This window comes from Planctobacterium sp. AWM4_229 (assembly GCF_056160305.1).
In genome coordinates this window covers 173,015-230,685 of record NZ_JBSWWX010000005.1, presented here as the reverse complement: position 1 = coordinate 230,685, position 57,671 = coordinate 173,015, and the positions used below count along the sequence as shown (strand labels likewise).

The following is a 57,671-nucleotide window of genomic DNA, read 5'->3' as shown; positions in this document are numbered from 1 at the left end:
CTATTTTTGTGCTGGTGAACAGTAACAATGAATTCGCCTTGCTCCGCTTTAAACCTGACGGTACCCTGATAAGTGATTTTGGTGGGACCAATGGCTATTCAGCAATAAACAAGATGCGTGATATTGCCATAGATACCTTAGGCAATGTATTTGTGACCGGTAGTACCCAATTGGACCAGCAGTGGCAGTTTTTCACTGTACGATATACAAACGTGGTTGGCCCCTATTAAAAAAGAAGAATACTAATGAAGCTAACATTTTATGGGGTACGCGGCTCAATCCCCACACCAGGACCCGAATACGTTGTTTATGGCGGCAATACAGCCTGCTGCCATGTTGAACTCAACGACGGTACAGATATTATTTTGGATGCTGGCACTGGCATTAAAAAGCTGGGGGAAAAGCTGGCAAAAACCGATAATGACATCCACTTATTGCTTACCCACAATCACTGGGATCATATTCAAGGCTTCCCATTTTTTGTCCCCATTTATATTCCTGGCAGAAAAATCTTCGTCACCCCGGGACTGACTACGCCAGAAGAACCGGAAGCGTTTCTGAAACAGATGGGCGGCAGTTACTTCCCGGTTAAATACAGCTCTTTGCAATCCGACATACAACTGGTTTCATATCCAAAAGAACAAATCAGTTGGAAACTCAATAGTGCCACCATTACCCGTCATTCTATGAATCATCCAGGCAGTGGCAGCTCCTATTTAATAGAAGCTGACGGCGCCAAGATTGCCTACATAACAGATAATGAGCTTTACCCTCCCTATCAAAAAGAAACTGATTTTCTGGAGTGGGTATCCTTCTCTGAAAAAGCCGATTTAATTATTCACGACGCGCAATACATGCTTTCAGATATGCCCGCTAAATCTGGCTGGGGTCACTCGGTTGCTGAAGAAGCAGTAAAACTCGCCATGGCCAGCCGAGCCAAGAGACTGGCACTTTACAGCCACGATCACATCCGTACCGATAAGGACATCGAAAAAATTGAAACTCATTGTCAGGACGTCATTACTGTCGCGCAATCGGATCTGGAGGTATTTGCCGCCAGAGAAGGCATGTGTATCGACTTTGATAAGGTATGAGACCGTTAAGAGCACTAAAAGAACACCGCAGAGCCATTATCGCTGGTTTTGGCTTAGTGATATTGGTGTCCTTACTACAGTTTTATGTTTCCCGCTTCCCCACCACGCCACTTGCTTTGCAGTTTAACCGCATCGACGGTTTTATTTACGACTTGCGTTTAAAGTCAACCTTAGATAATCGCACATCAGGCTTTGCAGATATCGTCATTGTTGATCTCGATGGTGAAACCATGGAAGCCATCGGTTGGCCTTGGCCCAGAGCAAAGCTCGCCGAACTGGTATACAATCTCGCTGATCTGGGCGCAGTGGTGGTGGTATTTGACGTACTCTTTGCTGACCGGGAGAGAAACCCGGCAAGTGAAGTGAGTCAGGCCTTAGCAGCACAAAATCTCGATAATAAAAATGTGACTTCTTTGGTAGAAGTCATGGACGGCGACAAAGCCTTTATGGCCAGCTTTGATGCCACCGATGTGATGTTCAGTTATTTGCTCAACCAGACTGATTTGCGCCGCGGTGTACTGCCAATTCACGATATTGCAACAAATCAAGCCATTGATAGCCGTCTTAGCATTATCAACTACAGCGGATTTGAATCCAGTATCCCCGAATTTCACGATGCATCGGTAGGCGAAGGCTTTATGAATTCCTCTCCTGACTCTGACGGGTTCATACGACGCAGTCCTTTGGTCCTGCGCTATGGCGACAGACTCTTACCGTCGATATCTCTGGAGGCTGCCAGATTGTATGCCTTAGCTGACACCATTGAAGTGGAAACCCAAACCGCTGGAGAATTGGTAAATGTCGAGGGCATACGCATTGGTAATCAACTCATCCCCACCGACGCCGAAGGGCGAGTATTGATACCTTATCGTGGTCCGCAAAAAAGCTTTCCTTATGTTTCAGCCATCGATGTTTTGAATAACAATATCGAAAAACCCGAGTTGTTTGATAGTGCCATCGTATTTATAGGTACGTCTGCCGTAGGTCTCGCGGATTTACGCTCTACCCCTGTTGGCGTGCAGTTTCCCGGCGTAGAAGTACACGCCAATGTACTGGAAGGATTATTAGACCCTTCTATCTTGAAATATCGGCCGGATTGGTGGGAAGCCGCTGTTCTGCTTTATATACTGATTATTGGATTGAGCCTGGCCATCATTATGCCACTGCTAGGTCCTGGCTGGATGGCGATTACCGGAATTGCGGCAATGTCAGGCACGATCTACGGCAACGTATGGATGTGGAACGAAGCCAATATTGCATTGCCTATGGCCGCTTCCATTTTACTATTGCTGCTACTAATGATGTATAACATCGGTACAGGATTTTTCGAAGAAAACAAACGGCGACAGCAAATCAAAGGCATATTTGATCAATATGTCCCCCCCGCTCATATTGATAAAATGTTAGATGAGCCTGACAGTGTCAGTATGGAGGGGGAAAGAAAAGAGCTTTCCGTCCTTTTTTCTGATATCCGCAGTTTTACCACAATTTCAGAAAAGCTCTCAGCTAACGAACTGAAGATGCTGCTTAACCGCTATTTTGACCCGATAACCGAAACTATCTTCTATCATCAGGGTACCATTGATAAATACGTTGGCGATATGGTTATGGCCTTTTGGGGTGCGCCACTGGATGACGAAAAACACGCTCAAAACGCAGTAGAAACCGCCTTTGAAATGTTGCGCATCACGGAGCGATTACGAGAAGAATTTAAGGCAGATGGCTTACCCGAAGTCAAAGTTGGCATCGGTATCAATACCGGTGATATGAATGTCGGTGACATGGGTTCAACTTTCAGAAAGGCTTACACGGTATTGGGTGACGCGGTAAATTTAGGCTCTCGACTAGAAGGCCTGACCAAATTTTATGGCGTCGAGCTTCTCGTCAGTGAAGCCACCATCAAACAATGTGAAGGAATCGTCTTCAGACGCATCGACAGAGTAAAAGTGAAAGGTAAAAACGAAGCCGTAGCAATTGTTGAGCCTATCGCTCCTGAACGTGCAAGCGAGTCGTTTTTGCAGGAAATGCAGCGCTATCACCAAGCTTATGATGATTATCTGTCCCAGCGCTGGGATAAGGCCAGTACGCAATTTAAAACACTGGCTGAAATGAATCCGCAAGATATACTCTATACATTGTATATAGAACGCATCGAAACACTCAGAGATCAGTCACTCCCCGATGATTGGGATGGCAGTTACACACACACCTCTAAGTAGGAGCACCTGATGGAAGTCGATAAAACATTACTGGAACTGGTACATGTTGGTATCGAATTGTCTACGGAAACTGACACCACGAAGCTATTGGAAAAGATACTGCTGGCCGCAAAACGACTTTCTAATGCCGACGGCGGAACAATTTACGGTGTAACCGAAGATAAAAAACTCAAATTCGATACCCTGTTCAACGACAGTATGGAAATGTATATGGGGGGCTCATCCGGTAAGCCTATCCCCTTCCCCGCCATTCCCATCTTCACTGATGAGGGTGAAGTAAACACCTCGGCTCTGGTGGCGCATTCTGCCGCCATCCAGGAAGTGATCAATATCGAGGATGTCTACGCTGTTACGGAATACGACTTGTCCGGCCCGCGTAACATGGATAGTAAAACCGGTTACCACACTCAATCCGTGTTGTGTATTCCCATGACCAATCACGAAGGGGATCTAAATGGCGTTTTGCAGTTAATCAATGCCCAAGATGATAGCGACGAAGTTATGCCCTTTACGCCAGATGTAGAGAAATCGATACGCGCACTGGCGTCACTAGCTGCCGTGGCTTTAACTAACAGGCAGCTCATCGACAGCATGGAAAACCTGTTCCAGTCCTTTACTCGTCTTATCGCCCAAGCAATCGATGAAAAGTCCCCTTATACCGGCGGTCACTGTCGCCGGGTACCAGAATTAACCATGATGATTGCCGATGCGGTTTGCCGCTTTGAAGACGGTCCACTGAAAGATTTTGACATGACCGAGGAAGAAAAAAACGAACTCAGTATTGCCGGTTGGTTGCATGATTGCGGAAAGATCGCAACGCCCGAATACGTCATGGACAAATCCAAAAAGCTGGAATGCGTATTTGATCGCATTGAGATGGTAAAAACCCGATTTGAAGTGGCAAAACGCGATATTGAACTGGAACACTTGCGTAAAATCGCCGTAGCCAGCGAGCCAGAAAAAGCACAATTACAATCCTCAATGCAACAGGCTTTAGCCCAGATCAGCGACGATTATTTATTTGTGGAAAAAGCCAATACTGGTGGTGAATTTATGACACCCGACGACCAGAAGCGCATTGCGGATATCGGTCAATCCAGAACCGTTCTACTCAACGGTGAATCAGTGCCACTGCTCAGCGAAGAGGAGATCTACAACCTGCAGGTTGCCCGCGGTACACTGAACACTGAAGAACGGCAAGTGATAAATCGCCACATGGATATTACCATTTCCATGCTGGAATCTTTGCCGTTTCCCAAACATCTGCAAAAGGTGCCAGAATACGCTGGCGGTCACCATGAAAAAATGGACGGCACGGGTTATCCCAAAGGGCTGACTCGCGATGAAATGTCCATCCCCGCCCGAATGATGGCCATCGCCGATATTTTCGAAGCCTTAACCGCTTCCGACAGGCCCTATAAGCCTGCCAAAAAGATCAGTGAATGTCTTAAAATCATGGGCTTTATGTGCAAAGACCAACATATTGATCCCGACCTGTTTGAGATATTTGTCAAAGAAAAGGTTTATCAGCAGTACGCCGATGAGTTCCTGGCGGACGACCAGGTAGATGAAGTCAGCTGGGACAATATTCCGGGTTTTGTTTATTAATCAAAAGCAGGCAAGGGAACATGACTGATCGGGATGAATTTGCACTGATATTGTCAGGTGGTGGTGCTCGTGCAGCCTACCAAATAGGGGTTTTAAAATCCCTCACCCAGTATCTGCCACGTAATCACAAACTGCCCTTTCCGGTTTTGTGTGGCACTTCCGCCGGAGCCATCAACGCAACCGCACTGGCTTGTTATGCCTCTTGTTTTCACTTGGGGGTTAGAAAACTCGAATGGGTGTGGAAGAATTTCAAAACCGAACAAGTCTATGATGCCTCGCTATCTGAAGTCACTAGCTATATCACACGAAACTATTTGTCTTCCTGGCGCTCTGAAAATATCTCGAGAGGCCCGGGAAGCCTATTGAATAATCAACCTCTTAGATTACTGATAAAGCGCATGATGGACTTTGCGCGTATCGACAGAAACATTATGTCAGGCAATCTCAATGCCATTAACATATCCGCTTCTTGTTACTCTGAGCGCAATGCCGTTAGTTTCTTTCAGGGAAAAGAGCAATTACGAGGCTGGAAGCGCCACCACAGGCAAGGTATTCCCTGTACGCTGGAGATTGATCACCTTTTGGCATCATCTGCAATTCCCATCGTATTTCCTCCTGTGCGAATTGGTGATGACTATTACGGTGATGGTGCTATTCACGAGTCGGCTCCCTTGAGTGCCCCTATTCACTTAGGAGCTCGAAAGATATTTGTTATCGGTGTGGTAAAAGACAAACCAGATACACCTCATCCTCACATGCATACGCGCCTTAATAGTGCTCAAATCGCCGGTCATTTATTGGATACCATATTCTCGGACGCGCTGGAGTCCGATATCGAGCGCATGAACCGGGTCAATCAAACCTTGAATCTGCTGACACCGCAACAGCAAAAACTCACCGATCTTAAGCCTGTAGAATGCTTCATTATCAATCCGTCAAAAAGTATTCAAAATCTCGCATGGAAATACTATGACGAGCTACCCAACGGTATCAAAGCGCTACTGCGTTTGATTGGAGTGAACCGTTCCAGTGAATCCAGTTTATTGAGCTATTTAATGTTTGAAGGAAAGTTTTGTAGTGAACTTATTCAACTAGGCTACCAAGACGGCCTGGCACAACAAGACGCCATCAGAAAGTTTCTGGAGTTGTAAAGTGCAATTTAATGCAAGCTAATTCCGCTCCCGCAGAACCGCTTGCAGTTTTATTCCCAAAATCATTCCCGCTAACACCAGAGTCACGGCATTGGCCACAACAATAGGCCAGTTTTGTATCGCCAGGCCATATAGCAACCACAACAGCACCCCAATACAGAAAATCGAGTACATGCTTAAAGACAATGACTGTGTATCGCGTGTTTTTAAAGTTTTGATCGCCTGTGGTAAAAATGATGCTGTGGTTAACACTGCGGCAATATAGCCAATGAGTTCAATCATTTATTCACCGTATCCATGCTTTGTTGATATAACAACGACACAGCGACCAGATTCCACTAATGCCCTTCCAGTAAAATACGCTCTGCTCGCTCAACGCGCCGAGGCTTGCCGGAAATCACCAAGACATCATTTACCGCCAAAACCGTATCGGGATCCGGCTCTGCGATTTCTTCGTTTCCTCTTCGCAAGCCTTTAATGGAAACCCGCATGGTATCAATATTAACATCACCGAGCTTTTTGCCCACTGCGTGAGCGTCAGCGGTTAATACAACAGCGTGCATGAACTCCAGTTTATCCTGCTTACCGTAGGTCATTTCAGTGGTTTCGCCGGGGAAGAAGCCATGCATGTGACGATAATGTTCTTTTCGCTCTTTTCTTACCCGTTTTAAGATGCGCGACATGGGCACACCACATAAATGCAATACCTGAGAAACCAGCATCAGACTGCCTTCAAGTATCTCTGGCACCACTTGAGAAGCCCCTGACAGATAAAGCTCTTCCAGGTGATAATCTTTGCGCGTACGCACCACAATAGGCAAATCGGGATTGAGGGCCACTACAGATTCGATAACGGCCTTTGCTTTGGTGTGCTCATCAAAGGTCAAAATGACCAATTTTGCTTTATCGATACCTACCGTACGCAGAATATCTTTGTTTTGTACATCACCGAAAAATACCGTCTCGCCCGCAGCGCAGCTTTCTTGCACACGTACGGGATCAGCGTCCACTGCCACATAGTTGATGGCCTCAATACGCAATAAACGGCTCACAGACTGCCCTACTCGCCCAAAACCAAATATAATCACGTGATCTTGCAGTTTCTCTTGTGAGGCAACAGGTTGCTCCGGCAGGGCCATTTTTCGCCGCGTTATTTTGGTCACCAGGCGAGGACTATTGGTGACCAACCAAGGTGTGACTGCCATACTTAAAATACCGATACTCATAAAGATAGAGGCTTCGGTAGAGGTAAAAATATCGTGATTAGTAGCTAATGCGACTATAACAAAACTGAATTCGCCCATTTGAGAAAGCTTAATACCCGCTGCCCAGGCATCATCTCCAGGTGCTTTAAACAACCAGGCTGCTAACCGAATTAACAGTACTTTCAACACCATAAGGACCACCAATCCGGATAATATCCAATGGATACTCGATACAAAGGTATTAAGCTCTAACTGCATTCCGATGGTAATAAAAAACAAGCCCATGAAAATGTCGCGAAATGGCCTGATATCGGCTTCCAGTTGGTGCTTGTATTGGCTCTCTCCTAACATCATCCCCGCCAGAAAAGCGCCAAGAGCCATCGACAAACCAAATGAGTGAGTCAAACCAGCAGCCAAAAGCGCCACTAAAATCGTGGTAAGTACAAACAATTCATCAGTGCGGGTTTTTGCCACTTCATTAAAGAGTCTGGGCAAGCCCCATTTACCCACCGACAACAAAATAATAAATACCAGTGAACCTTTAAACACCGCTAACGAAATGGCCACCGCCAGACTTTGCTCGCCGTCAGCGGCAAATAACGGAATAACAATTAACAGGGGGACAACCGCCAGGTCCTGAAACAACAAGATACTGACTGACATCTGGGCACGGGTAGTATTCAGGATCCCCAGCTCACTGGATTGTTTGATTACAATGGCAGTTGAAGACAGCGCTGCCATGCCACCGATGACAAACGCCGGAATTGGACCAAAACCAAATAACAGTGCCAATCCCATAAAAACCAGGGTGGTGACAATCATTTGACCCAAACCCACACCAAACACCAAATGTCTCATGGCCACCATTTTGGGCAATGAAAACTCCAGGCCTAAGGAAAACAGCAGGAAAACGATGCCCAACTCAGCAAAGAAATGCATTTGCTCAGGGTCTTCGTATATCTGCATTAAGTCAGGTCCTGCAACAATGCCACAGGCAAGATAAGCAAGAATGGGCGGCAAGTTCACCCGTTTAAACAACCAAACGGCAAAAACTGCCACCATCATCAATAATAAAATGTCAGTAAAACTGCCTTCCATTAACCTTCCGCTCGTTTTTTATTCCTGGCACACCGTTTGCTTTATTCGATGTAGATACAGATAAAAGTTGGTTTCGCCAATTTTCTGGCAGGAGTAAGACTTGGAAAATTTAACCCCGTTCTACGATAACACAATAACTGATGGCTTTTTCAATATAAACACTCAGCAAGAATTTATGAGTGACAGAGAAAAAAATCAGCTAATGCATACACTTACAACTAGCCTTGACTTGAACGAGTTAGGGGAGATCGTATTTGCAGAGTTAAAAAGCCGTCTTAATGCCTTATCTTTCAAGGTCTCCAGTCCATTTGGAAAATTTCATTTTGGTACTAGCGACAAACGATTAGTAGTGAAAACTTACGATTTGACGGCCAACCGTGATGGCTCAGTTAAGATTGAATACGGCTTTGTCAGAAGTTTGTCGCTAAGAGAAACACAGCTGTTAAAAGATCTTAATCATTGTATCCGAAACCCTTTAAACAACGCACTACAGTTTCTGCAAATCCAAAAGCTGGCATTAAAGGACAGCTTAACTTCGCTAGGAAACCGTCGACAGTTTGACGAAACCATGGAGAAAGCCACCAGCAGAGCCCACAGAAACGGCGAATCGGTGAGTCTGATCGTGATGGATCTAGACAAATTCAAGCAAGTAAACGACAAATTTGGCCACGCTGAAGGCGACAAGGTATTAATGAGTGTTGCTGGAGCCATTAACCAATCTTTACGCAGTTCTGACCATGCGTTCCGTTTTGGTGGCGATGAGTTTTGCTGTATTACTACCGATACAGGCAAAGAAGCCAACGAACTGATTGTACAACGTATTCAAGAGGCTGTTGCTGCTAATAGCTTACTGCAAAAACACGGCATTAGTGTCAGTTTTGGATTAGCGATGTTGCAACCCGAAGACAGCCAGTCTGGCTTTTTTAACCGCGCGGATGAAGCTTTATACCAAGCTAAACAAGCAGGGCGAAATTGCGCAAAGTGGGCCTAGACGCCGGGTTCCCAGTGTAATTCAAAAGCGAATAAATGCTGGCTTTCTGATTGTTTTGCCACCCTGTCACCCACCGCCAGGATCTCATCCTGGAATTGCAGGATCGGTGTTTTTTGACGTTCCCATGGCGGAACTCGCCACTCTTTGAACCATTGATTTATGGGTTTAGAGACTTGGCTATCCCGAGGACGAAAACGCCGGGAAAAGCCACCGAAATCCAACAACAACTCAGCATCATCAGGCAAATAGAGAACATTAGCTTGCGCCGAAACTTTAGCCTTGCGTTTGAGCCTGACAACGCCAGTATTTGCAGGCAACTCAAGTCGCGACTCGCCTTGTGCGTCAGCTTTTAACAGCCACAGCCCTTCTGGTATAGCCTTCGATTGCCCCAGTAAATAGAGCGCATTGTCATAGCGACAACACTGCCAGTGTCCCCATCTCACTTCTGGCTGTGCATCTTCCCGGGCATTTAAACAGTCATCAATAATGCGCAGCAACACATTTTGTGACGGTTGCTGCGCCCCTTTGCGACTAATCCAGAGTTTTAGTACTTGTTTTTGCCAAGACAGAGATAAGTTTTTCAGCTCTTGAATATCAAGACAGTCAAGGGCAGTGCTCAACTGTTGTAGCTTGTTAACCACAGATTCCCGCAGTAAGCCATTTTGCTCTTCGATATGGGACATTGAGCGACTAATAGTTTTTCCCATTTCAGGCCAACGCTGTTTTATCACGGGCAGTACTTGATTGCGTAAAAAGTTGCGATCATAGTCGCTATTGGCATTAGACTCATCTTCCACCCAGGTAAAGCCTTGCTGCCTGGCATACCGCTCAACTTCGCCCCGAGTGACATGCAAAAGCGGACGAAGCAACCTCGTACCGTATTGATTTACCGAGTATTGCGCCATGCCGGATAACCCTTCAGGGCCCGCTCCCCTTAACAATTGAATCAGAAAGGTTTCCAGCTGATCATTCTGGTGTTGTCCTAACAGAACGATACTTTGGTCAGAAGCCACTTCAGCTATTGCTGCATAACGGGCTTCTCTGGCCGCTGCTTCCACGCCTTTGTCTTTGACATCTACTGTCACACATTTCACCGTCAGAGGCACCTTCAAGTGCTCACACGTCTGAATACAGTGCTGCTGCCATTGCCGGGCATTGGCACTGAGATTGTGGTTGATATGAATAACATTCAACGGGATGTCATTTTTCCGGGCAAATTCAGCGGCGAGATAGAGTAATACCGTTGAATCCACACCGCCGCTGTAGGCCACCAGAATCTCACTGACTTCCGTGTTATCAGAATTGAAATGAGCGCCTGTAATGGCATCAAAATGACGAGTCAGATTTTTGGAAGTATTGTTATCGCTTAAATTCATAGTTTCAGTAGAAAATAAATAGTCCAAAATCTAGAGAAGGTGGTTTCGTATTAACTCCCTGAAAAGGAACTTCAAAAAGCCTGCACTAAGTTCAGTTCGAAGTACTAATCGGGGTTCCCGTTACACGCAGTAAGCTAAGTATTCAGATAACACAACAATGAGAGGTATCAGGGATGATACCTCAATCAATGCCAGCACACGGACGTGCTGTCATTGATGGTCAATGTTGTGCTGGATACGACGATTACGCTTTGCGTGTCAAGGGCTGCGGAGGATTCTTAAGGAGTGCCGCAGGCAGCATTCCTTAAGGCGCCCCGGCGCCCCGGTAAAACAACATCCAACGTTGAAACTTTCATACTTTCCGGGTAAAGCCTTTTCTCTAATGTTAGCCTCCTTCTGGAGGAGATAGTTTAAGACAGAAAATAAAAAGCCGCATTACTGCGGCTTAGTGTACATTGAAAAGTAATTTAGCAATAACCGAAAGACATTAGTCGCTGATAGCGCTCTTCCAATAGTGCTTCTTTGGACAAACCAGTGAGCTGCGCTAACTGTTGTTTGAGTGTCGCTTTCAGGTTAGCGGCCATCGTATCGTAGTCACGATGGGCACCGCCTTGTGGCTCGTTGATAATGGTATTGATCAGGCCCAACTCTTTAATTTGGGGAGCAGATACGCCCATTGCTTCCGCGGCCAGAGGCGCATTCTCGGCACTTTTCCACAAAATAGAGGCACAGCCCTCTGGAGAAATTACCGAGTAAGTACTGAACTGCAACATGTTGACTCTGTCGCCTACGCCGATGGCCAATGCGCCACCAGAACCACCCTCACCGATAACGGTACAAATGATCGGTGTTTTAAGATCCGCCATTACTTTAAGATTTTTAGCGATAGCTTCACTTTGACCGCGCTCTTCAGCACCTACCCCAGGATAGGCTCCTGGAGTATCGATAAAGGTGATAATCGGCAACTTAAAGCGCTCTGCCATTTCCATTAAACGCAAAGCCTTGCGATAACCCTCTGGTTTCGGCATACCAAAGTTGCGTTTGATTTTTTCGTGGGTATCCCGGCCCTTTTGATGCCCAATTACCATCACAGGGATGCCATCAATCTTAGCCACACCACCGATAATAGCTTTGTCGTCAGCATAAGCGCGATCACCACAAAGCTCGTCAAAATCGGTAAAGATTCGAGGAATATAATCTAGTGTATAGGGTCGCATTGGATGACGAGCCAACTGAGAAACTTGCCAGGCTCCTAGCCCGGAAAAGATTTTTTGCGTTAACTCAGAGCTTTTCTCTCGTAACCGGTTAATCTCTTCTTCCAGGCTAACATCGAATTCTCCGCCTTGATTAACGGATTTTAGCTCTTCGATTTTAGCCTCAAGTTCAGCAATCGGTTGCTCAAAATCAAGGAAGTGTAAGCTCATTTAAATACCTAATAATAACTACATGTGTTTGTTGTTGGACGCCAAGTCTATTTATTTAAATGATTTAATGAAAAACCATTTCGACTTTTTCTGCACCCAGCAGATTCTTTACTTCGTATAGTAACTCATCTTGCGGCGATAAGTACCATTCTGCTCCTAAAGATATACAGGCCTGCGCATCTTCATGATGATACTTAAGTTGCACCGGGCAAATACCGCCTTTGAATGGCGTCAATACCTGTTGTAATTTGGCAATACCGGCTTCATCGCACCATGGAGCATCAACCTCAAATAGCAAATGCTTAAGCTGCTTTTCGCGCGCCTGAATAATATCTTGAGCATGACGGACCGTGATTGTATTGCCCCCAGAGAAATCATCAAAGCTGACCTGTCCGGAAAGTACCAAAACCTTGTCGGTTTGCAGCATTTCTTCATATTCTTCAAACATATCGGGGAAAAAACGTGCATCCATTCGTGCACTTTGATCGTCAAGGGTCACAATAGCCCAACGACGGCCCTTTTTGTTAACCATAACACGAACCGCAATCACCAACCCAACCACTTTTGCTACCGAATCGCGATCGCCAGGTTTAGCATCCACCAACCTGCCCTTACAATAGTGCTGTAGTTCTGCCCGATACTGATTGATAGGATGGCCAGTCAGGTACAGACCCAAGGTTTCTTTTTCACCATCCAGCCATTGTTTTTCAGGCCATTCAGGGACATTAACGAAGGCGTTGTTGACTTCTTCAGGTTCGCTGGTCAATAGACCAAACATATCTGCCTGCCCGTAAGACTCGGCTTTAGCATGCTGTTCAGCGGCGGCCATGGCTTCTGGTAAGGTGGCCATTAACGAGGCACGGTGCGGCCCCAATTCGTCCATGGCCCCCGAAAGGATAAGTTTCTCCATCACCCGCTTGTTGATCTTCTTCAGATCAACCTTGGCGCAAAAATCAAAAATATCAGTAAAGTAGCCTTGTTCTTCTCGCGCTTTAATAATGGCTTCAATGGGACCTTCACCTACCCCCTTAACCGCACCGATACCATAAATAATGGTGCCTTCCTGATTTACCGTAAACTTGTATTTTCCCGAGTTTACATCTGGCGGCGAGATTTTAATGCCCATGCGATTACACTCATCCACCAGAGTTACAATCTTGTCAGTGTTATCCATATCCGCCGACATTACAGCCGCCATAAACTCGGAAGGATAATGGGCCTTCAGCCACAGAGTTTGATAAGAAACCAGCGCATAAGCTGCCGAGTGAGATTTGTTAAAACCATAACCTGCGAACTTTTCCACCAGGTCGAAGATTTTCATGGCCAGCTCAGGATCAATACCGTTATTCTTGGCACCGTCTTCAAATGAGGCCCTTTGCTTGGCCATTTCTTCCGGCTTTTTCTTACCCATGGCTCGACGCAACAAGTCAGCGCCACCGAGACTATAACCAGACATCTCCTGAGCTATCTGCATTACCTGCTCCTGATACAGGATAATGCCATAAGTGGGCTCTAATATTTCTTGCAAACATTCGTGTTGATATTGCGCATCAGGGTAGGAGATCTCTTCCCGGCCGTGCTTGCGGTCAATGAAGTTATCTACCATGCCCGATTGTAATGGCCCCGGACGGAACAAGGCCACCAATGCGATGATATCTTCAAAAGTATCAGGCTGAAGACGATTGATCAGGTCCTTCATACCTCGAGATTCCAGCTGGAATACCGCCGTGGTCTCAGCGCGCATCAACATGGCAAAACTTTCTTTGTCTTCCAGCGGTATTGCGGAAATGTCCACCTCATCACCCGAGCGCTCTTTCACCATATCTAGCGCCCACTGAATAATGGTTAATGTCCGTAACCCCAGAAAGTCAAACTTAACCAGCCCCGCTGTCTCTACATCATTTTTATCGAACTGAGTAACGGGAAATTTGCCCTCTTCATCGCAATACAACGGAGCAAAGTCGGTGATCTTTGTAGGGGAAATTACCACCCCTCCGGCATGTTTACCGGCATTGCGCACCACCCCTTCCAGGATACGGCACATATCGATGAGATCTTTGACTTCCTCATCTTCATCGTAAGCTTCCTGTAGGCGCGGCTCCACATCAAAAGCTTTGGCCAGCGTCATGCCTGGATCACCGGGGATTAATTTAGAGATGCGATCCACAAACCCATAAGGATGACCTAGTACTCGTCCAACGTCTCGCACCACAGCTTTTGCTGCCATGGTTCCAAAGGTGATGATTTGCGATACCGCATCGCGACCATACATGTCGGCCACGTGATCGATTACTTCATCTCGGCGGTCCATGCAAAAATCAACATCGAAATCCGGCATGGAAACCCGCTCTGGATTCAGGAATCGCTCAAACAGCAAATCAAATTCTAACGGGTCCAGATCGGTAATTTTTAGCGCATAAGCCACCAATGACCCCGCACCCGATCCGCGTCCCGGTCCCACCGGAATATTGTGATCTTTACTCCACTGAATAAACTCCATTACGATAAGGAAGTAGCCTGGGAATCCCATTTGATTGATAACCTGTAGTTCTATCTCCAGACGCTCATCGTATTCCGGTCGCTTTTCAGCACGGACATCAGGGTTGGGAAAAAGAAACTCCAGGCGCTCTTCCAGGCCTTCGCGCGAGACCTTAACCAAATAGTCTGCATCTGATAGCCCCCCGGTTGGGAATTTAGGCAGGAAGTAGGTACCCAATTGCACCGTAACGTTACAGCGCTTTGCAATCTCTACAGTGTTTTCAATAGCTTCGGGAATATCACTGAACAACTCCTGCATTTCTTGGGCAGTGCGCAAGTACTGCTGTTCACTGAAGCGTTTCGGGCGACGCGGATCTTCAAGCGTATAACCATCGTGAATACTGACCCGAATATCATGGGCATCAAACTCAGTTTCTTTAAGGAATACCACTTCGTTAGTGGCGACAACAGGGAGCTCTCGCTCTGCAGCAAGTGCCACCGCCGCGTGCAGATAATCTTCTTCACCTGGTCTACCAGTGCGCTGCAATTCTATAAAAAAGTTATCTGGAAAATGCTGCAAGTAGAAATCTAATAACTGGTTTATTTGCTTGTGATTATCTTTTTGCAGAGCAAATCCCAGCTCGCCATCTTTGGCGCCGGATAACACAATAATCCCTTCAGCGTGTTCCGCCAGCCAGTGAGCATCAATGACCGCCTTACCTTGCACGGAGCCTCGCTGGTAAGCACGAGAAATAAGCAGTGTAATGTTTTTGTAGCCAGCATTATTGCTGGCTAACAGAGTGGTTCTGAAGATGTCTTCACCGATAAGTGGATTCTGCAACCAAAAGTCACAACCAATAATAGGTTTAATGCCGTTACCGTGAGCCTGATAATAGTATTTCACCAGACCACACATATTCATCTGATCAGTAATCGCCACTGCAGGCATATTGAGCTCTGCAACGCGCGAAATGATTTTGGGTACCTTGTTCAAACCATCGCACATAGAAAAGTCACTATGTACTCGCAGGTGAACAAAAGAGGCTGAGTTTTCCTGAGTCATTTGATTTCCAAGGTATTATTCGCTCAACAGGATACGAACCGGTTTAAAACTGCGGCGATGTTCAAAAAGTGGCCCGTATTGCTGTAATTTTTCCAGATGCAGTTTGGTAGGATAGCCTTTGTGCTGCGCAAAACCAAATTCCGGATGGCGGACATCTAGTTCAAGCATTTGTTGGTCTCGTGTCACCTTGGCCAAAATAGAAGCGGCGGATATTTCAGGTACGGTCAAATCCCCTTTAACGATTGCCTCAGCAGGCCAGGACCAATCAGGCACCTTATTGCCGTCCACTTTCACGAAATCAGGTTGGATGGAAAGCGCGGCAACAGCACGTGTCATGGCCAGCATGGTTGCCTGGTAAATATTCAGTGTATCGATTTCTGTGGGTGACGCCTCACCAATTGCCCAACACAGCGCTTTTTCCTGTATCTCAGGAAACAAACGATTGCGCTTGGTCTCAGATAATTTTTTTGAGTCAGTCAAACCTGCGATGGGATTTTCAGGATCCAGAATCACCGCGGCAGTCACGACGCTACCTACCAGTGGCCCTCGGCCAACTTCATCAACGCCTGCAATGCGCATTATGCCCCCTCGATTTTTAGCAATCTGGCAACCGAACTGGCTGCGGTTTCATCGGCATTGCAACGCAGTGTTTGGTGTATGCGAGTAAACTCAGTTTGCAGCTCTGGGCAATCATCAGACATCAAAGTACGTAACTTGCTACTGATTAATTCAGGGTTAACATCTTTTTGCAACAGCTCTGGTACCAGCTCTTTACCTGCTAAAATATTGGGCAGGGCAAAATAAGTTTGCTTATACATAAAGCGCATCATTTGATAGGTCATGCCTTTCAACTTATAAGCCACCACCATAGGGCGCTTACATAGCATCGCTTCTAACGTTGCCGTTCCCGAAGCCAATAGTACCGCATTTGACGCAATCATCACTTGTTGTGCATGGCCAAATACCGTTCGCACTTCAACACCAGGCGCCAGACGTTCCAGGTGAGCATCAATTTCTTGTTTTCTCTGCTTGTTCACCACTGGGATCAAAACCAACAAATCAGGTATATCCTTGGCCAGTAGTTCTGCGCTTTGCAAAAATGTCTCAAACAGCATTTTAACCTCACCTGCTCGGCTTCCCGGCAGCAAGGCTAAGACTTTTCGTTCAGCATCAACATTGAGGTATTCTCTGGCACTTGCTCGGTCCACCTGCAATGGAATTTGATCAGCAAGGGTATGCCCAACAAACTCGCTGGGGATATTGAATTTGTCATACACTGGCGGCTCAAAAGGGAATATACAGAAAACGTTGTTCGTCGCTCGCGCTATTTTATGCACCCGGCTTTCGCGCCATGCCCAAACAGTAGGGCTGACGTAATGAATGGTTTTTACTCCCTGCTGCTTGAGCTTCATTTCCAACGTCAGATTGAAATCCGGCGCATCGACACCTATGAAGATATCAGGAGGATTTTCAGTAAAGTATTGCAGTACACTTTTGCGTATGTACAACAAGCGGCGAATACGCGATAACACCTCCACCAGGCCCATTACAGAAAGCTCTTCCATATCAAACAGAGTCTGACATCCCACAGACTGCATGCGCGGACCCGCAATACCTTCGAAAACGGCATTGGGGTATTTTTTGCGGAAAGCAGCGATAAGACCCGCAGCTAAGATATCGCCAGAGGTTTCCCCGGCTACGATACCCACTCGAATAGTTTTACTAGTCATAGGATTCGCTTGAAACAGCGTTATATTGGAAGTTAGCGAATGAGGCCACGCTCAGAGGTCAACAGAAAGTCAACCATCAACTGCACCTCCGCGTGTTCTCCAGCCAGTTCGGCAAGTAGATCCACAGCTTCAGTTACTTTGTTGCCTTGTCGATAGATAATGCGATAAGCCTGTTTTATCGCCCTAACAGTTTCGGGGGCGAAGCCGCGTCGCTTTAAACCTTCGGAGTTAATACCGTGAGGCTTGCCATCATTACCCAGCATCACGAATGGCGGTAAATCTCGCAAGATAATAGCGCCACCGCCCACGAAGGCATGAGCACCGATCTGACAAAACTGATGCAAAGCAGCCATACCGCCCAAAATGGCAAAGTCCGCCACTTTAACATGGCCAGCCAGAGTACAATTATTGGCAAAAATACACTGATCACCAATGCGCACATCATGCGCTACATGAGCGTAAGCCATAAACAGGTTACCGTTACCAATTATAGTTTTGCCTTCGTCCTGTATGGTACCGCGATGCACAGTGACGCATTCGCGAAATACGTTGTTGTCACCAACGATTAGCTCGGTAGGTTCGCCAGCATATTTTTTATCCTGACAATCCTCACCAATACTGGCAAATTGAAAAATGTGATTGCCCTTGCCAATCCTGGAAGGCCCTTTGATAACCACATGAGAATGGACAACACAGTCATCTCCAATGACCACATCAGGTCCAATAACGGTAAAAGCACCAATGCTGACATTGTTGCCAACAGAAGCTTTAGGATCGATAACGGCGGTAGGATGTATCACGACTTACATCTTCCTCATTGCACACATAAATTCGGCACTACAAGCTTCCTGGCCATTGACACTGGCATAGCCTTTGAACTTCCAGATACCACGACGTTCTTTAATAAAATCTACGTCAAAATCCAGTTTATCACCAGGTGTTACCGGAAGTTTAAAGCGGGCTTTATCAATCCCGGCATAGAGATATAAATCGTCAGTGTTGCCTGCACTTTTGAAACCCAAAATACCAGCGGCCTGAGCAAGGGCTTCCAGGATCATCACACCCGGGAAGATAGGCTTGCCGGGGAAGTGCCCCATAAAGCAAGGCTCATTAAAAGTGATATTTTTGTAGGCTTTGATGCGCTTGCCCACTTCCAGCTCAGTTACCCTGTCTACCAGCAACATGGGATAGCGGTGAGGCAACAAGTCCAGAATTTCTTCAATTTCTACACGTTCGATCACGTCAGTCAAACCACTCTTCTCCTAATTCGACTCTCATCATAGAGCAGCTTTTCTATTGTTAGCAACCTGCCTGCTCTATAAGTGCTGTACTTTATTTAAATTGTTTTTCTATTTGTTTTATTTTTTGCGACAGGTCAGTGATATTTTTCAAACCAACCATATTTTTTCGCCATTCTTTATTAGTGGTCGCAGGAATACCGGATGAATAGACACCAGGCTCCTTAATTGACTTGGTTACCATGCTAAATCCGGTAAACGTACAACCATCCACGATGTCGATATGACCATTAATCCCCACCATGCCGGCAATGACACAGTATTTACCAATGGTAGTGCTCCCTGCGACAACTGAGCAGGCAGCCATGGCCGTATTCTCGCCGATTTCCACGTTATGGGCAATCTGGCATAAATTATCAATAATAACGCCGTCTTTTAGTACCGTGTCTTCAAGGGCCCCTCTGTCGATTGAGGTATTGGCTCCAATCTCAACGCGATTGCCTAATATAGCTCTACCTAACTGGGGAATTTTAACCCACTGTCCGGCATCATTGGCATAGCCAAAACCATCTGATCCGATGACCGCAGAACTCTGCAACAAACAATCGTCGCCAATAATACAATCGTGATAAACACTGACATTAGCCCACAGCTTAGTGCGTTTGCCAATGCGAACACCTCGCCCGATAAAGCTTCCGGGGCCAACCTGAACGTTGTCACCTAACTCTACGTCGGCTTCAATAACGGCGTTTGCGCCTACCACAACCCCTTGTCCCAATTTGGCACTGGGATCAATGACCGCAGAACTATGAATTTCATGGGCAGCAGCAGGTGTGGTATCAAGCATTTGAGCTACCTTGGCATAACCGAGATAGGCGTTTTTCATTACCAAGGCATTGGTGTTACAAAAACTGACATCCTCTGCACCGATAATGACTGCCGATGCGTTGGTTTCAGATAACTGCGAACGATATTTGGCATTGGCCAAAAAAGATATTTGACCCTGTTTAGCAGCGGCTAAAGTACCAAGAGAGGAGATAACGACTTCGCCATCTCCTCTCAATTCAGCACCAAGCTCTTGTGCTAACTCCGCCAACGTGTAGCTGAGCTTCATAGCTTTCTCAATTAATTAGCAGTCTTGTTGATTTCGTCAATCACCTGACGAGAAACGTTGTACTGATCATCGATATAAGTGACCGCGCCCGCGTTTAAGATCACATCGTACTCTCCAGCTTGAGCAACTTTATCGATACCTTGTTGAATTAACCCCAGAATGCGATTGCGTTCTTCATTCTGACGACGCTGAATATTTTGCTGCAACGGTTGTGCTTTCGCTGCGTAGTCTTCGCGTAACTTGTTCAGCTCCTGTTCCAGATCGGCGATTTCCTGTTGACTCATGGTCGCTGTGTCACGACGTTGCTTTTCCATTAGATATTGAAGATCAGACTCTAATTGTTTGATCGCCTGGATTTCGTCTTTGAATTCTTCATTAATAGTTTGCTGAATCGTTGCTGCCTGTGGAAGGCTTTGGAAAATCGCCTGGACATTGGCAACACCAATTTTCTGTTGTGCATAGGCACTGGCACTGGTTAATGAAGCGGCTAATGTCATTGCCACGGCTGTTGCTTTTAATGCTTTCACTGAATACTCCTTAAAATTCTTATGCTAATTGCGTTGTGCAATCTAATTAAAATGTTTGACCAATATTAAATGAGAAGAACTTCACTTCATCACCACTCTGCTCTTTCAGAGCGCGAGAGAAACTAAACACCATAGGTCCCATAGGTGATAACCATTGTACCGACAGTCCGTATGAAGCTCTATAGAGACCAGGATCCGAGAAATCCAGGAGGCGCTCTTCACTGAGAGAGTCCAGGCTCAAATCTTTATAATCATCGTAGACAAATTCTGTATCCCAGACCGTACCGACATCAAGGAAAATACTGCTACGTACTTGAGTATCATACTCCTCACCAATAAATGGCGTAGGTACGATTAACTCGACGCCACCAATCGCTATCGCGTTACCACCGATAGAACGCTCAGTAACAAACAAAGAATCTGAGAAAGGCCCTAAACCTACGGGGTCGCCATTGGGGTCCGTGAGCGTTCCGGTCGTACGTTGAATGGCTCGTGGGCCAACGGTATTATTCTCAAAGCCCCTCAGAGTGCCAGAACCACCAGCTGTAAAGTTTTGGGTGAAAGGTAAAAACTGATCATTGCCATTAATCTCACCATAGCCGTTACCATAACCCAATCTTAAGCGCGTTAACAATGACCAACGCTGATCATTAGACAACGGAAAATAGAAACGCGTATTAAATTCTGCCTTGTAATAATTGGCATCTGAATTTGGCGTAGTTGCCGACAAAGACAAGGTCTGATTGGAGCCAGCTGTCGGAAACAGTCCGCGATTTAACGTACTTCTTATCCACGCCGCAGATACGACAAAAGAATCGTACTTAATAGGCGCATCGGGATCATTGGGATCAATGAACAAGTCGTAGAAACGCTGGGTTTGCTCGTAAGTATTGCGCTGCGCTAGTTCTTCGTTTTCGTAAGTCACACCAAAGCGCAAGCGATTGTATTCGTTGATAGGGAAGCCAAAGGTCCCACCAATACGATAGGTTTTGGTATTGTATTGAACAAGTCCAAAGTCCCCGGCGTCTAATTCACTATAGGATAATGTGCCGCCCAAGCTAATGCCATCGATGGTGAAATAGGGATCGTTGTAGGTAATCGCCGCTTGTTTTTGATAGCGGTTGGTATTCACATTGAAACCCACCTGTTTACCCGAGCCGAGGAAGTTATCTTGAGAGACCCCAGCTTGTAAGCTCAAACCAGTACGGTCACCAAAGCCGATTCCGGCGTTGAAGGAGCCGGATGGCTGCTCTTTCATACTAAACTCAACGTCCACTTTGTCTTCTTCGCCAGGTATTCTGACGGTTTCAAATTCCACTTCATCCACAAAGTTCAAGCGGCGGGAAATATTGGCTTTGGACACTTCCAAGGCTTGATTAGACAGGAAACTACCTTCCATCTGAGTGACTTCGCGCCGTAGTACTTCGTCTTTAGTGATGTCATTACCGACAAAATTGATCCTGCGCACATAAATACGCTTACCTGGATCCACCCGCATGGTTAATTTAACCGTGTTATCTTCGTCGTTGATATCCGGGATAGTCGTTACTGTGGGATAGGCATAACCAAAGCGTCCAAGATACTTACTGATAAATTCTTCGGTGTAAGTCACCAACGCTTGATTATAAAGGGTATCACCACGCAGAGGAAGCAAAGCGCGGATAGTATCGCCGTGCCCCAGCAATTCACCTGAGAGTTCCACGTCAGATACGTTGTATTGTTCGCCTTCTGTGACGTTTATCGCAACGTAGATCCCCTCTTTATCAGGAGTCATAGAAACCTGAGTAGAGTTCACTCTAAACTGCAAATAACCTCTGTCCAGGTAATAACTTCTGAGAGTTTCCATGTCGCCCTCAAGAGTTTGTTTTTGATAACGCGTTTCGGCCATGATGTCCCACCATGCCGGATCAAATCCCAGTTCAAATCCTTCTAACAGTTCTGCATCACTGAAGATTTCATTGCCCACGATATTGATCTGAGCGATTTTAGCAGCCTCGCCTTCCTCAAATAAAAATTTCAGGTCCACGCGATTTCTGGGTAAAGGTGTAACAATCGCAGTGACATCCGCATTGTATTTACCCACACTGTAATAGAAATCTTTCAAGCCACTCTCTAAGCCAGTAAGTACGGTGCGATCCAGGGGCTCACCAATACGGATATTACTGCCGTCAAGACTTTCCTGTAGCTGTTCATCCTTGATGTCGTCATTACCTTCAAAAATGATGTTACTAATGGTGGGGCGCTCTTTAACTTGAACCACCAAGGTGTCACCATCTCGCAATACTTTAATACTTTCGAAGTGTGTAGAAGAGTACAGGGATTTAATCACTTGAGAGATACGGAAACCATTCATGGTATCGCCCACTTTAACGGGCATGTAGGTTAATGCCGCCCCCAGAGCTACACGCTGCAACCCTTCAATTTTGATGTCATCAATGACGAAATCACTGGCTGAATTTGCATTTACCGAACCGGTCACTACGAAAAATAGCAATGCAAAAAGTGTCTGATTCAACTTCATTTATTTATATTCTTCCTGACTGAAACATATTCAGCATTGTTAAAAAAAGCGCGTGCTTTACAAACGGGTAATATCGTTCACGATTGCCACGGCCATTAGCATAAAAAGCAACACCCCACCGATACGAAAACCCACTTCCTGAACGGATTCAGGCACTGGTTTGCCGGTCACCAACTCTACAAAATAATAAAGTAAGTGCCCGCCATCTAATACGGGTAGCGGTAGTAAGTTAATAATCCCAAGATTCACACTAATGAGCGCCAGAAAACTGAGAAAATATACCAAACCATATCCTGCGCTAGCTCCTGCTCCTTGAGCAATGGATATGGGTCCACTGAGATTTTTAACCGACACATCACCAGTAAATAATTTGCCGATCATTTCTACGCTCAGTGTCATCAAGCGCCATGTATTATCCATAGCAGCCCCCAAGGCTGCAACCAATCCGTACTGATGAGTAAATATATACTCTTCAGGCCAGGGTTCTGATTGCGGCACAACGCCCAAATAACCCACTTGTGGATTGTCCTCACGGAAGCCAACAGTAACCATAACAGGCACTTCGCGCCCCTGTCTTAGCAACATCACTCCCACAGTATCACCGCCTCTTCCGGTAAGATACTCCCCTATTTGTTCCCATTTATCGATGGGAGTTCCATCAATACTCAAAATTTTATCGTCTTTGTTGATTCCAGCTCGTTCTGCTGGTGAATCTTTAGCCACCAATCCTATTGTCGTGGTAATCGCAGGACGGAAAGGTTCTATGCCCAATGAACGGATCGCCGACTGGGCCTCAGGGTCAAATTGCCAATCTGACAAGTCAAGGGAATAGCTGCGCTGTGACATGTTTGAGTCAAGATAGGTAGTTACCTCCATCGAGTCTTTGCCGATATGCGATACCAGCTCCAGATTGATGGCGCTCCAATCCTTGACTTCACGCTCTCCAATTTTGCTGATTTGCACATCTCGAGGCAGGCCAGCCTGAGCTGCAATAGAGTCAGGTTGTACATTGCCTATCACAGGACGAACCGTTTCAACGCCCAACAAATACATGAAATACAGGGCAATTACGGCAAAGATAAAATTAGTAAGGGGCCCAGCAGCTATGATCGCAATGCGCTTCAAAACCGATTGGCTGTTAAAAGTGACATTTTTATCATTCGGGTCAACATCATCTACCCGACTATCCAGCATCCTGACATACCCACCCAGTGGGATCATCGCCACGACATATTCGGTGCCATATTTGTCGACCGTGCGCCACAGAGGCTTGCCAAAACCAATGGAAAAACGCAGTACCTTTACACCGCATTTGCGGGCAACAATGAAGTGCCCCCACTCGTGCACCGCCACCAGAATACCCAAGGCAATAATAAACGCACCAAGGCTCCACAAAAAATCAAACATAGCTAGATACTCTCCAGTATTTCAGCGGCAATTTTGCGACTGTTGGCATCGCATGCGATAATGTCATCCAGACTATCAACTTTTTCTCCAAGTCCTTGCTCTACACTCAGCTGACACACTTTAAAAATATCTGTATAGCGGATTTTTCTGTTAAGAAAAGCAGCTACAGCAATCTCGTTAGCGGCATTGAGAGCCGTGGTAGCAGCCTGTCCTTGGCTGGCACATTCTATCGCCAGCTGTAAACAAGGAAAACGCTCAAAGTCGGGTTTTAAAAATTGTAAATCCACTAACTGTGAAAAATCCAATGAAGCAACGCCAGATTCAATACGCTCTGGCCAGGCCAAGGTATGAGCAATAGGCGTGCGCATGTCGGGCTGTCCCATTTGCGCTAATACCGAACCATCGCTGTATTGCACCATAGAATGCACGATACTCTGTGGGTGAATCACCACCTCAATATTGTCCCCACTGACATGAAATAAATGGCAAGCCTCAATAAATTCCAACCCCTTGTTCATCATAGTGGCAGAATCAACGGATATCTTTTGCCCCATAGACCAGTTGGGATGCTTACAGGCTTGCTCGGGCGTGATGTCAGCAAAGGTGGAAATGTCATGATTTAAAAACGGGCCACCCGATCCCGTCAGTAAAATTTTTCGAATTTGACGCTCACAATAACCCTGCTCAGGAAGACATTGGAAAATAGCATTGTGCTCACTGTCCACCGGCAACAACGTCGCGTTATGCTCGGCAACCGCATCCATGAACAATTTACCAGACATTACCAAGGATTCCTTGTTAGCCAGCAACACCTTTTTACCGCTTGTCACCGCTGAATAAGTGGGCAATAAACCTGCAGCACCAACAATCGCGGCCATCACAGTATCCACATCAGACGCACTGGAGACAGCGCAAAGCGCTTCTATGCCACAATGCACTTCGCAATTAAGTCCGGCATCCGCCGCCAGATTCTGTAAAGTGGAATAATGTGCCGGGCTACTGGTAACTAAATGCCGGGGTTGATGAATTTTGGCAAGGTTAACAAGTTCCTCAACCTTGCTATGACATGTCAAAGCATAAATACGGAATCGCTCGGGATGACGCGCGACCACATCAAGCGTACTCAAACCGATTGAGCCTGTGGCACCTAAGACGGTTAAATATTGTAATTGATAAGTTTCAATAGGCTTCATGTAGAGAAATCTTTTTAAGCCATCCACATGACATAACAGAAGGCAAAAATGGGGAATGCGGCCGTGAGGCTATCAATTCTATCCAGAATACCACCGTGTCCGGGCAACAGATTGCCACTGTCTTTACAACCAGCACAACGTTTAAACATACTTTCGTTCAAATCGCCAAGGGCGCTAACCGCTACGGTTAAACCACCTACCAGAACGTGCAACCAGATACGAGAAGGGTCAACCTGATAATGCATTGCGGCAAAAGCAATAATGGCAAAAGAAGCCCCGACACCACCAAGTAAGCCCTCAATGGTTTTACCCGGTGATACGTTAGGGCGCAGCTTGTGACGACCAAATTTTACCCCGACAAAAAAAGCACCGACATCAGCAGCCCAAACAATACCCAATACATAAAAAATCAGGGATGCACCGTAGAGAGGATCAACATCAAATAAGCTGGTACGCAGCACCACGACAGCAACCCAAGTAGGGATAAGAGTGAGTAACCCAAATATCCCTCTTAAAAACACGCTGGTACGCCATAGCAGGCTATATCTTGGATAGGCGATAATAAGGAATAAAGAAATCAGCCACCAGACTGCCGCCAGCCAAAGTATGTATTCGTAAATTGGCGTTAAGTCTCCCTGGACCCAAACAGAATCCACTGGCACCAGAATACTCAAAGCAACACAGATCCCGGAAACCAATGCCGTGTAAATGGACTTGAGAAGAGGAATGGTCAGCCCGGTAAGATTTGCCCATTCCCAAGCACCTAACGCAACAATAGCGGCGAAAGCAATTTCAAAACCTCTGATGGGCAAAAACAGGATGGCTCCTAAAGCTAACGGAGCCAAAATCAATGCGGTAATAATGCGCTGTCTTAACATCTGAAGAACACCTTAATGCTGGCTCTCAATTTGCTCACCGGTCATACCAAAACGTCGTTGACGGCCAGCGTACTCTTTCACCGCATTGGAAAAAGCGGTTTCATCAAAATCAGGCCATAGGGTTGCACAAAAGTACAACTCAGAATAGGCCAATTGCCAAATCAAGAAATTCGAAATGCGTTGCTCACCACCAGTACGTATTAATAGGTCAATGTCTGGAAGTTCGTCCAATTGAACGTACCTGGATAAGTCTTGTTCTGTAATGGAGTCTATATCGATTTGCTGTTGCTGAACGTCTCTAAACAGTTGCTTACAGGCATTAGTAATATCCCACTTACCGCCGTAATTGGCCGCAATATTTAACACCATCGCAGTGTTATTTTGGGTCAGTTGCTCAGCTTCAGCAATCTTGCTCTTTAGCTTTTCATCGAAGCGACTCAGATCACCGATTACCTGTAATTTTACATTGTTTTTATTGAGCTTTTTAGCCTCACTACCTAAAGCCCAAACAAACAACTCCATCAGCGCTTTCACTTCGTCTACGGGTCGCAGCCAATTTTCACTGCTAAAGGCGAATAACGTCAGTGCCCGAATATTGTTCTGCAAACAAAACCGAACCGCTGCACGCACCGCATCAGCCCCGGCTTTGTGTCCGAAGGAGCGCAATTTCCCTTTTTGTTTCGCCCAGCGACCGTTGCCATCCATAATAATGGCAACGTGTTGCGGCATCACATCATTCTGTTGATTTGCATCCGTCATCAAAGAAAGCTTCTAAATTTCCATTAATTCAGCTTCTTTTGCTTTGAGCAACTCGTCCACTTGTTTCACAAACTTATCGGTTGCTTGTTGAATATTATCCTCTGCTGCGCGAGCTTCATCTTCAGAAATCTCTTTTTCCTTCAACAAATCTTTAATATCACCATTGGCATCGCGACGAATATTTCGAATACTGATACGCCCTTGCTCTGCTTCACCACGCACCACACGAATCAGATCTTTACGTCGTTCTTCCGTTAAAGGCGGCAGTGGAATGCGCATGGTTGTGCCGGCGCTAATTGGATTCAGGCCCAAATCAGATTGCAGGATACCCTTTTCAACGGCTTGAATGGCACTTTTGTCAAATACGGTCAGCGCCAAGGTACGAGAGTCTTCAACCACCACGTTAGCAAGCTGTCTCAGTGGCGTAGCCGCACCGTAGTAAGAAACCATCACATTATCAAGCAAACTAGGATGAGCTCGCCCGGTTCTGATCTTACTGAAGTTGGTTTTAAGCGCACCAATACTTTTGTCCATGCGCTCTTTAGCATCTTCAAAAATTTCATCAATCATGTTTCTAACCTTATTTTTTTAGTTGTTATCTATCAACGTACCTTCATCTTCACCCATGACTACAGCTTTAAGGCAGCCAGTTTTATTCATGTTAAAGACTTTGATAGGAATATTGTGGTCTCGCGCCAATGTAAATGCCGCAAGATCCATGACTTTTAATTCTTTTTCTAACACTTCACTATAATTGAGGTGTTTTTGTAATACCGCATCTGGATTTGTATTGGGGTCTGCATTGTATACACCGTCAACTTTGGTTCCTTTCAAAACCACATCAGCCTCGATTTCAATGCCGCGTAAACAAGCCGCAGAGTCAGTGGTGAAAAAAGGATTCCCGGTCCCGGCAGAAAAAATCACTACACGACCAGACTTCAACAAACTAATAGCTTCTGTCCAATTATAAGCGTCACACACGCCATTAAGTGGGATAGCTGACATCAAACGGGCATTAACGAACGCTCTGTGCAAGGCATCACGCATCGCCAGGCCATTCATTACAGTAGCCAGCATGCCCATGTGATCACCCACAACGCGATTCATGCCAGCTTTTGCCAGTCCTTCACCGCGAAACAAATTACCACCGCCAATCACCAGGCCAACCTGAACACCAAGCTCGACTAACTCTTTGATTTCAGACGCCATGCGGTCTAATACTTTTGCGTCAATACCAAATGACTCATTGCCCATCAAGGCCTCACCACTTAGTTTCAATAAAATTCTACGATAGGCAGGTTTGGAGCTGATACTCATGAAAATTTCTCATCCTCAATGATTGTCGGGGATTTAGGGGACTCATTCGCTTTTCTGGTGGCTGACACCTAAAAAAAAGCACCTCTTTTGAGGTGCTAGTAGTTTATATGACAATGCTTTAATGCAAAAGCCCTTGTCAGATTTATTTGTAAACAGCTTACTGTTTAGCAGCCGCCATTTGTGCCTGAACTTCAGCAGCGAAGTCTTCAGACTTCTTCTCGATACCTTCACCAACCTCAAAACGGATGAAGTTGATAACATCTGCGCTGTTGTCTTTCAACAATTGACCAACGTTCATGGAAGGATCTTTAACGAAAGGCTGACCAGTCAAGCTGATTTCACCAGTAAACTTCTTCATGCGACCCATAACCATTTTTTCTGCGATTTCTGCAGGCTTGCCGCTTTGCATCGCGATATCGATTTGGATGGCTTTTTCTTTTTCAACAACGTCAGCTGGTACGTCTTCTGGCTTAACGAATTGCGGGCTGCTTGCAGCAACGTGCATCGCTACGTCTTTTGCCAAATCTTCAGAACCACCGGTCAACACAGAGATTACACCGATACGCGCACCGTGTACGTATGCACCTAAGTTGTCGCCTTCAACAGTGACAACACGACGAACGTTGATGTTTTCACCAATTTTAGCTACCAGCGTGTCACGCAAGTCAGAAACAACAGCACCGTCGATTTCAGAAGCATTTAATGCGTCAACGTCACTGATTTTGTTAGCTGCAGCAAACTCAACCAACTTTTTACCGAATGCCAGGAAGCTGTCGTCACGTGCAACGAAGTCAGTTTCACAGTTCAGTTCCATCATTGTTGCAACACCTGCGTTTACAGAAGTCAGGATCACACCTTCAGCAGCGATACGGCCTGCTTTTTTAGCAGCTTTCGCCTGACCTGATTTACGCATATTCTCAATCGCCGCTTCGATGTCACCATCAGTCGCTTGCAATGCTTTTTTACAATCCAGCATACCGGCGCCGGTACGCTCACGCAGTTCTTTTACTTGAGCAGCAGTTACAGCCATCTGTATATCCTCAGGAATAAATTTAAATTTTTAGCGTAGAAAACAAGACCCATTTGCGATCTCATTTCAAAAATATGGGGTAAATAAGCTTCACCAAACTATATTTTAAAACAGGGGCAAGGCCCCTGTTTTAATGAGTCTTACGACTTTTAACATGCATTTGTGAATGCTGTATTAAATCTTACTCAGCCGCTTCAACGAAGTCGTCGTTTTCAGCGATTGCTTCAAGATTTTGCTCACGACCTTCCAGAATCGCGTCAGCAGCCGCGTTCAGATATAACTGAACCGCGCGGATTGCGTCGTCGTTGCCAGGAATGATGTAATCGATACCGTCTGGGTCAGTGTTTGTATCAACAACAGATACTACTGGGATACCCAAGCTACGAGCTTCTGCAATTGCAATGTGCTCGTGGTTTGCGTCGATTACGAACAAACAATCTGGTAAACCGCCCATGTCTTTGATACCGCCAAGGCTGCTTTCCAGCTTTTCCATTTCGCGGGTCAGCATTAGTACTTCTTTCTTAGTTAGCTTTTCAAAAGTACCGTCTTGAGACTGTTGCTCAAGGTCTTTTAAACGCTTGATTGATTGACGAACTGTTTTCCAGTTAGTCAACATACCACCTAACCAACGCTTGTTTACGTAGTATTGGTCGCATTTCAAAGCAGCTTCTTTTACCGCATCGCCAGCAGCGCGCTTTGTACCTACGAAAAGGATTTTACCTTTACGCGCAGATACAGAAGAAAGGTAAGACAATGCATCATTGAACAGAGGAACTGTTTTTTCCAAGTTAATGATGTGAACTTTGTTACGAGCGCCAAAAATGAAAGGCTTCATTTTTGGGTTCCAGTAGCGAGTTTGGTGACCGAAGTGAACACCAGCTTGCAGCATGTCACGCATAGACACGTTTGCCATAATAAATTTCCTCAATTGGGGTTAGGCCTCCATACATCCCAATTTTCGATCCTGTTTCCTCGTGAGAAAAGCCAGACACCCCGAAAATCGTGTCGATGTATGTGTGTTTTAAATGATTAATTTACGCTGAGTTGAGTCGTCTTTTCGGAACGACCCTTTTCAGGCGCGGCGCTTTATACCATTTATGAGTAGCAAACTCAATATTTTTCCTGAAAAAGGGTCCACAACAAACACCTCTGAGGTGTTACCCTGGCTATACATCCCGAGCCATACCAGGTAAACTTGGCCACTGTAAATCCATTTAAATCAGAAATCAGGAAAGAATCTTGACGATAACTATCAAAACCCCAGAAGAAATCGAAAAAATGCGAGTTGCTGGAAAACTGGCATCAGAAGTACTGGAAATGATTGGTGAGCACGTCAAAAAAGGTGTCACTACCGATGAGCTTAACACCATTTGCCATGATTACATTGTTAACGTGCAAGGCGGTATCCCGGCACCGTTAAACTATGGTAATCCCCCCTTTCCCAAATCCATTTGTACTTCTGTAAATCACGTTATTTGTCACGGTATTCCTTCGGACAAGAAGTTAAAAGATGGTGACATAGTGAATATCGACGTTACTGTGATCAAAGACGGCTACCACGGGGATACCTCGAAGATGTTTGTCGTGGGCAAGCCCAGTATCTTGGCGGAGCGTCTCATTAAAGTGACACAAGAGTGCTTGTACAAAGGCATAGAGATTGTCAAACCCGGTACACGTGTCGGCGACATTGGCGCTGTCATTCAGCAGTATGCTGAACAACACAATTATTCTGTAGTACGAGAGTACTGTGGTCACGGTATTGGTGCCAGCTTCCATGAAGAACCACAAATTTTACACTACGGCAAAGCAGGCACTGGTGACGTACTTAAAGAAGGCATGTGCTTTACCATTGAGCCCATGATCAATGCTGGTAAACGCTTCAGTAAATTGCTACCAGATGATTGGACAGTAGTCACCAAAGATCGCAGTTTAAGTGCGCAATGGGAGCATACGCTGTTGGTTACCAGCGATGGCTGTGAAATCTTGACGCTGCGCTCGGATGAAACCATTGATCGGGTAATCAAAGCCGCGTGAACCGCAAATAACACCCAGAAAAATCAGTAAAACCAGGGGAATAACATTGGCACTGCAAAGCTTACTTAGTCAGGTGCGCCTGATCACCAGCCCCAACAATACCAAAGCGTTTAAAGAGTGCATTAGCAACTCTTATGACTGGCTGGAACAAGAATTTGAAACCACCGATGTTAACACCCTGGTGACTGGCCGAGCGGCATTTGTCGACGCTGTACTTAGCCACATTTGGCGATTGCTGGAGCTGGAGCAAGTAAAACAACTCGCTCTGGTGGCAGTAGGTGGTTACGGTCGTGGTCATTTACAGCCATATTCCGATGTTGATTTACTTATCCTGTCGCACAAAACTTTGGACAAAACCACTCAGGAGAAAGTGACACAATTCATCACCATTCTCTGGGATATTGGTCTGGACATCGGCCAATCGGTGCGCACCATCAAGGAAACCATCAAACTGGCCAAAGAAGATGTCACTATCGCCACTAATCTGATTGAATCTCGAGTACTTATTGGCAGCCATAGTGTCTTCGATGAACTTCACGACAAACTGCAGTCCCGCGCCTTTTGGCCAAGCAAGCTGTTCTATACAGCTAAATTCGACGAGCAACAGGTTCGCCACGCTAAATTTAATGGCACCAGTTATAATCTGGAGCCCAATGTAAAAGAAAATCCGGGTTGTTTACGCGACATCCAATGCATCGGTTGGGTAGCCAAAAAACACTTTAGTGTTTTAAAGGGCAAAGACCTGGTGGATTACGGTTATTTCACGCGCCGGGAGCTAGATGAGCTCACGGAATGTCGCAGTCATTTGTGGCGAATTCGATTCATTCTGCACATCATTGCTGGTCGTAGCGAAAACCGTTTGTTATTCGACTATCAACCAGAAGTTGCCCGCCGGCTTGGCTATGGTGATGAGGGCAAAGCTTCAGTAGAAAAAATGATGAAGGCGTTTTTCCGGGTGGTGCGCCGAGTCCGAGAGCTGAACGAAATGCTACTTGGTCATTTTCGCCATGAAATGTTGGGGGAGCGATTAAAAGTCGAAAAAGTCATTTCTGACGACTTTGATGTTAAGGGCGGCCTGGTGCATGCGCGACACGAAAACGTATTTGATGCGCCGGTAAAAATCCTCAATTTTTTTCACATTATTACGGATAATCCAGAAATTAAAGGTATGCACGCCTCTACCCTGCGACTTCTGCGTAACGCCCGCAGAGTCTATCAGGAACAAGACATCTTTTTATGTGAATACCCCGAGTGCCGTGAATCCTTTTTAGCTTTGGTGAAGAAGACTGACTTTTTCGAATTGAGCTGGGATTTAATGCACAAGCACGGCATTATGCAAAGCTATATCCCCCAATGGAACCACATTGTTGGCATGATGCAATTCGACTTGTTCCATGCCTACACCGTTGATGAGCATACCCACCGCCTGATTAAAAACCTGGCCCGTTACAACCACAAAGAGTTTGATCACGAGTTTCCTCGCTGTGGACGTATTATGCGCAATGCGGACAAGCCGGAATTGCTATTTCTGGCGGGCATCTTCCACGATATTGCCAAAGGCAGAAACGGCGATCACTCCAAATTGGGCGCTGAAGATGTGGAGCAATTTTGTCAATTGCACGACATCCCTGAAAAAGATAAAAATCTGATCAAGTGGCTAGTGGCACAGCATTTGACCATGTCGGTTATTGCCCAGAGACGGGATATTTACGATCCCGAGGTAGTACAAGATTTTGCGGCCACAGTCAGGACCCAAGAACAGCTTGAACTACTGTATGCATTAACGCTTGCAGATATTCGCGCCACCAATAGCAACCTCTGGAATGAATGGAAATCCTCTCTGCTGCGCGAGCTTTTCCTGATGACACAAAAAGCACTGGAGAATGGGCTTGAAAACAAATTCGATTTGCAATCCAGAGAAAAAGAGCACAAAGCCAGTGCCATGCGTTCGCTCCTGGAAGACTATGAAGAATCAGCGGTAGAAAAAGCCTGGCAGAAATTTCCTGCGGACTATTTTGCCCGCTTCAAACCAGACCAAATTGCCTGGCATACGCATATTATTTTGCACAACCTCTACAACGAGCATTATCCCCTTGTTGTCGCCGTTACTGATGGTACGGCGAAAAGCGGAACAGAACTGCTCATGTATGGTGAAGACAGACCGCGGTTATTCGCGCAAGTGGCATCCGTACTGGACAGCAGAAACTGCTCTATTCAGGACGCGCAGTTAATGATGACGCAAGATGGTTATATCTTTGATAGTTTTATTATTTTGGAACAGGATGGAAAACGCATAAGCTCACCCAGTAGACTTAAGAGTTTACAAGACGCTATTGTGACGCAACTGCAAAAGCCCGGTGTCGAACACGTCAACAAACGGCGTATTCCACGGCAATTAAAACAGTTAGCGGTGCCCACCAAAGTGCGCTTTTTTGGCAATCAGGATGATGTCACCATGATGGAGCTGGAAGCACTGGATGCACCAGGCTTATTAGCCAAGCTTGGGCACATATTCGTGGAGCAGGATTTGTCATTACACCACGCCAAAATCACCACCATAGGTGAGCGAGCAGAAGATTTATTTATCTTGAGCAATAGCGAAGGAAAATGCCTGACTAACGAACAACAGGTGCAATTAAAACAAACAATCTCAGAAAGGCTGTCGGATAGCGACTAGCCAGTTAAACCTATAGGAACACAGAAACCCATGACGAATTTGTCAGACCTGCAAACCATCATTGAAACGGCTTTTGAGAACAGAGCAAATATTACTCCAGCCTCTGCTGATGAGGCGGTAAAACTCGCCGTTCAGAAATCGATAGCACTGCTTAATTCCGGTGAAGCGCGTGTAGCTGAAAAAATCGCGGGTGAATGGGTAGTGCATCAGTGGCTTAAAAAAGCGGTATTGTTGTTTTTCCGCTTACATGACAATGCGGTAATGGATGGTGCAGAAAGCCGCTTTTACGACAAAGTTCCCCTTAAGTTCTCCGATTACAGTGCTGAGCAATTTCAACAAGAAGGCATGCGGGTCGTACCACCAGCCACAGTGCGCACAGGCAGCTACATAGGCAAAAATGTGGTACTGATGCCGTCTTATGTAAATATTGGCGCCTTTGTTGATGAAGGTACTATGGTAGATACTTGGGCAACCGTAGGCTCTTGTGCTCAAATCGGTAAAAACGTGCATCTTTCAGGCGGTGTTGGAATCGGCGGCGTATTGGAGCCGCTGCAAGCCAATCCGACTATCATTGAGGATAACTGCTTTATCGGAGCTCGCTCAGAAATCGTAGAGGGCGTTATCGTTGAAGAAGGGGCCGTCATTTCAATGGGGGTCTACATTGGTCAAAGCACTCGCATCTACGACCGTGAAACTGGAGAAATTCATTATGGACGTGTTCCAGCCGGAGCGGTGGTAGTGCCAGGTAATCTGCCATCCAAAGATGGTAAATACAGCCTTTACGCAGCTATCATTGTGAAAAAAGTGGACGCACAAACCCGTTCAAAAGTGGGTATCAATGCCTTATTGAGAGGCGCAGAATAAACAAGTCAAACTAAAAAAGGCTCCTGATGGAGCCTTTTTTTTAACTAGTTAACACTAAATAACTTTGTCACCCAAGGAACAACTTCAGATTCCGGTTCAAACGTCTCCATAGCATCGACTATGAACAAATCTGCCATTGGTTTGCCTTGTAGCTCAGTTAAAATCTCATACATAGTATGTCCCGCACCACCAAAGGTATCGCCATAACTACTATCGCCTAAGGCAACAACAGCAAACGATTTGCCGCCCATCAATGGCATCTGGTCACGCAGATCCTGGGCAAAAAACTCGATATTAGGTGGTAGGTCGCCCTGTCCAGTTGTTGAGGTGATCACCAGCACATTTTCCGCTTCCTTAAAATCATCGATTTCTGGCTCACTGAACAAAGACACATCGTGTCCTATTTCTACGAGATTTTCCTCACACTGCTCTGCAACATGCTGCGCGTTGCCATACACTGAACCGACAAAAATACTTACACTGGCCACCAGTTACTCCATAAATGCTTGATTGTTGTATTGTCTAATCCCCAATGCTGCCACAGGTGTTCAAATCGTGACGGCAAATCACATTGCAACGAGATCATGCGCTCATTATAGGGATGCTTAAATTTAATTTGATGGGACCATAAGGCTAGTCCGGGGAAATTACAAGACTCACGTAAAAAACGATTGTGTTTATTGTCGCCATAATTAACGTCCCCCAAGATGGGATGACGTAAATGAGACATGTGACGACGCAATTGATGCTTTCTACCCGTTTTCGGTAGTAACGCGACCAGGCTATATCTTGCCGTGGCGTACTTGCCCACTGCGATGGGAATTTCGACTTGTTGAATACTCTTGTAAAACGAGATGGCCTCCTGAGGAGGTTTGTCTTGACGTGCTTTTTTATCCGCGATTTTGTCCAGCTTTTCCTTAAGAGGGTGAGCAATCTCCCCCTGTCCGCTGAGGTACCCCCTTACGATAGCCAGATAGCGCTTTTCAATTTGATGGTTCTCCAACTGCTCACTCATTAACCTGGCAGTTTGTGCATCGAGAGCAAAAATCAGCACTCCGGCAGTGGGTTTATCCAGCCGATGCACCGGATAAACATGCTGACCTATTTGATCTCGCAACATTTGCATGGCAAATCGGGTTTCGTGCCTATCAATCATACTGCGGTGTACGAGTAAACCTGCCGGTTTATCAATCACCACCAGATGCTCATCTTGATACAATACAGGTAATTGCTCCGGGATAACCAACTCCGGCAACCTCACGATATGGTTGCTTTCACACATGTGCTGTAACACTCAAGTTATCCAGCTTTTGAATACACACAAGCAAAGCTTCACGAGCGTCTCCCGAGGGCAATGCTTCTTCTGCGTAGGGCGTTATTTCAGCCTTTGGGATACCCGCACCCGCCTGTACTAAACTTTTCATTTTGGGCAGGTAGATAAACTGTAACCATTCAGTAAATTGAATTTGGCCAACACCAAAAGGCGTAGTGACCTGTTCAATGACGATGGAATTTTGCTGCCAAAGCTTGAATTTCCGCAAAGTCGTCTCCAATTCTTGCAACAATTTTGCGAGCTCATTTAACAGCTGGTTCTGATTGTTGAGGTCAAGGTTCAGAACTCACCTCCAAATTCATGTTAATATTTTGAGCGCCATTATAACCTTTGCAACACTGTTTTCAGAGAACACGATGACAACAATTTCCACTATTAGTGAATTTTTACTCGAAGCCGGTACAGAATATCGCATTGTCGATATGGGACGCGGTTTTAAATTGCTGGACAATCAATCCTTTCTCGAGATTGAAAATGGTTTGCAACAAGCGCCGCGTCCGCGCCAACAAATGCTTTGGTTGGGGATATTGTTCTGGAATAAAAGCTTGTCAAAGCAACATTTTATCTGGTTCATCAAGTTACCATTGGATGAACAGGGCAATGTTGTGGGTGCGCAACGGGATCAGTTTTTAAGTATTGTGATAGAGGCCTTGGGCAGTGAATTGCTCAATGATGATTCGGATAAGTCTTTGCCAGATAACCCGTTTTTATTCACCCCGAATCAATCGCAACTGGCCGACTTTAACAGCTACGCCAGAGTGTTGCTGGGACTAAAACCCGGACAATTTTATGCTGCGGCGAAAAACTACATCGCTCGCCCTGATTTGAATGATTGGCAAGAAGTGGCACTGCAGGGCCTTAGCGATGTCATTTTTAATCTCAATCTGGAACACAACCAGCAACATATCATCCAGCAGTTTGCTAACTATGCAGAGCTTGTGCAAACCACCCTTATGGCGTCGCTGGAAAACGTTACTTTACCCGCTGAACTGGCAGAGTTTTTATTTGGCTTGCTGCAAAAAACACGTCCTGAGCACAAGTTGTTTATTCCTTTGCTCAGAGCGTTGAGCCAATATTCGGAAAAAGACAAACTCCGAGAAAATTTGCGGGGTTTATTAGCTAATAAACTCAGTTGTGGTGATCACCTTATCGTACTTGCGGGTCGCCACTGGGGCTTATGTGAGGATTATGATTTTCTCACTTTGTTTATGGAAGAAGCCGCTCGATTGGACTTATTACCCGCACTGTACGCTGATCTGGTACAGATTCCATCATTACGAGACATTATGTTGCGGCGTCTGCGCGATCCACAACGCAGTGACACACTGGCACAGGGCATCAATCAACTGTTTGGACGTGCCTGATGTTTGCCTTGAGTGATATTTTATTTATCCTGGTCGCAGTCGTAGTGATTGCTCAATTTTGGCGAATTCGCGCCATCAGCGAGGCAGCAAACCGCTACCTCAATTTGTATTGCGAAAAACAAGGATTACAGCTCATCAGTGTCGCCCGGGATAAAACCCGATTTGGCCTGGTGCGCGGCAAGCCCGACTGGAAAACCCAATTTGTTTTTGAATTTTCAGGCAATGGCGAAGATAAATATCAAGGGTTATTAGAAATGGAAGGCCATAGAGCAGTTGCCACCACTGTGCCGCCCTATCGCATGAACTGACCGCTATTATCCTGACAAACTTATTCAGGCCGTTCCCTGAACATCAAATGGCCGCTGATGTGGCCCACTTCCAGCTCTTTCACTAACTTATAGCCAGTATCTTCAAAGAAATGCATGTACTTAGGTAAGGTGGCATACACAGCGACGCCACTGCTATTTGGGTTTTCCAACATCACAGACTCCACCGCAGACATCAATAAATGCCCCAGGCCATGATGTTGCTCGTCGGGGTGAACACCAATTAACGACAGTAAATGATAGTGTTCGGCTGGTACGTTCTGCTGAATTTTCTGGTCTTTTTCCATCATTTGTTTGGTACAAAAAAAGCCAGCAGTCAGCAGCATTTTCAAGCGCCAATGCCAGAAACGCCCCGGACCAAAAGCAGAATCAGAGTGAGTTAAACAAGCAACAGCCAATAACCGCTCCTCGTCAAATAGCCCAACCATGGGTTGTTTGGCCATCCAAAATGCATTTAACTCCTCCCGAATGGCTGAGCGCAAACGCTGTTCATAGCCCTCTTTTTCAGACTGGAAGATGTCGATAAAAAGCGGATCATCATGATAAGCCTGATATAACAAAGAGCCTGCAACTTTGAGGTCTTCGGCGGTCAGGAAAACGGCTTTTATATTTTTATTAAGTGCCTGCGCTTCGCTGGTATTCATTCTCTTCCCCGAGTCTTCTTTAGATTTAATCTACATGAAGCGGAAGGAATTGTTAATAAAGTGTGAAAATAAAATCAGATTCATAGTAACAGGTCGGACAAGATGCCCGGAAATGGCCAATAAAATACGATAAAAGAAAATGCCGACGACGTCGGCTTTGTTCAGGGAGATGGGTTCACTTTACCATCAAGTGATTTGTTCGTAATTATCGTTTAATGCAGACCATTAAATACGGTTAAGGGCAGTATCTCCCCAACCCACTAACGCACCATTTTTGAATACCAGTGGAGTACATTCATCTTTCGTGGTCTTGCCGTCACCGTGCATACGCTGGGTGCGATAGAACAATACAGTGTAAGTTTCACCGTCGCGACGTAGTGTTTCATTAAAATCTGGCACACCTAAGCGATCTTTTACTTGCTGAGTCCCCAGATCTAATTCCAATTCTGCGATGACTTTGCGGTTTTTGTATTCGCGATCTTCCCAGTCAACGGTATGACCGTCCCAGCCATCACTGTCCACTGAAATAACACAACCGCTCAAACCCAACGCTAACGGACCGGCTACCAATAGTGCTAACAAATGCTTTTTCATTTTTTATCTCCATAGAAGTGTGTTCATCGTGGCAACGGGAATGCGAAATCTTGCCACTCCCTGTTTGGCATAAATAATTCAATAACCGCACCAAAATTATAACTTATTGATTTATAGTGATTTATACACAAATTCTATTAATAAAAGCTTAATCAAAACTAAATGTTTTACGAATATTTAGTGATATTCACTAAAATTCAGCGAATATGCTAAATTATGACTAAAAGAAAGGCCTTTGCGCATATAAAAAAGGCTGCGAAATAGCAGCCTGATTGCAATATCAAAAACTATTTAACCCCAGCGTCTCATCCGGTAACCGAATAAGGCGTAATACAGAATAAATAAATAACAAGGCAGCATGATCACATAGGCAGTTTGGCTACCGGCATTGTCGGCCAATAACCCGTAGCCCAATGGCAGTATGGCACCACCGGCGATCCCCATGATTAATATTGCGGCGCCTTTAGAGGTGAACTTACCTAAGCCAGTTAGTGCCAGAGGCCAAAGAGATGGCCATACCATGGCATTTGCCAATCCCAATAACGCCACATAAGTGATCACATCAGGGATCTCGCTAAACCCAGCCCAACCCCATAAAAAAGAAAAACTCTGTTGCTCAGGGTCAGCAAACATAATAAGCGCGGTGAGTAATAGCCCTAACACGGCTGATAGCAACAAGGCCGTCTGCTGTTTAAGGTACCTGGGGATCAACACCAATCCCGCCAGGTAACCTGCCACCATACCAAACATAGTTAGCGAAGTGAGTGATGTGGCATTCTCAATACCCAATTTAGAGCCATACAAACCAATAGTGTCACCGGCTACCACTTCAACACCCACATAACAGAATAACGCGATGGCTCCTAATACTAATTGCGGAAACTGCAATACTGAACCTGCATCGGCAACTTCGGTCTCGCTGTCATCCATAGAGATTTCTGGTAGTGACGAGAGCTTTAAGGCTCCGGCCAGAAGCAACAGCACCACAGCCATCCCCACATAAGGTACAACCAGACCATTGGACATGGACGCTATTTGACTGCTGCGCTCAGCTTCAGTCATGGCTGCCAATGAGGCACTGGAAATATGGGCAAAATCACCCAGCACTAACGCGGTAAATAACAATGGCGCCAAAACACCCGCGGCTTTATTCAGCAAGCCCATTATTGCAATACGAGCAGCGGCGCTTTCTTCCGGCCCTATCTTAACAATGTAAGGGTTAGACGCCGTTTGCAAGATGGTAAGTCCTGAGCCCATGATGAACTGTGCTCCCAGAAAAAGTGCAAACTCGCGGGATAAGGCTGCGGGCACGAACAACAAGGCGCCTAACGCAATCAGCGCCAACCCAATCACCATTCCCATGCGATAACCGGTTTTCTCCAACACCATTGCCGCTGGTAACGCCATCACCACATAAGCGACATAAAAACAAAAAGCCACCATCAGCGCCTGAGTTTCGGTAAGCTGACACACCATTTGCAAAAATGGGATGAGTGCACCGTTTAGCCAGGTGACAAAACCGAAGACGAAAAAAAGCGCACCGATAATTAGCATCGGTACCAGGCTGCTGTTAGCGCCGGTTAGAGGTCTGGATACACTATTGCTGGTCATGATTTATTCCTGCTTTATTAGTTTTTTGCACTCCTGCAACAAAGACAGCGTCAATGTTCAATGCAGAGTCCAACAAGATATAGTCTGCGCGTTTTCCCACAGCAAGTTCGCCTAAGTTACTCGAGAGGTCAAGATAACTTACAGGGGTAAGAGAAGCCATTTTTATTGCCTGCTCCAGCGGTATCGCCAGATCTCTATGAGCATTTAATACCGCCTGCCTCATATCAAGACAGGAACCCGCCAAAGTGCCATCTGGCGTGGTGAGTTTATCGCCATCACGTTGGATCAGGGTATCAAAGTAAGGCAGTGCTTGCTGGGCACAACCTACATGTGCCATGGCGTCGGTTACCAGAAAAATTTTATCGATACCTTTAGTTTCTATTGCCAGCTTACTCATGGCGGGATGCACGTGGTGATGGTCCAAAACCAATCCGGCATAACTCGCCTTATCTGCCAAAGCGGCTCCCACCATTCCAGGCTCTCGAGAAGTCAGTGGCGACATGGCATTATAAATATGAGTGAACCCGGTCGCTCCCGCCTCAAGTGCAGCACACACCTGTTCAAAATTGGCATTGGAATGGCCCAGGCAAACATGCACGCCTTGCTTTACCAGGTCTTTGATAACATCGGGAGAAACATTATCCGGCGCCAGGGTAACCAATACTTCACCTAAATCCTGACGGCAATATAAAGTCAGTTCAGCGTCTGATACCGGACGAATAAACTGCTCCGGGTGAACGCCTTTTTTGTCCTTTTGCAGCAAAGGGCCTTCAAAGTGGATGCCGATAACTTCGTCAACACCCTCAACTATTGCTTCGGCGACAGCATCGGCACTGCACTGCATTGTATCAATGTTGTCGGTAATGAGCGTGGGCAACATGGCGGTGGTACCAAATTGCCGATGTGCATCCACTATCGTTTTTACCGTGGCCAGCTCTGGCTCAAGATTGAGTAGTTTACCGCCGCCTCCATTCACTTGCAGATCAACAAAGCCCGGTATCAAAGTGCCAAAATAGTGCTGCTCTACGGCCTTGCTGGCAGCAGAGATATCAGTAATTTTTCCATTTTCAACGGTCACTTTTTGAAGTAACTGCCACCCTGTAGAGGTGAGGATCTTGTCTACCGTAAAACACTGAGTAGCCATATTTTTTGTCCTTTTATTACACCGTTTCGGTGACTTTTTTAAGTCCGGGAGGCGCGTCAGGGTTCATCCCCATAGTTTGCGCCACGTGCTCCACATCTAAATAAAAGCGCAACATTACCAGTAGGGGCAATAATCTGGGTGACAACTCTAATTCCGGATGACTGATGGTCAACAGTCTGGCGCCGCGATGCGCGACATCTTTTATCTGTTGTTGATGCACAACATGGGATTCATCTTCAATATTGATACTGATGACCGCCAGCTCGCTCTCCACCAGCGTCACCGGACCATGAATAAATTCGGCACTGCTAAACGCTTCTGCATGGATACTGCACACCTCTTTCAACTTAAGGGCAATTTCTCGAGCAATAGCATAACCAAAGCCGCGGCCAAGAACGACACAATGGCGTAACCCGCGCAAAAACTCCGCGGTTAATTGAGGTTTACCCTCGGTGATATTGCGCAGCGCATCCGGAAGTTGATGTACATCATTTAACAACTTGTTATCGCCTTTCCATTCTGCGGTAAGCTGTAACAGTGCCGATAGTGTTGCCATGTAACTCTTGGTGGCAGCGACTGCCAATTCAGCTTCGGCGCGAATCGGTAAAATCGCATCGGCCAGTGCCGCCAAAGGCGAATAACCATCGTTAACCAGTGCGATACACCAGGCACCCGCGGCCTGAATCGCTTTGGTTTGATTGAGTAAATCCGGGCTTTTTCCTGACTGAGAGATCACAATTGCCAGGGTATTGTGCAAGCTTAACTGTTTGTCATATACCCCGCTAACGGAAGGGGCCGCAAAGCAAACGGGGATCCCCAATTCCACCTCAAATAGGTATTTTGCAAAAACGCCTGCATGGTCGGAAGATCCTCTGCCCACCATCATGATCATCTTGATGTCACGGCGTTTTATTTCTGCCACCAGGTGTTCAACCACGGGTTGATTGGCATTGAGTTGCTGCTTGATGATATCCGGCGTAGAAAGCGCTTCTCGCGCCATTAAACTGCTCATAATAAAACCTCTTATCAGGTTACTGAATGCGCTTCGTTTGTAGAAGCAACATCATGAATATTAAAAGATTGCGCACATTGGCGTGCGTACAAAACAGCTCCCTCTTCGGGCTCACTCAAAGGGGGCGAAATTTGATTTGCCAGTTCGGTGGGCAGCCGCTCGGCAATAAGTGGAGCAAGACCGCCAATCAGACTAAACCTGGGTGGTGCCTTGCTTAAAAGCGTGGTGCACAAGGACGCTATATAACCGACGCCGCTTTGAATAATCTTTTCTGCCGCCTTGTCACTACGCTGCGCTTGTTCAAACACCAAAGGCGCCAATGCGGCAAAATCTTTAGGTGCCGCGTCGGCAAAGCGCGTGATCATTGCCTGTTCGCTATGACACCCTGTAAACTCCTGAATCGCAGCGACCAGGGTAGAATCAGGCTGCAAACCACTAAGTGCCTCCAGGCAGTATTGCACGGCCGACAGTCCAAACCAGGCTCCACTGCCTTTATCCCCTAACAAAAATCCGTGTCCGCCTAGCGTCAAAGAGCCGTTGTCTGAAGTTACCAGACCACAACTTCCGGTGCCGATGATAATCACACCGCCCGCTTTCCCCTTATGTGCTCCGAGACAGGCAATTTCTAAATCTGTGGTGAGATATGCGGCCTTAAAGGGATGCTGCCACGTGGTGATGAACTCTTCACTCAGTGTTTCCAGGTTAGCTCCCGCCAGGCCTAATCCAGCGATAACTCGACTGTCGTCAGACTTATTCAAGCCAGCCTCTTCGCGTGCTTGCAAGTAAGCTGCCAGCACGGACTCTTGTGCTTTTTGTGTACCTCTCAGTAAATTAGCCGCTCCAGACAGACCTGTTCCAAGTGTTGTTCCCTGAGCATCCTGGATAATGGCGCGACACTTACTTCCACCACCATCCACACCCAAATAAAGCGTTGGCTTATTTGTCAATTTCACTCTCCCACTTGCTGATATCTGTATTAAAAACAATCAAATCCTTCAAACCCAATGACAACGCTGTCATTTTTGAACGAAAAAAGAGCATTATATTGCTCTCAAATCCAGAACTGTAATCGGGCTGAATTTCTCACTTTCTGTCGCGTCCTCGCCTTTCCCGGCATTGGACTTTTGAACTGTACGGCAACTTAGCTGACGGGCCTGGCTTTCTTCAACAAGCTCCCCGGATACCTCAAACCAAGGCTGCGCGTCCCATCGACATTGCACGCCTAAACCTTGCAATAAGGTATTCACTTCGATGCCCTCTGCCGATTTACGCATTCCCGGCGGTGGTAGTCTGTAATTACCATCGAATAGCTTTTGCTCACTCATGTAGCCTGCAAGGGCGGCACTAAAGCCCTGCCAGTCGTGTAACTGCAATTTAAATTGCGGCGTTTTATCTTGATAGCTAAAAGTTTGTGCATCGCCGTATTGCACTTCCCAGTCCGCTTTGTGCCAGGCGCGTTCGGCAAAGGTTTGCAACCTTGGATACATTAAATACTCAAAGGTTTCAGGGGAGCGCACTGCCTCGCTCCAGATTTGGCTTTGCATTCCGGCGATACCAGGTTGCGTACCTTGGTTACTGGCGGTGTAACTGTGGCCCATGCGGTCTTTCCACTGGCTGGCGTTAGCGGCCAGGTTGTCCGGCATAAACTGGAAGACTTTGACGCTATCGGTATTTTTGGATGCCCAATAATAACCGGTTTCTTTGGGGTGATTGGCGTAAGGAAAATCAAAGTACAATACATCTGGGTGTGAAAGCACGGTTTTCCATCCTTGTTTACTAAAGTCTTTCACCAACTCGTGACCACCCCAATAAAGGGTATCCCAAACATTCACCTGATGTTGCTTTCCGGCTTCCAGCTCCAGAACCTTGTGCATTCCATCACTCCAGCCGGCAGCGATAAGACCGTGTTTTTCAATAATGTCGATCACCCGGGTTAAAAACATCGGTTTTAAGTCTTTAACACTATTAATATCGTCATCGCTTTCAATCAGAGTTTGACACACCGGAGAGTTAACCCAGGCCCCGGCGGTTTCATCGGCGCCAATATGATAGGTAGACAACGGCGCATTGACGGCTTTATGCATGGCTTTTACTTTGCCAATCACTGTATCAATAAAGTGATAGGTAGACTCCTGGCAGGGGTTCACCGTATTGTCGTGGTAAAACTGTACTGAGCTGTACTGGGTGTCATCGGCAAAATCACTGAGCAAGAACTCTTTAGCGGCCTCGAGATTTTCCTGCTTTTTATATTTGCGATATCGGGCTTCCATGGCTTTGACAGCGGCTCGGGCATGACCGGGCAGGTCAAAGGAAGGAATGATTTCAATATGGCGCTCATGAGCATATTGCAAAATGGCCTGATATTCCGAGACTGTAAGATAACCATTTACCGCACTATTTTTGTGTGGGCCACTGCCCAATTGTGGTAAAAGACAACTGTCTTCTTGTGGATCAAAGCATCTGAAGCCACCGATTTCGGTAAGCTCTGGTAAACCCGGGATCTGTAAACGCCAGCCTTCATCATCAGCAAGATGCAGGTGTAGCTTGTTCAGCTTCAAATAAAACATCTGATCTAACAAGCGATACAATACCTGTTTACCTAAAAAGTTACGGGATAAATCCACATGCACCCCGCGGAACTCGTAACGCGGCTCGTCCTGAATATCAACCAGAGGCAGCACCGAGTCTTGTTTCACCAGCAACTGATAAAAAGACACCACGGCGTGTTGCAGCCCATTTCTGTCGGCCGCTTCTATGACGATCCCCTTACTCTCAATCTGTAAGCGGTAGGCAGATTCAGGTAACTCATTATTGAGTTTCAGGGTTAAAGGCACACCATTTGGAGTGGTTGCTAAGTTCGCTTTCTGAAATAGTTCCAGTATTACCCTGTCTTCAGTAAACCCTTGCCAACGAACTTGCAGCCCGGTGTCGAGAGATAATGTTTCAGCCCTATTCCAGCTGGCCTTTTTCACCTGCGGGATGATTCTTGGCGTCTCACTACTGTGCTGTATTTCAGCTTTTTCCGGCTCAGCTCGAAGCGCCTGATAATGTTGAAATAGCCAGCCGGCATCCGCCAGCGGCAAGTCATCTTCCGGGTTACGACGCCATTGCTGCTCTTTTTCAAAAGGCAGCAAATGTGGCATCACTTGCAACCCGGTATCTGTATCAATTTTCGGTACCGTAGATTGCACCACCACCGGTCCTTCAGTATTAGACACCAAAAAATAGTTGGGCATCACATCAGAATGTGCGGCATGCCAGAAAGCCGCCTTAAATTGGATATCAACTGCGGTAGCATCGGAAAACTCATTGCCGCTGAACAAGACCTGGTGCAAATCACCATTGATATGTTCTATATCGAGCTGCGGATGGTTGTCCCATTTTATGGGCGCAATATGGCTAAAATACAGTGCAAAAGGTTTACTGGTGACAGATTCCGGTACTGAAAAACGCAATTGACCAGTGAAACAATCGCCAGAAAACAAGGCTTTACAGTCCTGGTTGTCGAGATTAGACAACACCTGATAGTTAACCTCAATAGCATCTGCAAGTTGAGTTAATGACATGGCTTTGGCATTCACTTCGTTGCCCAGAATGGCCAGAATCCCAAATAAACTAATAGCTAAACCGCGCAATCTCATTAACTGTAACCTTCAAATATTCAAAACTTACTTTAAAAATCTGGCCCAACAACCCCCGCTGCCGGGCCAGCAACACACAATGTCAGTGAACTACCTCCTTGTAGTATCGACCAGACACACACTTTAGAACTTAAAGCTGGCTCCTGCGTAAAAGCGTCGGCCATTGGCACTTTGGGTACCACCCACGCGATGACCATCAGTGGCACGCTCGTAATAGTTTTCCCAAATTTCATCGGTGATATTTAACGCTTCGAACTTAAGGCTGATTTCGTCTGTCACGTTCCAGCTGAACTGCGCGTCTAACTGGGATTGATCATCGCGATAACGATTGCCAAATTCAGTGACGGCAAGGAAGTACTCTGAACGATAGGTATAGTTCAAACGCGCACTATAAATGTCGTTTTCATAATAAACACCAGCGTTATAGGACTCCCTGGAGTTAAACGGCAAGCCAATCAAGTTACCACCATCTTTAATATCACTCACGTCATTGTAGGTGAAGTTAACGTAACCACCGAAGCCGTTATCCCAAGCGTGTTGTAACTGTACTTCAATCCCTTCAACTGTCGCCGTACCTGCATTGATTGGCGTGTTAAGTTGGTTGATTTGAACACCATTAACCTCAGCAGCGACGATTTTAGATATCACGATATCGGATAAGTCTTTGGCGAACATAGTGGCAGATAACAACGAAGCGTCGCTGAAATACCACTCAAGACCAAATTCAAAGCTTGTAGCACGTTCAGGTTTCAAATCTGGATTACCCGCTGAGCCTGAGCTGGTTTCAGGCGTCAGGTTATAAGATGCAGACAACTGGAACGGTGTAGGACGAGCAATAGACTTGCCTGCCGCAGCACGCAATACCAACTCATCGGTTAAGTCATAAGACAGGTTCAAGCTGGGTAACCAGGCGGAGTAATCACCAGAGCGAGTTAGCGCTGAGCCATCAGCCAGGTCATAACCGTTGGAATCTTGATCAGTGCTCACATAGCGCAAACCGACATTACCACGCAGGTTTTCATCTTCGAAATTTGCCATGGTATAAAGCGCGGTGATGTCTTCTTTCACTTCGTACGACGCGTCACTCAAGAACACATCATTATTGCGGCACAACCCCGTTTCGCCACCCGTACACTCAGCGACGGCATAAAGTGCATTATACATTGCGTCTCTGTCTGGCATAAAATAAGAAGCTGCTACACCATTAGTATTGCTGTGAGAAACATTCACCATTTCACCTGACCAGAACTGACTTGCAGGCCCTAAGCTGCCCTCACCTACTGCCGCCAGGTTATTCAAGCTGGTACGATAACGGTCTTGTGTGAAAGAACGGTCACGCAACTTAACACCAGACTTGATGCTGGTAACAGCACCCAAACTCACTTCATGAGTGTAATCCAACTGCAGATAGTTCTCTTTATCTTCAGAGATGTTGGCCTGATCGAAAATACCACCTAACCACATTTCGTCACCCGGATTTTGCAACCAGGGGCTAGGGCCAGTGAAATCGATGTAAGGATTAGTACCACCCGGATTATAAAAATCAAAGGCGGCGCGTGGATCAGTGTGATCTACCCAGAACTCGGTAAAGAAGTCATTGTTAGTACCCTCACCTACAGTACGACCAATCTGCCAATGCAACTTGCCTGACTCAGTGTTGTAATTACCTTCAAAATCCAGCAATTCGGTAGAGGCTTCTGAGCCATCACGGAAAATATTATCGTAGGCCATATGACGAGCCCAACCCGGACGGTTATCCACGCCAAATACTTGTAAACTGTCTACAACAGCGTCGCTATTTACTGTACCAGGGTTAGGATTATCACCCATGGCAAACAAGCCGCGGAAAGGAATACCAATTAAGTTTGAATTCACGTTATCGGCTTTCAGCGTGGAACTGAGGTAATGTAGCGTTAAATCCAGGTCATCACTCGGTGCCCATTGAGCGGTAATATCGTAACCAATGCGCTCACGGTCTTGTTCAAACAAGGCTGACCCCATGCCCCAAGGCAAGGCGCCTTTTTGGGAAGCGCCCGCTGGTGCTTCAAGAGCAGGTTCGATGCGGTCAACTGTCGGGCCAAACCAACCGAAGTCTTCGTTAGTTTCACGACGTACAGTACGCTCCTGGAATGAAGCCGAAACTAATACACCAAAGTTCTCTGCGTCGTTTTTCCAGCTGTATAACCCGGAAAAAGAAGGATCGGTATCTTCAGATAAATCGTTGTACTGTGCTTCAACAGAGGCTTGCATGGTACCTGACTCCAGGTCCAGCGGCTTGCGAGTACGCAGAATAACTGTTCCACCAATCGCGCCTTCATCAATATCAGCCTGGGCTGATTTGTACACTTCTAATCCGGCTACCATCTCAGAGGCCAACATTTCAAAGTTGAAGTTACGGCCTGCGGTATCCAGAACAAACCATTGCGCAGTACCCACCGCCTGACCGTTGATCAATGTCAGGTTTTGATCTGGTCTTGAACCACGGATGGTAACACTCTGCCCTTCGCCAAAGTCGCGATCAATAGTGATACCAGGAATACGAGACAATGACTCTGCCACGTTTTTATCAGGGAACTTACCAATGTCTTCGGCATTAATCGCATCAACAATGGCGTTAGAAAAGCGCTTGGCATTGATATTGGCTTTTTGGCTACCGCGGATACCGGTAACTTGAATGGTTTCGACATTATCAGCGGCCTCTTCCTGTGCTAATGCAGGTTGGGCTACCAGGCTCAAGGAGCCAGCAGCAAGCGCCACCTTTATACCGTAAGACAGCCTATTGAGATTGGTTGTGTTCATTTCCCCGTTCCTCTGTTTATCATTTTGACAACGTTGTCATTTCGATTTAAAAAATTATGACTCGGTCGTCTTTTGCTTTCCTGTTAAAACTGCTAAAAAGGAATGACAACGTTGTCAATTTCCCGTAACATTAATCTAACATTTTTAGCTTTGCAACCATTTAATTGCTTTTTTTTTAGCTAAGTCGTTACAATCCGTTTACAAAACTGCTGTAACAGTAGTACCTATAAGCATTGCAAAGCGAATACGCATTCAGGGGATTTTTTGAAAGCTACAATAAAAGACGTCGCGAAACTGGCCGGCGTATCCATAAAAACGGTATCCCGAGTAATCAATAAGGAAGATTCAGTTAAGCCCGATACCGAAAGCAAGGTACAAGCGGCGATTTCTGAACTGAATTATCAACCCAATAGCTCGGCCCGAAACCTCGCCGCTACCCAATCTTTCGCCATTGGTTATATCTACGATAACCCCAATGCCTACTATGTGATTGATATGCAAAATGGCATATTAAAGGAGTGCCTCAGCAACGGCTTTGAATTGATCATTCACCCCTGCGACGCTTCCAATGAGCATATCGTGAATGAAGTCAAAGACATGGTGCGTCGATCGCAATTGGCGGGTTTAGTGCTGTCTCCTCCCCTATCAGAAATGCCGGAAGTCCTTACTGCGCTGGATGAGATCAACATGCAATACGTGCGAATTTTATCTGGCGCCAATGATAAAAAAACTGGCGGGCCTTGCGTGCTGATAAATGACCGAAGTGCCAGTGAAAAGATCACAGAGCATCTCATCAGCGTTGCCCACAAACGCATCGGTTTTATCACCGGGGACAAGGATCACCAATCCACGGATGAACGTTTGCAAGGTTATAAATCGGCATTGAAAAAACACCAACTGAAAGCAGATAAATCGCTGATTATTGATGGCAGATATTCTTTTGAAGCGGGCGTAGAAGGCGCTAAACAACTGCTTTCGTTAAAGCAGCCACCGAGTGCAATCTTTGCCTGTAACGATGAAATTGCGGCCGGTGCGTTATTCGCAGCAAGACTGATGAATTTTGATGTACCGAAAGATGTGGCAATCGCCGGTTTTGAGGATAACCCCTTTTCTCGTCAAACCTGGCCCAAGCTCACTACTGCAGCCCAGCCCACCAGTCTGATAGCAAGACAGGCCACTTCTCTGCTAATTCGCACTATAAAAAATAAGCGCAAGGGCGATAAAGAGAAAATAGACAATCAATATTTCGAACCAGAACTTGTGGTAAGGGAATCGACACAACTAAGCGAATAACGGCGACAAACTATGATCAATTCAATTCTCATTGTAGGTGGTGGCACTGCCGGTTGGATGACTGCCCTCTATCTGTCTTCCAGACTACCTGCTGGTGTTAGTATCTCATTGGTGGAATCACAGGATATCGGCACGGTGGGAGTTGGTGAAGGCTCCACGCCGTATCTCAAACAGTTTTTTGATAGTTTGAATATCCCGGAAAAAGAATGGATGGCACAAACCGACGCCACCTATAAATCTGGTATCCGCTTTGATGATTGGAGTCATGAATGTGGCTACGAAAGCTACTTTCATCCCTTTTTCAATGAATTTGATAAAAAGCCTGCTGAAATGTTTTTTTATAATTGCGGATTGCGCCGACGAGGATTCGAAGCCGACGCCAACCCCGACAATTATTTTACGGCAGCTTACATCGCCGAACGCTTCAAAAGCCCGGTATTAGCGCAAGGGTCAGATGTTCAGGTGGATTATGCCTATCATTTTGATGCCACAAAACTGGGCCACTTTCTGAGAGATAAAGCAAAGTCCAATGGGGTTAAGCACCATGTGGCCAATGTCACCAGTGTCGGCACGGACAGTAAAGGCCTGCTGAAAAGTGTGATGACCGATACCGGGCTTAAATTGGCGGCTCATTTTTTTGTGGATTGTTCGGGTTTTCAATCACTGTTGGCTCAAAAAACCTTAAAACGAAAATTTGTCAGTTACAGCGATGTATTATTTAACGACGCAGCGGTAGCTATACAAACTCCGACTGAATCGCCTCATAAATTTAAAGCTCAAACTCGTTCACTGGCATTAAAAAATGGCTGGATGTGGCAAATCCCCCTTACTTCACGTTGGGGCAACGGTTATGTGTATAGTTCGCGACACACTACAGCAAAAGACGCGGAAGACGAGCTAAAACAAACCTTAGGACTCTCGCCTGATGCCGAAGTAGAAGCACGGCATTTGAAAATGAAAGTAGGTCGCCTGGAAGAGCATTGGGGCGGTAACTGTGTGGCAATCGGACTCTCCCAAGGATTTATTGAACCTCTTGAGGCTACCGCCTTAATGTTGGTGCAGTTCGCCATTCAAAACCTATCTTTAATTCTGGAGTCAGGTAGCTTCTCTGGCCAAGACATGATGCGCTACAACAAAGAGATGAATCGCTTGTTTGATGGCGTAAAAGACTATGTGTCCTTGCATTATATCTTAAACACCCGAAAAGATTCTCAATACTGGTTTGACGCACGTGAAGAAACAATAGTGTCAGATAATATTAAGTACCTGCTGAAAGCCTGGGATAGAGGTGAAGACTTTGAGGCCGCGTTAAAAGTCATCGAAGAAGACCTGGTGTATTTGCGTCCCTCCTGGTACTGCATTTTATCGGGTATGGGCCGACATCCTGAACGACTGCAGCCCACGGTGAAAGCGGGACCGGTTAAAATATCCATGGATTACTGTCAGCGCATCGCAGATAAGTATTTCCCGGATTATTCCGTAACCCCGTGAACGTGATAGTATGCTTTTGACGTTAAATTGATGGGATATCTTATGTCACCTGAGGTGCTTGCTGTTTGTCAGCAATTGATAAAAAGTGGTAAACCGGTTTCGGTTGGTATGCTGAAGGCTCGTTTACCAGTAAAAACGCCGTTACCTGCAATTATTCAGGCAGTGCAATATTGCAAACAACAACCACAAGCAGTGGTAGATGCCACCCCAACAGAGACGGAAAGCGTTACGGAGTCCACCAAATCAGCTGAAGTACAAAAAATGATGGCGTTGGAAACAAGAATTGAGGCGCTTGAAAAGCGCCTGGCTGCACTTGAGCAGAAAGATTAAGCCACGCTGCGGTAAGGCAATGGTCTTAGCTGCGTAAAAAACTCGCTAAGACTACCGGCTAAAATCTCTTGTGGCTCTTTACCCACTTGTTCCAACACCACTTCGCCAGTTTGATTTAACACCGAAATAATAAAATCTTCTTCGTCGGTAACCGCAAAAAACAGCGTCTCTTGTTGTCGCAAACGACGTTTCATCATCACGTGAGCAATTAGATTTTGTTGCAAGCGCACAAAATCATCTTGATTCCAGGGCATTAACAATTGCAACCTACCCCGCTCGGTTTCGGCATCCAGGTTATCGCTAAAATAGCGAGTAAAATACACTTCCAACTCAGGATTTGGACTAACTTCCAAACCGTCCACCAGCGCTTGAAGATTGTTGCCTGGCGACTGAAGTGCGGGTGCCCAGAGTACTTCGCCATCGGCGTTAGCGGAACCTTGCTCAGTGGGGGAAACCCATTCTGGATCCTGTTCTATTAGTAAGTCTTGTTGATGCCCTTGCTGAAATTCGCACCATTGGGTGACGAATTGATCAATACTAGAGAGGATGTTGGTTGTCATATCAGGCCAGCAAATTTAAAATTAAGTCAGTATCCATACAGATTAACAAATAATGACTAAAGACCTCTACCAGGAATCGCTAAATGCCTTAGCCCTCGGCAAAACCGTTGATTATCCCAGCACATACGACCCCAGTGTTCTGGAGGCAGTGCCCAGGAGCTTAAACAGAGACCCTATTGGTATTACTGATGTGCTGCCTTTCAAAGGTGAGGATCTGTGGAACGCTTACGAATTTTCCTGGTTAAACCACAAAGGCAAGCCCATGGTGGCCCTGCTTGAATGCAAGGTGCCTGCTACCACCCCCAATATTATTGAATCCAAATCCTTTAAGTTATATCTGAATAGCTTTAACCAATCCCGCTTTCAGTCGAATGAAGAAGTGCATCAAAGACTCATCAAAGACCTCAGTCTGGTTGCGGGTGGTGACGTATCTGTCACCATGCAAGATTTGTCAGCCCGAAATCTTCCCGTGGTAGAACTGCCGGGAGAGTGTATTGATGATTTAGACGTCGAAATCAGCCAATACCAACCTGATGCTAGCCTGCTCAAAGTCACCTCTGACGAAATAGTTGAAAAAAATTTGGTGAGCCATTTGTTGAAATCAAATTGTCTGATCACCAACCAACCTGATTGGGGAAGCCTTTATATCAATTATCAAGGACCATTGATTGATGAGGCCGCTTTATTGAAATACATTATTTCCTTCCGGGAGCACAATGAATTTCACGAGCAATGTGTCGAGCGTATTTTCTGTGATTTAATGGCGCAGTGTCAGCCGCAAAAATTAACCGTCTTGGCACGCTATACCCGCCGCGGTGGACTGGATATCAACCCTCTGCGAAGCACTGAGACGGAATCTATGCCCAATCTGAGACTGATCAGACAATAATCTTTAATTCGGCAAGGCAATCTTTGCACTATACTGTCAAGACGGCCAAAATTGTGCTAACAATAGCTTTGTGAATGGAACCTTCCCGCCAAGCAGAACTATTGAGGAGTAAAGCAGGCAGGAGGGGCGCGAGAAGTGGTACAGGAAAACGAGTGGAAAACCAGCAAAAGCAAATCAGACTGCTGAAACATCAAGTTGCAAATCTCAGCGAGTTTATTATTCGGCTAACCAAAGTCTACGACGGCGGCTTCCCGGAGATTGATACCAAACTGCACACGTTGAGAAATCAGTTAAAATCTCCCAGCCATTGGTTGCAGGCTGAAGCCTCTATCAGTGAACTAACAGGCCCGATACTGAAGCATGCCGATGCGCTTCGCTCATTCAATCACGAAGCCGTAAGTGGCTTGGAGACATTGGCGAACCAAGTGCTAAATAGTGGCACCGCCGATGTGGAATTCAAACAACTATTAAACAACTACATCATTGAACTCAACGGCAGTTCAATGTCACTAGGGGCTGTTTCTCATCATTTCCGCAAAGGTGCAGAGTTGTTATTTGCACTTATCGAAGCCCATCCCCTCAATGGTAGTGCACAATCCGCTGACAATGCGGGCATTACTCAAGAATTACATGAGCAAATCACCAGAGAATTTAAGGAACTCATTGCCCAGTTGATAGCCTCTTCACCACAAGAACAAGCTCTCAAAGATATTGCGGAGCAACTGGAAGGTGGATTAAGTCGTCAAGAATTGATGCAATGCTGTCTGGTGGTGTTGCGCACCCTGACTGATGAATTGCTGCAAGAACGCAAGCAAGCTGAGCGCTATGTCCACAACTTGCAAAAGTCCCTCACAGGTGTTGGGCAAAAAGTGGAAGCTTCCATAAAATCGTCTGAGCAGCAATACCAGATAAAATTAGATAATTCCAAAGCGCTGCGCTCACAAATAGATGATTTTGGTATTGAAGTTCACAACGCCATTGACCTGGCCATTTTGAAACAACAAGCCAACGAGATGTTGGACAAAATGGCGACCACCCTAACCTCCAGAGAAATGCAGGACAAAGAAGAACAGGTTTCGGTGATGGAACTGTTGTCTAGCATGAAGGCACAGCTTGCAACGTTAGAGAGGGAAACTGAAGCCTACAAACAACGTTTATTAGAGCAAAAGTACCACAGTTATCGAGATTCACTTACGCAGGTGCCAAATCGCAATGCCTATAACGAACGCGTAGAGTTAGAATATCGCCGTTGGAAGCGCCACAAGCATCCAATTTGTCTGGCAGTGGTGGATATCGATCACTTTAAGAAAATCAATGATAATTTTGGTCACGCCGCAGGTGACAAGACCCTACAGGTAATAGCCCAAAACATCAGTAAGTGCTTACGTAACACCGATTTTTTTGCCCGCTGGGGCGGTGAGGAATTTGTGGTATTGTTACCGCAAACGCCAATTGACCAGGTAAAAAAACCACTGGAAACCATCCGTAAACAGATCCAAAAGATCCCGTTCAAATTTAAAGATCGCAATGTCAGTATCACCGCATCAATCGGTGCCACAGATTTTACCCAAGGTGATACCATTGCTACAGCGTTCGAGCGCGCAGACAAAGCGCTTTACGAGGCCAAAAATAGTGGTCGAAATCGCTGTATCATCATCCAAGGATAACAATGACATCAGTCCAATTAAATGCACTTGGCCCTATGAGCCAACTTTCTCAGCTTGAAGTTGATCGCCTGAATTTTACCAATAATAGAGATCTACACACCCTATTCAGAAACTGCTGTCTCGCGGTACTCAATAGTGGTGCAGAAATTGATGACTTCAAGCAAATGTTTGAGCCCTATCAAGACTTTGAAGTTAATCTGATACGCCGTGAACGCGGTGTCAAAATTGAATTGATTAACCCACCGCAATTAGCATTTGTAGACGGCCAGCTGATTCAGGGTGTGCATGAACACCTGTTCGCGGTATTGCGCGACTTGGTGTACATGGGCGTTAAACTGGAAAGCCATGAACTGGACTTTACAGACTCAAGCCATATTACTCATGCCGTATTTGATATGCTGCGCAATGCGCGCGCTTTGGCGTCACAAAATGAACCCAATATGGTGGTGTGTTGGGGTGGTCACTCTATCGGTGACATTGAATACAAATACACAAAAGAAGTGGGCTATCAATTAGGTCTTAGAGGGCAGAATATTTGTACTGGATGTGGCCCAGGCGCCATGAAAGGTCCCATGAAAGGCGCTACTATTGGCCACGCCAAACAACGCATCACTGCAGGGCGATACCTGGGCCTTACCGAGCCCAGCATCATCGCGGCAGAACCCCCCAACCCAATAGTGGACGAATTGGTGATTATGCCCGATATTGAAAAGCGTCTGGAAGCCTTTGTGCGAATGGCACATGCCATTGTTATTTTCCCCGGAGGCGTTGGCACTTCAGAAGAGCTACTTTATTTATTGGGTATCATGTTGCATGAAAAAAACCAGCAACAAGTACTACCTATTGTATTAACCGGGCCCAAAGAAAGTGTCGGCTATTTCGAAGCCATTGACAATTTCGTTGCCAAAACCCTCGGGCCAGAAGCACAATCCCTTTACCGCATTATCGTGGATGACCCGGCAGAGGTAGCACGCTACATTAAAGCCCAACAAAACGAAGTTAAGGAATTCCGCAAAAATATCGGAGATTCATACCACTTTAACTGGGCATTAAAAATTGAGCCCGAGTTCCAACAGCCTTTTGTACCCAATCACGCCAACATGGCGGCTTTAGATTTGCATTTTGACCAGCCAAAAGCCTCGTTGGCAGCGGCATTGCGCAGAGCTTTTTCGGGCATTGTTGCCGGTAATGTAAAAGCCGAAGGCGTTGCGGAAATTGAGCGTCATGGCCCCTTCAAACTCAATGGCGATAAAACACTAATGGCTATGATGGATGATTTGTTGGTTTCTTTTGTGGCACAAGATCGCATGAAAATCCCTGGTGGTGAACCCTATGTTCCCTGCTATCAGGTGGTTTCCTGACGAAAAGCTGAGTTTAACGACATGAATTGCGCGATTAACAGCGTTCAATTGTCAGACCATTTTGGTTAAAATTTCTGCTGAGTTAAAGATGAGAATCAACACTATCTATGAAGATCATTAAAGGTATTGCCATTGCGCTGGCCCTATACATCGCATTTTTTGTTGGCGTATTTAATTACTTTCCGGATAAACCGGAGACCATGGGCTGGGAAGATCGCCAAGATTACAATAAGGTCCAAATCGAAAAAATCTCCGAGATCGCTGTGGAAAAGGATTTTTATCACAAAGACATACTGACTATGTTAGGTGGTCCCGACATTAGCGAAGCAAAAATGTCTGGAGAGGACAAAATTCAAGTTATGTATTACCGCACCCAACACAAGCGGGCTGATGGTATTACTTCTCAAGATGAATGCACACCACTCTTGTTTAAAAATGACAAGTTGGTAGCCTTAGGAGAAAAGGCTGAAAAACAATTTGAGAATGCGTTCTGATCCGCAAACCAATAGTTCCACAACGACTCACACAGTACCAAGCTCAGCGCGTATTGCTGAGCTATACAAAACGCTAATAAAGCTCGATATCCGTTTTGAAAAACAAGATGTATCCGCCAATC

General features: G+C 46.0%; 51 protein-coding genes (2 of these 51 running past the window's edge). 19 read left to right on the top strand and 32 right to left on the bottom strand.

Going from position 1 to position 57,671, the window contains the following annotated elements; all coding sequences use genetic code 11:
• The 5 genes in view from ACXAGP_RS12725 to ACXAGP_RS12705 are tightly spaced (at most 20 nt apart) and all read left to right on the top strand, a layout consistent with a single transcriptional unit that may run on beyond the window.
• Window positions 1-230, top strand: partial view of an Ig-like domain-containing protein gene (locus ACXAGP_RS12725; protein ID WP_475261824.1) — the end only. It extends 13,774 nt beyond the left edge of the window; 230 of the gene's 14,004 nt are visible here — the last part of the coding sequence; its start codon lies beyond the left edge, outside the window; its stop codon occupies window positions 228-230.
• A gap of 15 nt (window positions 231-245) precedes the next feature.
• Window positions 246-1,094, top strand: a complete 849-nt coding sequence (locus tag ACXAGP_RS12720) for an MBL fold metallo-hydrolase (RefSeq protein WP_475261822.1) — start codon at window positions 246-248, stop codon at window positions 1,092-1,094.
• On the top strand, window positions 1,091-3,313 hold the full coding sequence (locus tag ACXAGP_RS12715) for a CHASE2 domain-containing protein (RefSeq protein WP_475261821.1): 2,223 nt from the start codon (window positions 1,091-1,093) through the stop codon (window positions 3,311-3,313). The genes ACXAGP_RS12720 and ACXAGP_RS12715 overlap by 4 nt, the downstream gene beginning before the upstream one ends.
• Window positions 3,314-3,322: 9 nt before the next feature.
• Window positions 3,323-4,921 carry an HD domain-containing phosphohydrolase gene (locus ACXAGP_RS12710; RefSeq protein ID WP_475261820.1) on the top strand — a complete coding sequence of 533 codons (1,599 nt, stop codon included), beginning with the start codon at window positions 3,323-3,325 and terminating at the stop codon, window positions 4,919-4,921.
• Between the two features lie 20 nt (window positions 4,922-4,941).
• A complete protein-coding gene (locus tag ACXAGP_RS12705) occupies window positions 4,942-6,072 on the top strand; it encodes a patatin-like phospholipase family protein (protein ID WP_475261819.1) in 1,131 nt (376 codons plus the stop codon).
• Window positions 6,073-6,090: 18 nt separating this feature from the next.
• Here ACXAGP_RS12705 and ACXAGP_RS12700 read toward each other — a convergent pair whose 3' ends face one another.
• On the bottom strand, window positions 6,091-6,354 hold the full coding sequence (locus ACXAGP_RS12700) for a SemiSWEET transporter (RefSeq protein ID WP_475261818.1): 264 nt from the start codon (window positions 6,352-6,354) through the stop codon (window positions 6,091-6,093).
• 56 nt (window positions 6,355-6,410) lie between these two features.
• Window positions 6,411-8,375, bottom strand: a complete 1,965-nt coding sequence (locus ACXAGP_RS12695) for a monovalent cation:proton antiporter family protein (protein ID WP_475261817.1) — start codon at window positions 8,373-8,375, stop codon at window positions 6,411-6,413.
• Between the two features lie 100 nt (window positions 8,376-8,475).
• Between ACXAGP_RS12695 and ACXAGP_RS12690 the strand changes: the two genes are divergently transcribed.
• Window positions 8,476-9,366, top strand: coding sequence for a GGDEF domain-containing protein (locus ACXAGP_RS12690; protein ID WP_475261816.1), 891 nt, complete (start codon window positions 8,476-8,478; stop codon window positions 9,364-9,366).
• On the opposite strand, the gene tilS is transcribed toward ACXAGP_RS12690, so the two are convergent.
• From tilS to rpsB, 18 genes are all read right to left on the bottom strand, one after another.
• Window positions 9,363-10,742 carry a tRNA lysidine(34) synthetase TilS gene (gene tilS, locus ACXAGP_RS12685; protein ID WP_475261815.1) on the bottom strand — a complete coding sequence of 460 codons (1,380 nt, stop codon included), beginning with the start codon at window positions 10,740-10,742 and terminating at the stop codon, window positions 9,363-9,365. The two genes, ACXAGP_RS12690 and tilS, sit on opposite strands and share 4 nt — an antisense overlap.
• 467 nt (window positions 10,743-11,209) lie before the next feature.
• A complete protein-coding gene (gene accA / locus ACXAGP_RS12680; protein ID WP_475261814.1) occupies window positions 11,210-12,166 on the bottom strand; it encodes an acetyl-CoA carboxylase carboxyl transferase subunit alpha in 957 nt (318 codons plus the stop codon).
• Window positions 12,167-12,230: 64 nt separating this feature from the next.
• A complete protein-coding gene (gene dnaE, locus ACXAGP_RS12675; protein ID WP_475261812.1) occupies window positions 12,231-15,707 on the bottom strand; it encodes a DNA polymerase III subunit alpha in 3,477 nt (1,158 codons plus the stop codon).
• A 15-nt stretch (window positions 15,708-15,722) separates the two neighbouring features.
• Window positions 15,723-16,286 (bottom strand): ribonuclease HII, encoded by a 564-nt coding sequence (gene rnhB, locus ACXAGP_RS12670; RefSeq protein ID WP_475261810.1) that lies wholly within the window; start codon window positions 16,284-16,286, stop codon window positions 15,723-15,725.
• The gene (lpxB, locus tag ACXAGP_RS12665) at window positions 16,286-17,437 is read right to left on the bottom strand and encodes a lipid-A-disaccharide synthase (protein ID WP_475261809.1); all 1,152 of its coding nucleotides are present in this window, start codon (window positions 17,435-17,437) and stop codon (window positions 16,286-16,288) included. Before lpxB ends, rnhB begins: the two co-directional genes overlap by 1 nt.
• 32 nt (window positions 17,438-17,469) lie before the next feature.
• Window positions 17,470-18,237, bottom strand: a complete 768-nt coding sequence (gene lpxA / locus ACXAGP_RS12660) for an acyl-ACP--UDP-N-acetylglucosamine O-acyltransferase (protein ID WP_475261808.1) — start codon at window positions 18,235-18,237, stop codon at window positions 17,470-17,472.
• Between the two features lie 3 nt (window positions 18,238-18,240).
• Window positions 18,241-18,687 carry a 3-hydroxyacyl-ACP dehydratase FabZ gene (gene fabZ / locus ACXAGP_RS12655; protein WP_338293628.1) on the bottom strand — a complete coding sequence of 149 codons (447 nt, stop codon included), beginning with the start codon at window positions 18,685-18,687 and terminating at the stop codon, window positions 18,241-18,243.
• 82 nt (window positions 18,688-18,769) lie between these two features.
• Window positions 18,770-19,789, bottom strand: coding sequence for a UDP-3-O-(3-hydroxymyristoyl)glucosamine N-acyltransferase (gene lpxD, locus ACXAGP_RS12650; RefSeq protein ID WP_475261807.1), 1,020 nt, complete (start codon window positions 19,787-19,789; stop codon window positions 18,770-18,772).
• Window positions 19,790-19,800: 11 nt separating this feature from the next.
• The gene (locus ACXAGP_RS12645; RefSeq protein WP_475261806.1) at window positions 19,801-20,316 is read right to left on the bottom strand and encodes an OmpH/Skp family outer membrane protein; all 516 of its coding nucleotides are present in this window, start codon (window positions 20,314-20,316) and stop codon (window positions 19,801-19,803) included.
• A gap of 46 nt (window positions 20,317-20,362) precedes the next feature.
• On the bottom strand, window positions 20,363-22,837 hold the full coding sequence (gene bamA, locus ACXAGP_RS12640; protein ID WP_475261804.1) for an outer membrane protein assembly factor BamA: 2,475 nt from the start codon (window positions 22,835-22,837) through the stop codon (window positions 20,363-20,365).
• 57 nt (window positions 22,838-22,894) lie between these two features.
• A complete protein-coding gene (gene rseP, locus ACXAGP_RS12635) occupies window positions 22,895-24,244 on the bottom strand; it encodes a sigma E protease regulator RseP (RefSeq protein ID WP_475261803.1) in 1,350 nt (449 codons plus the stop codon).
• A 2-nt stretch (window positions 24,245-24,246) separates the two neighbouring features.
• On the bottom strand, window positions 24,247-25,437 hold the full coding sequence (gene ispC, locus ACXAGP_RS12630) for a 1-deoxy-D-xylulose-5-phosphate reductoisomerase (RefSeq protein WP_475261801.1): 1,191 nt from the start codon (window positions 25,435-25,437) through the stop codon (window positions 24,247-24,249).
• A gap of 14 nt (window positions 25,438-25,451) precedes the next feature.
• Window positions 25,452-26,315, bottom strand: a complete 864-nt coding sequence (locus ACXAGP_RS12625) for a phosphatidate cytidylyltransferase (RefSeq protein ID WP_475261800.1) — start codon at window positions 26,313-26,315, stop codon at window positions 25,452-25,454.
• Window positions 26,316-26,327: 12 nt separating this feature from the next.
• A complete protein-coding gene (uppS, locus tag ACXAGP_RS12620) occupies window positions 26,328-27,074 on the bottom strand; it encodes a polyprenyl diphosphate synthase (protein WP_475261799.1) in 747 nt (248 codons plus the stop codon).
• A 12-nt stretch (window positions 27,075-27,086) separates the two neighbouring features.
• The gene (gene frr, locus ACXAGP_RS12615; protein ID WP_338293641.1) at window positions 27,087-27,644 is read right to left on the bottom strand and encodes a ribosome recycling factor; all 558 of its coding nucleotides are present in this window, start codon (window positions 27,642-27,644) and stop codon (window positions 27,087-27,089) included.
• 18 nt (window positions 27,645-27,662) lie between these two features.
• Window positions 27,663-28,391 carry a UMP kinase gene (gene pyrH, locus ACXAGP_RS12610; RefSeq protein ID WP_338293642.1) on the bottom strand — a complete coding sequence of 243 codons (729 nt, stop codon included), beginning with the start codon at window positions 28,389-28,391 and terminating at the stop codon, window positions 27,663-27,665.
• 157 nt (window positions 28,392-28,548) lie between these two features.
• Window positions 28,549-29,421: a translation elongation factor Ts gene (gene tsf / locus ACXAGP_RS12605; protein ID WP_475261797.1), complete on the bottom strand. Its 873-nt coding sequence runs from the start codon at window positions 29,419-29,421 to the stop codon at window positions 28,549-28,551.
• A 181-nt stretch (window positions 29,422-29,602) separates the two neighbouring features.
• Window positions 29,603-30,334: a 30S ribosomal protein S2 gene (gene rpsB / locus ACXAGP_RS12600; RefSeq protein WP_338293644.1), complete on the bottom strand. Its 732-nt coding sequence runs from the start codon at window positions 30,332-30,334 to the stop codon at window positions 29,603-29,605.
• A gap of 326 nt (window positions 30,335-30,660) precedes the next feature.
• Here rpsB and map point away from each other — a divergent pair, with 326 nt between their 5' ends.
• Genes map through dapD form a run of 3 tightly spaced genes read left to right on the top strand, consistent with a single transcriptional unit; the run spans window position 30,661 to window position 34,996 of the window.
• Window positions 30,661-31,455 carry a type I methionyl aminopeptidase gene (gene map, locus ACXAGP_RS12595; protein WP_475261795.1) on the top strand — a complete coding sequence of 265 codons (795 nt, stop codon included), beginning with the start codon at window positions 30,661-30,663 and terminating at the stop codon, window positions 31,453-31,455.
• A 46-nt stretch (window positions 31,456-31,501) separates the two neighbouring features.
• A complete protein-coding gene (gene glnD, locus ACXAGP_RS12590) occupies window positions 31,502-34,132 on the top strand; it encodes a [protein-PII] uridylyltransferase (protein WP_475261793.1) in 2,631 nt (876 codons plus the stop codon).
• Between the two features lie 39 nt (window positions 34,133-34,171).
• Complete coding sequence (dapD, locus tag ACXAGP_RS12585; RefSeq protein ID WP_475262124.1) at window positions 34,172-34,996, top strand: 2,3,4,5-tetrahydropyridine-2,6-dicarboxylate N-succinyltransferase; 825 nt, start codon at window positions 34,172-34,174, stop codon at window positions 34,994-34,996.
• 44 nt (window positions 34,997-35,040) lie between these two features.
• Here dapD and ACXAGP_RS12580 read toward each other — a convergent pair whose 3' ends face one another.
• The 3 genes from ACXAGP_RS12580 to ACXAGP_RS12570 are packed head-to-tail and all read right to left on the bottom strand — an operon-like array spanning window position 35,041 to window position 36,558.
• Entirely contained in the window at window positions 35,041-35,484 is a 444-nt protein-coding gene (locus ACXAGP_RS12580; RefSeq protein WP_475261791.1) for a flavodoxin domain-containing protein, read from the bottom strand.
• A complete protein-coding gene (gene truC / locus ACXAGP_RS12575; protein ID WP_475261790.1) occupies window positions 35,472-36,290 on the bottom strand; it encodes a tRNA pseudouridine(65) synthase TruC in 819 nt (272 codons plus the stop codon). Before truC ends, ACXAGP_RS12580 begins: the two co-directional genes overlap by 13 nt.
• The gene (locus ACXAGP_RS12570) at window positions 36,271-36,558 is read right to left on the bottom strand and encodes a YqcC family protein (protein WP_475262123.1); all 288 of its coding nucleotides are present in this window, start codon (window positions 36,556-36,558) and stop codon (window positions 36,271-36,273) included. Before ACXAGP_RS12570 ends, truC begins: the two co-directional genes overlap by 20 nt.
• Window positions 36,559-36,685: 127 nt before the next feature.
• Between ACXAGP_RS12570 and ACXAGP_RS12565 the strand changes: the two genes are divergently transcribed.
• Window positions 36,686-37,693: a DUF3549 family protein gene (locus ACXAGP_RS12565; RefSeq protein WP_475261789.1), complete on the top strand. Its 1,008-nt coding sequence runs from the start codon at window positions 36,686-36,688 to the stop codon at window positions 37,691-37,693.
• Window positions 37,693-38,001 carry a DUF3301 domain-containing protein gene (locus ACXAGP_RS12560; RefSeq protein ID WP_475261787.1) on the top strand — a complete coding sequence of 103 codons (309 nt, stop codon included), beginning with the start codon at window positions 37,693-37,695 and terminating at the stop codon, window positions 37,999-38,001. The genes ACXAGP_RS12565 and ACXAGP_RS12560 overlap by 1 nt, the downstream gene beginning before the upstream one ends.
• Before the next feature lie 20 nt (window positions 38,002-38,021).
• On the opposite strand, the gene ACXAGP_RS12555 is transcribed toward ACXAGP_RS12560, so the two are convergent.
• The 8 genes from ACXAGP_RS12555 to ACXAGP_RS12520 form a co-directional block, all read right to left on the bottom strand.
• Window positions 38,022-38,663 carry an N-acetyltransferase gene (locus ACXAGP_RS12555; protein ID WP_338293682.1) on the bottom strand — a complete coding sequence of 214 codons (642 nt, stop codon included), beginning with the start codon at window positions 38,661-38,663 and terminating at the stop codon, window positions 38,022-38,024.
• A 225-nt stretch (window positions 38,664-38,888) separates the two neighbouring features.
• Window positions 38,889-39,257 carry a DUF3192 domain-containing protein gene (locus tag ACXAGP_RS12550; RefSeq protein ID WP_338293683.1) on the bottom strand — a complete coding sequence of 123 codons (369 nt, stop codon included), beginning with the start codon at window positions 39,255-39,257 and terminating at the stop codon, window positions 38,889-38,891.
• A gap of 291 nt (window positions 39,258-39,548) precedes the next feature.
• Window positions 39,549-40,868 carry a glucose/galactose MFS transporter gene (gene gluP / locus ACXAGP_RS12545; protein ID WP_475261786.1) on the bottom strand — a complete coding sequence of 440 codons (1,320 nt, stop codon included), beginning with the start codon at window positions 40,866-40,868 and terminating at the stop codon, window positions 39,549-39,551.
• Entirely contained in the window at window positions 40,855-42,012 is a 1,158-nt protein-coding gene (nagA, locus tag ACXAGP_RS12540; protein ID WP_475261784.1) for an N-acetylglucosamine-6-phosphate deacetylase, read from the bottom strand. The genes gluP and nagA overlap by 14 nt, the downstream gene beginning before the upstream one ends.
• Before the next feature lie 16 nt (window positions 42,013-42,028).
• The gene (gene nagB-II, locus ACXAGP_RS12535; RefSeq protein ID WP_475262122.1) at window positions 42,029-43,027 is read right to left on the bottom strand and encodes a glucosamine-6-phosphate deaminase NagB-II; all 999 of its coding nucleotides are present in this window, start codon (window positions 43,025-43,027) and stop codon (window positions 42,029-42,031) included.
• 11 nt (window positions 43,028-43,038) lie between these two features.
• Window positions 43,039-43,971: a glucosamine kinase nucleotide-binding domain-containing protein gene (locus tag ACXAGP_RS12530; RefSeq protein ID WP_475261783.1), complete on the bottom strand. Its 933-nt coding sequence runs from the start codon at window positions 43,969-43,971 to the stop codon at window positions 43,039-43,041.
• Between the two features lie 93 nt (window positions 43,972-44,064).
• The gene (locus tag ACXAGP_RS12525) at window positions 44,065-46,665 is read right to left on the bottom strand and encodes a family 20 glycosylhydrolase (RefSeq protein WP_475261781.1); all 2,601 of its coding nucleotides are present in this window, start codon (window positions 46,663-46,665) and stop codon (window positions 44,065-44,067) included.
• A 123-nt stretch (window positions 46,666-46,788) separates the two neighbouring features.
• Window positions 46,789-49,464, bottom strand: a complete 2,676-nt coding sequence (locus ACXAGP_RS12520; RefSeq protein ID WP_475261780.1) for a TonB-dependent receptor — start codon at window positions 49,462-49,464, stop codon at window positions 46,789-46,791.
• A 264-nt stretch (window positions 49,465-49,728) separates the two neighbouring features.
• Between ACXAGP_RS12520 and ACXAGP_RS12515 the strand changes: the two genes are divergently transcribed.
• From ACXAGP_RS12515 to ACXAGP_RS12505, 3 genes are read left to right on the top strand one after another with little or no spacing between them, the layout of a single operon-like run.
• Entirely contained in the window at window positions 49,729-50,757 is a 1,029-nt protein-coding gene (locus ACXAGP_RS12515) for a LacI family DNA-binding transcriptional regulator (protein ID WP_475261778.1), read from the top strand.
• A 12-nt stretch (window positions 50,758-50,769) separates the two neighbouring features.
• Entirely contained in the window at window positions 50,770-52,248 is a 1,479-nt protein-coding gene (locus tag ACXAGP_RS12510; protein ID WP_475261776.1) for a tryptophan halogenase family protein, read from the top strand.
• A 42-nt stretch (window positions 52,249-52,290) separates the two neighbouring features.
• Complete coding sequence (locus tag ACXAGP_RS12505; protein WP_475261775.1) at window positions 52,291-52,578, top strand: hypothetical protein; 288 nt, start codon at window positions 52,291-52,293, stop codon at window positions 52,576-52,578.
• Here the strand turns inward: ACXAGP_RS12505 and syd are convergent.
• The gene (gene syd, locus ACXAGP_RS12500) at window positions 52,575-53,138 is read right to left on the bottom strand and encodes a SecY-interacting protein (RefSeq protein WP_475261773.1); all 564 of its coding nucleotides are present in this window, start codon (window positions 53,136-53,138) and stop codon (window positions 52,575-52,577) included. The two genes, ACXAGP_RS12505 and syd, sit on opposite strands and share 4 nt — an antisense overlap.
• 52 nt (window positions 53,139-53,190) lie before the next feature.
• On the opposite strand from syd, the gene queF reads away from it, so the two are divergent.
• The 5 genes from queF to ACXAGP_RS12475 form a co-directional block, all read left to right on the top strand.
• Window positions 53,191-54,027 (top strand): NADPH-dependent 7-cyano-7-deazaguanine reductase QueF, encoded by an 837-nt coding sequence (queF, locus tag ACXAGP_RS12495; RefSeq protein WP_475261772.1) that lies wholly within the window; start codon window positions 53,191-53,193, stop codon window positions 54,025-54,027.
• 152 nt (window positions 54,028-54,179) lie between these two features.
• Entirely contained in the window at window positions 54,180-55,694 is a 1,515-nt protein-coding gene (locus tag ACXAGP_RS12490) for a GGDEF domain-containing protein (protein WP_475261771.1), read from the top strand.
• 2 nt (window positions 55,695-55,696) lie between these two features.
• Window positions 55,697-57,055 carry a nucleotide 5'-monophosphate nucleosidase PpnN gene (ppnN, locus tag ACXAGP_RS12485; RefSeq protein ID WP_475261770.1) on the top strand — a complete coding sequence of 453 codons (1,359 nt, stop codon included), beginning with the start codon at window positions 55,697-55,699 and terminating at the stop codon, window positions 57,053-57,055.
• 107 nt (window positions 57,056-57,162) lie between these two features.
• Window positions 57,163-57,549, top strand: coding sequence for a DUF3192 domain-containing protein (locus tag ACXAGP_RS12480; protein ID WP_475261769.1), 387 nt, complete (start codon window positions 57,163-57,165; stop codon window positions 57,547-57,549).
• Window positions 57,539-57,671: the beginning of a hypothetical protein gene (locus ACXAGP_RS12475; protein ID WP_475261767.1), read on the top strand. Its footprint extends 1,679 nt past the window's final position; only the first 133 of its 1,812 coding nucleotides appear in the window; the start codon lies at window positions 57,539-57,541; the stop codon falls past the right edge of the window. The genes ACXAGP_RS12480 and ACXAGP_RS12475 overlap by 11 nt, the downstream gene beginning before the upstream one ends.

Bases quoted from the DNA above. Each gene is read 5' to 3' on its own strand.
- ACXAGP_RS12715 (WP_475261821.1), top strand. From the start codon at position 1,091: ATGAGACCGTTAAGAGCACTAAAAGAACACCGCAGAGCCATTATCGCT.
- gluP (WP_475261786.1), bottom strand. From the start codon at position 40,868: ATGACCAGCAATAGTGTATCCAGACCTCTAACCGGCGCTAACAGCAGC.
- accA (WP_475261814.1), bottom strand. From the start codon at position 12,166: ATGAGCTTACACTTCCTTGATTTTGAGCAACCGATTGCTGAACTTGAG.
- nagA (WP_475261784.1), bottom strand. From the start codon at position 42,012: ATGGCTACTCAGTGTTTTACGGTAGACAAGATCCTCACCTCTACAGGG.
- ACXAGP_RS12560 (WP_475261787.1), top strand. From the start codon at position 37,693: ATGTTTGCCTTGAGTGATATTTTATTTATCCTGGTCGCAGTCGTAGTG.
- tsf (WP_475261797.1), bottom strand. From the start codon at position 29,421: ATGGCTGTAACTGCTGCTCAAGTAAAAGAACTGCGTGAGCGTACCGGC.
- ACXAGP_RS12480 (WP_475261769.1), top strand. From the start codon at position 57,163: ATGAAGATCATTAAAGGTATTGCCATTGCGCTGGCCCTATACATCGCA.
- pyrH (WP_338293642.1), bottom strand. From the start codon at position 28,391: ATGAGTATCAGCTCCAAACCTGCCTATCGTAGAATTTTATTGAAACTA.
- ACXAGP_RS12710 (WP_475261820.1), top strand. From the start codon at position 3,323: ATGGAAGTCGATAAAACATTACTGGAACTGGTACATGTTGGTATCGAA.
- ACXAGP_RS12510 (WP_475261776.1), top strand. From the start codon at position 50,770: ATGATCAATTCAATTCTCATTGTAGGTGGTGGCACTGCCGGTTGGATG.
- ACXAGP_RS12705 (WP_475261819.1), top strand. From the start codon at position 4,942: ATGACTGATCGGGATGAATTTGCACTGATATTGTCAGGTGGTGGTGCT.
- ppnN (WP_475261770.1), top strand. From the start codon at position 55,697: ATGACATCAGTCCAATTAAATGCACTTGGCCCTATGAGCCAACTTTCT.
- ACXAGP_RS12720 (WP_475261822.1), top strand. From the start codon at position 246: ATGAAGCTAACATTTTATGGGGTACGCGGCTCAATCCCCACACCAGGA.
- queF (WP_475261772.1), top strand. From the start codon at position 53,191: ATGACTAAAGACCTCTACCAGGAATCGCTAAATGCCTTAGCCCTCGGC.
- lpxD (WP_475261807.1), bottom strand. From the start codon at position 19,789: ATGAAGCTCAGCTACACGTTGGCGGAGTTAGCACAAGAGCTTGGTGCT.
- syd (WP_475261773.1), bottom strand. From the start codon at position 53,138: ATGACAACCAACATCCTCTCTAGTATTGATCAATTCGTCACCCAATGG.
- frr (WP_338293641.1), bottom strand. From the start codon at position 27,644: ATGATTGATGAAATTTTTGAAGATGCTAAAGAGCGCATGGACAAAAGT.
- lpxB (WP_475261809.1), bottom strand. From the start codon at position 17,437: ATGACTAGTAAAACTATTCGAGTGGGTATCGTAGCCGGGGAAACCTCT.
- ACXAGP_RS12700 (WP_475261818.1), bottom strand. From the start codon at position 6,354: ATGATTGAACTCATTGGCTATATTGCCGCAGTGTTAACCACAGCATCA.
- ACXAGP_RS12520 (WP_475261780.1), bottom strand. From the start codon at position 49,464: ATGAACACAACCAATCTCAATAGGCTGTCTTACGGTATAAAGGTGGCG.
- bamA (WP_475261804.1), bottom strand. From the start codon at position 22,837: ATGAAGTTGAATCAGACACTTTTTGCATTGCTATTTTTCGTAGTGACC.
- dnaE (WP_475261812.1), bottom strand. From the start codon at position 15,707: ATGACTCAGGAAAACTCAGCCTCTTTTGTTCACCTGCGAGTACATAGT.
- ACXAGP_RS12555 (WP_338293682.1), bottom strand. From the start codon at position 38,663: ATGAATACCAGCGAAGCGCAGGCACTTAATAAAAATATAAAAGCCGTT.
- ACXAGP_RS12550 (WP_338293683.1), bottom strand. From the start codon at position 39,257: ATGAAAAAGCATTTGTTAGCACTATTGGTAGCCGGTCCGTTAGCGTTG.
- ACXAGP_RS12565 (WP_475261789.1), top strand. From the start codon at position 36,686: ATGACAACAATTTCCACTATTAGTGAATTTTTACTCGAAGCCGGTACA.
- rseP (WP_475261803.1), bottom strand. From the start codon at position 24,244: ATGTTTGATTTTTTGTGGAGCCTTGGTGCGTTTATTATTGCCTTGGGT.
- tilS (WP_475261815.1), bottom strand. From the start codon at position 10,742: ATGAATTTAAGCGATAACAATACTTCCAAAAATCTGACTCGTCATTTT.
- ispC (WP_475261801.1), bottom strand. From the start codon at position 25,437: ATGAAGCCTATTGAAACTTATCAATTACAATATTTAACCGTCTTAGGT.
- rnhB (WP_475261810.1), bottom strand. From the start codon at position 16,286: ATGCGCATTGCAGGCGTTGATGAAGTTGGCCGAGGGCCACTGGTAGGT.
- ACXAGP_RS12695 (WP_475261817.1), bottom strand. From the start codon at position 8,375: ATGGAAGGCAGTTTTACTGACATTTTATTATTGATGATGGTGGCAGTT.
- uppS (WP_475261799.1), bottom strand. From the start codon at position 27,074: ATGACGGATGCAAATCAACAGAATGATGTGATGCCGCAACACGTTGCC.
- rpsB (WP_338293644.1), bottom strand. From the start codon at position 30,334: ATGGCAAACGTGTCTATGCGTGACATGCTGCAAGCTGGTGTTCACTTC.
- ACXAGP_RS12525 (WP_475261781.1), bottom strand. From the start codon at position 46,665: ATGAGATTGCGCGGTTTAGCTATTAGTTTATTTGGGATTCTGGCCATT.
- ACXAGP_RS12505 (WP_475261775.1), top strand. From the start codon at position 52,291: ATGTCACCTGAGGTGCTTGCTGTTTGTCAGCAATTGATAAAAAGTGGT.
- ACXAGP_RS12625 (WP_475261800.1), bottom strand. From the start codon at position 26,315: ATGTTAAGACAGCGCATTATTACCGCATTGATTTTGGCTCCGTTAGCT.